50 protein-coding genes and 4 pseudogenes (2 of these 54 cut by a window edge) are annotated in these 57,671 nt (G+C 70.9%); 25 read left to right on the forward strand and 29 right to left on the reverse strand.

Annotated features, from left to right (window positions below; genetic code table 11):
- The 3 genes from G9272_RS42275 to G9272_RS42285 form a co-directional block, all read right to left on the reverse strand.
- On the reverse strand, positions 1–2,115 hold the 5' portion of the coding sequence (locus G9272_RS42275; RefSeq protein ID WP_171401489.1) for a beta-L-arabinofuranosidase domain-containing protein. The gene continues 198 nt to the left of window position 1, outside the view; the window shows 2,115 of its 2,313 coding nt (coding positions 1–2,115); it begins with the start codon at positions 2,113–2,115; the stop codon falls past the left edge of the window.
- 612 nt (positions 2,116–2,727) lie between these two features.
- Complete coding sequence (locus G9272_RS42280; protein ID WP_171401490.1) at positions 2,728–3,378, reverse strand: tetratricopeptide repeat protein; 651 nt, start codon at positions 3,376–3,378, stop codon at positions 2,728–2,730.
- A complete protein-coding gene (locus tag G9272_RS42285; RefSeq protein WP_253268108.1) occupies positions 3,375–3,779 on the reverse strand; it encodes an antibiotic biosynthesis monooxygenase family protein in 405 nt (134 codons plus the stop codon). Before G9272_RS42285 ends, G9272_RS42280 begins: the two co-directional genes overlap by 4 nt.
- A 64-nt stretch (positions 3,780–3,843) precedes the next feature.
- Here G9272_RS42285 and G9272_RS42290 point away from each other — a divergent pair.
- Positions 3,844–3,993, forward strand: a pseudogene (locus tag G9272_RS42290) (transcriptional regulator); the annotation flags it as partial.
- A 292-nt stretch (positions 3,994–4,285) separates the two neighbouring features.
- A complete protein-coding gene (locus G9272_RS42295; protein ID WP_171401491.1) occupies positions 4,286–5,014 on the forward strand; it encodes a dienelactone hydrolase family protein in 729 nt (242 codons plus the stop codon).
- Between the two features lie 19 nt (positions 5,015–5,033).
- On the opposite strand, the gene G9272_RS42300 is transcribed toward G9272_RS42295, so the two are convergent.
- From G9272_RS42300 to G9272_RS42320, 5 genes are all read right to left on the reverse strand, one after another.
- On the reverse strand, positions 5,034–5,216 hold the full coding sequence (locus G9272_RS42300; RefSeq protein WP_171401492.1) for a hypothetical protein: 183 nt from the start codon (positions 5,214–5,216) through the stop codon (positions 5,034–5,036).
- Positions 5,217–5,529: 313 nt separating this feature from the next.
- Positions 5,530–6,363, reverse strand: a complete 834-nt coding sequence (locus G9272_RS42305) for a PIG-L family deacetylase (RefSeq protein WP_171401493.1) — start codon at positions 6,361–6,363, stop codon at positions 5,530–5,532.
- 419 nt (positions 6,364–6,782) lie between these two features.
- Positions 6,783–8,897: a SpoIIE family protein phosphatase gene (locus G9272_RS42310; protein WP_171401494.1), complete on the reverse strand. Its 2,115-nt coding sequence runs from the start codon at positions 8,895–8,897 to the stop codon at positions 6,783–6,785.
- Between the two features lie 161 nt (positions 8,898–9,058).
- Positions 9,059–9,856, reverse strand: coding sequence for an SDR family NAD(P)-dependent oxidoreductase (locus G9272_RS42315; RefSeq protein WP_171401495.1), 798 nt, complete (start codon positions 9,854–9,856; stop codon positions 9,059–9,061).
- A complete protein-coding gene (locus G9272_RS42320) occupies positions 9,853–10,749 on the reverse strand; it encodes a helix-turn-helix transcriptional regulator (RefSeq protein ID WP_171401496.1) in 897 nt (298 codons plus the stop codon). The genes G9272_RS42315 and G9272_RS42320 overlap by 4 nt, the downstream gene beginning before the upstream one ends.
- A gap of 827 nt (positions 10,750–11,576) precedes the next feature.
- Here G9272_RS42320 and G9272_RS42325 point away from each other — a divergent pair.
- The gene (locus tag G9272_RS42325) at positions 11,577–12,680 is read left to right on the forward strand and encodes a pentapeptide repeat-containing protein (RefSeq protein WP_171401497.1); all 1,104 of its coding nucleotides are present in this window, start codon (positions 11,577–11,579) and stop codon (positions 12,678–12,680) included.
- 47 nt (positions 12,681–12,727) lie between these two features.
- Here G9272_RS42325 and G9272_RS42330 read toward each other — a convergent pair whose 3' ends face one another.
- Positions 12,728–13,573: an AfsR/SARP family transcriptional regulator gene (locus tag G9272_RS42330; RefSeq protein WP_171401498.1), complete on the reverse strand. Its 846-nt coding sequence runs from the start codon at positions 13,571–13,573 to the stop codon at positions 12,728–12,730.
- 935 nt (positions 13,574–14,508) lie between these two features.
- Between G9272_RS42330 and G9272_RS42335 the strand changes: the two genes are divergently transcribed.
- From G9272_RS42335 to G9272_RS42370, 8 genes and pseudogenes are all read left to right on the forward strand, one after another.
- On the forward strand, positions 14,509–15,612 hold the full coding sequence (locus G9272_RS42335) for an inositol-3-phosphate synthase (protein ID WP_253268286.1): 1,104 nt from the start codon (positions 14,509–14,511) through the stop codon (positions 15,610–15,612).
- Complete coding sequence (locus G9272_RS42340) at positions 15,609–16,799, forward strand: UbiA family prenyltransferase (RefSeq protein ID WP_253268109.1); 1,191 nt, start codon at positions 15,609–15,611, stop codon at positions 16,797–16,799. Before G9272_RS42335 ends, G9272_RS42340 begins: the two co-directional genes overlap by 4 nt.
- Positions 16,796–17,627 (forward strand): annotated as a pseudogene (locus G9272_RS42345) (sugar phosphate isomerase/epimerase family protein); the annotation flags it as partial. The gene G9272_RS42340 and the pseudogene G9272_RS42345, both read left to right, overlap by 4 nt.
- A gap of 321 nt (positions 17,628–17,948) precedes the next feature.
- Complete coding sequence (locus tag G9272_RS42350; RefSeq protein ID WP_171401500.1) at positions 17,949–18,641, forward strand: EboA domain-containing protein; 693 nt, start codon at positions 17,949–17,951, stop codon at positions 18,639–18,641.
- Positions 18,641–19,489 (forward strand): TatD family hydrolase, encoded by an 849-nt coding sequence (locus tag G9272_RS42355; RefSeq protein ID WP_171401501.1) that lies wholly within the window; start codon positions 18,641–18,643, stop codon positions 19,487–19,489. The genes G9272_RS42350 and G9272_RS42355 overlap by 1 nt, the downstream gene beginning before the upstream one ends.
- Before the next feature lie 3 nt (positions 19,490–19,492).
- Positions 19,493–20,662: a metabolite traffic protein EboE gene (gene eboE, locus G9272_RS42360; protein ID WP_171401502.1), complete on the forward strand. Its 1,170-nt coding sequence runs from the start codon at positions 19,493–19,495 to the stop codon at positions 20,660–20,662.
- On the forward strand, positions 20,659–22,041 hold the full coding sequence (locus G9272_RS42365) for a nucleotide pyrophosphatase/phosphodiesterase family protein (RefSeq protein ID WP_171401503.1): 1,383 nt from the start codon (positions 20,659–20,661) through the stop codon (positions 22,039–22,041). Before eboE ends, G9272_RS42365 begins: the two co-directional genes overlap by 4 nt.
- A gap of 114 nt (positions 22,042–22,155) precedes the next feature.
- On the forward strand, positions 22,156–22,446 hold the full coding sequence (locus tag G9272_RS42370) for a hypothetical protein (RefSeq protein ID WP_171401504.1): 291 nt from the start codon (positions 22,156–22,158) through the stop codon (positions 22,444–22,446).
- Between the two features lie 106 nt (positions 22,447–22,552).
- On the opposite strand, the gene glpK is transcribed toward G9272_RS42370, so the two are convergent.
- From glpK to G9272_RS42385, 3 genes and pseudogenes are all read right to left on the reverse strand, one after another.
- The gene (glpK, locus tag G9272_RS42375) at positions 22,553–24,070 is read right to left on the reverse strand and encodes a glycerol kinase GlpK (RefSeq protein ID WP_171401505.1); all 1,518 of its coding nucleotides are present in this window, start codon (positions 24,068–24,070) and stop codon (positions 22,553–22,555) included.
- A 24-nt stretch (positions 24,071–24,094) separates the two neighbouring features.
- The gene (locus tag G9272_RS42380; protein ID WP_171401506.1) at positions 24,095–24,940 is read right to left on the reverse strand and encodes an MIP/aquaporin family protein; all 846 of its coding nucleotides are present in this window, start codon (positions 24,938–24,940) and stop codon (positions 24,095–24,097) included.
- A gap of 525 nt (positions 24,941–25,465) precedes the next feature.
- Positions 25,466–25,588 (reverse strand): annotated as a pseudogene (locus G9272_RS42385) (alpha/beta hydrolase); the annotation flags it as partial.
- 36 nt (positions 25,589–25,624) lie between these two features.
- On the opposite strand from G9272_RS42385, the pseudogene G9272_RS45665 reads away from it, so the two are divergent.
- Positions 25,625–26,179: pseudogene (locus tag G9272_RS45665) on the forward strand (AraC family transcriptional regulator); the annotation flags it as partial.
- Between the two features lie 239 nt (positions 26,180–26,418).
- Here the strand turns inward: G9272_RS45665 and G9272_RS42395 are convergent.
- The 4 genes from G9272_RS42395 to G9272_RS42410 form a co-directional block, all read right to left on the reverse strand.
- Positions 26,419–27,189, reverse strand: a complete 771-nt coding sequence (locus G9272_RS42395) for a phosphatase PAP2 family protein (RefSeq protein ID WP_171401508.1) — start codon at positions 27,187–27,189, stop codon at positions 26,419–26,421.
- Positions 27,190–28,143: a YihY/virulence factor BrkB family protein gene (locus G9272_RS42400; RefSeq protein WP_171401509.1), complete on the reverse strand. Its 954-nt coding sequence runs from the start codon at positions 28,141–28,143 to the stop codon at positions 27,190–27,192.
- A 1-nt stretch (position 28,144) separates the two neighbouring features.
- Positions 28,145–29,899 (reverse strand): diacylglycerol kinase family protein, encoded by a 1,755-nt coding sequence (locus G9272_RS42405; RefSeq protein ID WP_171401510.1) that lies wholly within the window; start codon positions 29,897–29,899, stop codon positions 28,145–28,147.
- Positions 29,900–30,076: 177 nt separating this feature from the next.
- A complete protein-coding gene (locus G9272_RS42410) occupies positions 30,077–30,715 on the reverse strand; it encodes an NAD(P)-dependent oxidoreductase (RefSeq protein ID WP_171401511.1) in 639 nt (212 codons plus the stop codon).
- Positions 30,716–30,810: 95 nt separating this feature from the next.
- Here G9272_RS42410 and G9272_RS42415 point away from each other — a divergent pair, with 95 nt between their 5' ends.
- Together G9272_RS42415 and G9272_RS42425 are read left to right on the forward strand one after the other, a co-directional pair.
- Positions 30,811–31,218 carry a winged helix-turn-helix transcriptional regulator gene (locus tag G9272_RS42415; protein WP_171401512.1) on the forward strand — a complete coding sequence of 136 codons (408 nt, stop codon included), beginning with the start codon at positions 30,811–30,813 and terminating at the stop codon, positions 31,216–31,218.
- A gap of 337 nt (positions 31,219–31,555) precedes the next feature.
- Complete coding sequence (locus G9272_RS42425; RefSeq protein ID WP_171401513.1) at positions 31,556–33,847, forward strand: FUSC family protein; 2,292 nt, start codon at positions 31,556–31,558, stop codon at positions 33,845–33,847.
- 75 nt (positions 33,848–33,922) lie between these two features.
- On the opposite strand, the gene G9272_RS42430 is transcribed toward G9272_RS42425, so the two are convergent.
- The 8 genes from G9272_RS42430 to G9272_RS42465 all read right to left on the reverse strand — a co-directional run bounded on the left by G9272_RS42430 (position 33,923) and on the right by G9272_RS42465 (position 40,919).
- Entirely contained in the window at positions 33,923–34,900 is a 978-nt protein-coding gene (locus tag G9272_RS42430) for an aldo/keto reductase (RefSeq protein WP_171401514.1), read from the reverse strand.
- Positions 34,901–35,128: 228 nt separating this feature from the next.
- Entirely contained in the window at positions 35,129–35,512 is a 384-nt protein-coding gene (locus G9272_RS42435) for a nuclear transport factor 2 family protein (protein ID WP_171401515.1), read from the reverse strand.
- A gap of 23 nt (positions 35,513–35,535) precedes the next feature.
- Positions 35,536–37,128 carry a Na+/H+ antiporter gene (locus G9272_RS42440; RefSeq protein ID WP_171401516.1) on the reverse strand — a complete coding sequence of 531 codons (1,593 nt, stop codon included), beginning with the start codon at positions 37,126–37,128 and terminating at the stop codon, positions 35,536–35,538.
- Positions 37,125–37,265 (reverse strand): hypothetical protein, encoded by a 141-nt coding sequence (locus tag G9272_RS42445; protein ID WP_171401517.1) that lies wholly within the window; start codon positions 37,263–37,265, stop codon positions 37,125–37,127. The genes G9272_RS42440 and G9272_RS42445 overlap by 4 nt, the downstream gene beginning before the upstream one ends.
- A 19-nt stretch (positions 37,266–37,284) precedes the next feature.
- On the reverse strand, positions 37,285–37,668 hold the full coding sequence (locus G9272_RS42450) for a DUF2255 family protein (protein ID WP_171401518.1): 384 nt from the start codon (positions 37,666–37,668) through the stop codon (positions 37,285–37,287).
- Positions 37,669–38,025: 357 nt separating this feature from the next.
- On the reverse strand, positions 38,026–39,069 hold the full coding sequence (locus G9272_RS42455) for an NAD(P)-dependent alcohol dehydrogenase (RefSeq protein ID WP_171401519.1): 1,044 nt from the start codon (positions 39,067–39,069) through the stop codon (positions 38,026–38,028).
- Between the two features lie 63 nt (positions 39,070–39,132).
- Positions 39,133–39,516, reverse strand: a complete 384-nt coding sequence (locus G9272_RS42460) for a DUF2255 family protein (RefSeq protein ID WP_171401520.1) — start codon at positions 39,514–39,516, stop codon at positions 39,133–39,135.
- Positions 39,513–40,919: an MFS transporter gene (locus G9272_RS42465; protein ID WP_171401521.1), complete on the reverse strand. Its 1,407-nt coding sequence runs from the start codon at positions 40,917–40,919 to the stop codon at positions 39,513–39,515. The genes G9272_RS42460 and G9272_RS42465 overlap by 4 nt, the downstream gene beginning before the upstream one ends.
- Positions 40,920–41,104: 185 nt before the next feature.
- Between G9272_RS42465 and G9272_RS42470 the strand changes: the two genes are divergently transcribed.
- Positions 41,105–42,004 carry a helix-turn-helix transcriptional regulator gene (locus G9272_RS42470; RefSeq protein ID WP_171401522.1) on the forward strand — a complete coding sequence of 300 codons (900 nt, stop codon included), beginning with the start codon at positions 41,105–41,107 and terminating at the stop codon, positions 42,002–42,004.
- Between the two features lie 79 nt (positions 42,005–42,083).
- On the opposite strand, the gene G9272_RS42475 is transcribed toward G9272_RS42470, so the two are convergent.
- Both G9272_RS42475 and G9272_RS42480 read right to left on the reverse strand, forming a co-directional pair.
- Entirely contained in the window at positions 42,084–43,118 is a 1,035-nt protein-coding gene (locus tag G9272_RS42475) for a zinc-binding dehydrogenase (RefSeq protein ID WP_171401523.1), read from the reverse strand.
- Positions 43,119–43,212: 94 nt separating this feature from the next.
- A complete protein-coding gene (locus G9272_RS42480; RefSeq protein WP_171401524.1) occupies positions 43,213–43,626 on the reverse strand; it encodes a (R)-mandelonitrile lyase in 414 nt (137 codons plus the stop codon).
- A gap of 315 nt (positions 43,627–43,941) precedes the next feature.
- Here G9272_RS42480 and G9272_RS42485 point away from each other — a divergent pair, with 315 nt between their 5' ends.
- Together G9272_RS42485 and G9272_RS42490 are read left to right on the forward strand one after the other, a co-directional pair.
- Positions 43,942–44,877 (forward strand): helix-turn-helix transcriptional regulator, encoded by a 936-nt coding sequence (locus G9272_RS42485; RefSeq protein ID WP_171401525.1) that lies wholly within the window; start codon positions 43,942–43,944, stop codon positions 44,875–44,877.
- Positions 44,878–44,960: 83 nt separating this feature from the next.
- Positions 44,961–46,169 (forward strand): low temperature requirement protein A, encoded by a 1,209-nt coding sequence (locus G9272_RS42490; RefSeq protein ID WP_171401526.1) that lies wholly within the window; start codon positions 44,961–44,963, stop codon positions 46,167–46,169.
- Positions 46,170–46,288: 119 nt separating this feature from the next.
- On the opposite strand, the gene G9272_RS42495 is transcribed toward G9272_RS42490, so the two are convergent.
- Positions 46,289–47,137 (reverse strand): SDR family oxidoreductase, encoded by an 849-nt coding sequence (locus G9272_RS42495; protein WP_171401527.1) that lies wholly within the window; start codon positions 47,135–47,137, stop codon positions 46,289–46,291.
- Between the two features lie 426 nt (positions 47,138–47,563).
- Here G9272_RS42495 and G9272_RS42500 point away from each other — a divergent pair, with 426 nt between their 5' ends.
- From G9272_RS42500 to G9272_RS42535, 8 genes are all read left to right on the forward strand, one after another.
- Positions 47,564–49,081: an FGGY-family carbohydrate kinase gene (locus G9272_RS42500; protein WP_171401528.1), complete on the forward strand. Its 1,518-nt coding sequence runs from the start codon at positions 47,564–47,566 to the stop codon at positions 49,079–49,081.
- 427 nt (positions 49,082–49,508) lie between these two features.
- Positions 49,509–50,861: an ABC transporter substrate-binding protein gene (locus G9272_RS42505; RefSeq protein ID WP_171401529.1), complete on the forward strand. Its 1,353-nt coding sequence runs from the start codon at positions 49,509–49,511 to the stop codon at positions 50,859–50,861.
- Positions 50,862–50,942: 81 nt separating this feature from the next.
- Positions 50,943–51,905, forward strand: coding sequence for a carbohydrate ABC transporter permease (locus tag G9272_RS42510; RefSeq protein ID WP_171401530.1), 963 nt, complete (start codon positions 50,943–50,945; stop codon positions 51,903–51,905).
- On the forward strand, positions 51,902–52,783 hold the full coding sequence (locus G9272_RS42515) for a carbohydrate ABC transporter permease (protein WP_171401531.1): 882 nt from the start codon (positions 51,902–51,904) through the stop codon (positions 52,781–52,783). Before G9272_RS42510 ends, G9272_RS42515 begins: the two co-directional genes overlap by 4 nt.
- A complete protein-coding gene (locus G9272_RS42520) occupies positions 52,780–53,787 on the forward strand; it encodes a zinc-dependent alcohol dehydrogenase family protein (RefSeq protein WP_171401532.1) in 1,008 nt (335 codons plus the stop codon). Before G9272_RS42515 ends, G9272_RS42520 begins: the two co-directional genes overlap by 4 nt.
- A gap of 26 nt (positions 53,788–53,813) precedes the next feature.
- The gene (locus G9272_RS42525; protein WP_171401533.1) at positions 53,814–54,848 is read left to right on the forward strand and encodes a zinc-dependent alcohol dehydrogenase; all 1,035 of its coding nucleotides are present in this window, start codon (positions 53,814–53,816) and stop codon (positions 54,846–54,848) included.
- 81 nt (positions 54,849–54,929) lie between these two features.
- Positions 54,930–55,736, forward strand: a complete 807-nt coding sequence (locus tag G9272_RS42530) for a DeoR/GlpR family DNA-binding transcription regulator (RefSeq protein WP_171401534.1) — start codon at positions 54,930–54,932, stop codon at positions 55,734–55,736.
- Positions 55,733–56,470: an HAD family hydrolase gene (locus G9272_RS42535; protein WP_171401535.1), complete on the forward strand. Its 738-nt coding sequence runs from the start codon at positions 55,733–55,735 to the stop codon at positions 56,468–56,470. The genes G9272_RS42530 and G9272_RS42535 overlap by 4 nt, the downstream gene beginning before the upstream one ends.
- 129 nt (positions 56,471–56,599) lie before the next feature.
- Here the strand turns inward: G9272_RS42535 and G9272_RS42540 are convergent, their stop codons facing one another.
- Both G9272_RS42540 and G9272_RS42545 read right to left on the reverse strand, forming a co-directional pair.
- Positions 56,600–57,499: an aminoglycoside phosphotransferase family protein gene (locus tag G9272_RS42540; protein WP_171401536.1), complete on the reverse strand. Its 900-nt coding sequence runs from the start codon at positions 57,497–57,499 to the stop codon at positions 56,600–56,602.
- A gap of 158 nt (positions 57,500–57,657) precedes the next feature.
- On the reverse strand, positions 57,658–57,671 hold the end of the coding sequence (locus G9272_RS42545) for a hypothetical protein (protein WP_253268298.1). Its footprint extends 322 nt past the window's final position; the window shows 14 of its 336 coding nt (coding positions 323–336); its start codon lies beyond the right edge, outside the window; it ends in the stop codon at positions 57,658–57,660.

The raw sequence follows: 57,671 nt of genomic DNA on the forward strand, positions 1-57,671 counted from the left end.
CACGCTCGCGTTGTCCGCGGTGGACATGTTCAGCACACCGAGGACCTTGCCACTGTGGACGTTCCGGAAGCGGACCGCCGTCCCGTCTGTGATCATCTCCCAGTCGTGGTCGGCGGTGCCGCTGTCGGTCCACTGAAGGGCGAGGCCGCCGTCGGCGGTGGACATGTCCTGGACGCCCAGCACCAGATTGCTGGCTACGTTGACGAGGTGTACGGAGGCGATGCCTGCGGTGTTCCAGTAGACGGTGTAGTTGAAGCCGTGCGCGTCGTGGAACGGGCCCAGATCGACGGCGGAGCCGCCCGCGGTCGCGGTGAAGGCGAGCGACGTGCTGCTGGTGCGCGCGATACTGGCGGTGTTGAGCAGCGGGAGCGTGCTGAGCGTGCTGTCTCCGTAGTCGCCGGCCAGCACGACCGGTCCGTAGGTGACCGCGGCGGTGTTCGCGTTGTCGGGGGCGGCCCGCAACACGACCCGCATGGGAAGGCGGACGGTGACGGTGTCGCCGGACGCCCAGGTGCGGCTCAGGGTGGCGTAGGTGCCGGGGGTGGTGGCGATGTTCTGCGCCACGCCGTTGACGCTGATCGTGGCGCCGGTGGTCCAGCCGGGAATGCGGATGCGCAGCGCCCACGCTCCGGCGGCGCTGCCGGTGACCGTCAACGTCGTCGTGTCGCCGGTGGGGTACGAGGTGGTCTGGGTGACGGTGATTCCGCGCTGGGACCAGGTGAGCACGGACGGCACGAACAGGTTCACGGTGAGCGTGGTGTCGTTGCGGAAGTAGATGGAGTCCATCAGCCGGGTGTGCATCTCAAGGCCGGTGCCCTGGCAGCACCAGAAGGTGCCGTAGTCGGTGCTCCAGGTGCCTCCGCCCCAGGCCGGGCCCACACCGCGTCGGCCGCCCGGGTTGAGCGGGGTGAAATAGGTGACGTGGCCGTGGGCGTCCGCCGGGTTCTGTTGACCGATCATGTGGTTCAGCCAGGCCCGCTCGTAGAAGTCGAACAGCGCGGCCCGGTCCGGGGTCACCGCGTACAGGTCGCGGGTGAGCTTGAGCATGTTGTACGTGTTGCAGCTCTCGCAGGTGTCCTGTTTCAGGTAGGCGGCGATCGCGTTCGGCGCGCGGAAGTGCTCCGCCTGGCTGTTGCCGCCGATGGCGTAGGTGTGGGTGCCGACGGCGATGTTCCACGCGTTGGTGGCGATGTCCCGGTAGCGGGTGGTGCCGGTCGCCTTGTACTCGCGCAGGGCGCCGATCCACTTGGGGACCTGGGTGTTGGCGTGCAGCCCGCCCAACTGGTCCAGGTTGGCGGCCAGCGGGTCGAACACGGCGGCGTGGTCGAAGCGTTGGGCGGCGGTGAGCCACCGCGTGTCGCCCGTCTGCTGGTAGAGATCGCACAGCACGTCGTTCATGCCGCCGAACTCCACGCCCAGCATCGCCTGCATCTGCTGACCGGTGAGCCGGCCGGTGCGGGTGTCGACCCAGCCCGCCAGAGCCAGCAGGACGTCCCGGGCCTGCGTGATGCCGATCAGGCGCCACACGTCCAGCAGCCCGGCGAGCGTCTTGTGGATCGTGTAGTACGGCACGTTGCCGTTGCTCAGGGTGCCCTGTTCGAGGGCGGTGAAGTCGGACTCGGGATAGCCGGAGAGATAGCCGGTGGTGAATCCGGCGGCGCTGTTGTTGGCCTGGCACTTGGCCAGTTCCGCCACCATGTAGACCGCCTTGCTGCGGGCGACCGAGTCCCCGGTGACGGCGTACAGCTGCGCCCAGGCGGTGAGGAAGTGTCCCTGCACGTGGCTGCGGAAGGGGAAGTCGGGCGCGTCCCAGCCGCCGTTGGCGGCGGCGCCGGCCGTGGAAAGCTTGTGGTTGGCGCGGAAGGTGTACAGCAGCCGGTCCACGTCCACGAACCGCAGGTAGGCGGCCGTACGGTTCTGGTTGTCCAGCCACCGGCTCGCGGTCAGCCGCACCTGGCCGAAGTCGAAGGAGTACGCGGAGACCCCGATGTCGGCACGGGCGGGAGGGACGGCCGCCCGGGCGGGAGAGACGCCGACGAGAGGACCGGCCGCGGAGGCGGCGAGCGTGGCTCCGGCCGCCTGCATGAGGCGTCGTCTGCTGAATGAGGAGGGCATCGTTCACCTGTTCCTTGATCGGGGGAGCGGGGATGGGGCAGGGCCGGCGCTTCGTGCCGCCGGGTGGTGACGTGGGGGTTGCCGACTGCTGCGCTCCGGTTCCCTGAGCGCGGTGGTGCGGCCAGGCCACTGACGTGCCGCTGCCTGCGCGGCCGGCGGGGAAGGCGGCTCGTGGACCGGCGGCCGCCGGCAGCGCCACCCGCGGCAGCCGAGGTCGCTGTGCGCGGGGGCCGCCCTGGTGCGCGACGCGGCGTGGGAACCTCTGGGTGTGCGCGGACCGGCGCCCGTCGGCAGCCTTCGAAGCGTTGCCTGGTGGACAGGGCCTTGATGGCGATGGCGATGGCGATGGCGGGGTGGAAGTTCTCGAATCCGCCAGGACATGCCGGATCAGCGCTCCCTGCTGGGCTTGACGTAGCGGCTCGGGAATGTTCGCGATATCGAACGTTGGTCGGCTCTTCGGCAAGCACGGATGATAGACGTTCGAATGAGTCGGCCAACACCCTTCGTGCTGCGATTTCAGCGGATCGCCGTCAACTCGGTTGCCGTGTCGACGGCGATCCGATGCGTAAGGCCTGGAGATCCCGCATCTGCGCATGCACCGTCAGATGCAGCTCACGGCAGGCTGAGCTCCTCGCGAGCTCCCGCGACCCAGCGCAGCACGCCGTGGGAGTCGGAAGTCTCGGCCAACTCCGTCGCTTCCTTGAGCAGCGCCGCCGCGTCATCCTGCCGCTCCTGCTGGGCGGCCAGATGAGCCAGCCCGATCAGGTTCGCCGCCACCCCCGCCAGGAACCCCAGCTCCCGGCGCAGGCGGGTGGACTCCTCGAAGTGCGCACGAGCCTCGTCCAGGCGGCCGGCCATGTGGTCGGCGAAGCCGAGGTGCCGCAACGCGTAGGACGTCGTCAGCCGGTCACCGGCCCGGGTGGCGAGGTCGAGGGCACGTTCGAAGGCGGGCACGGCGGTGTCGGTGTCGTCGCGGACCACTTGGTGGAAGGTGCCGACCCAGAACACCGCCTCGCCCTCGCCCCGTACGTCACCGAGCCGCCCGTACAGCTCCGCCGCACGCTCGAAGAGCTCAAGCTCGCGCGCATCCTCGACCCTCTCCTCCAGGAAGCGGGCGTGGATCACCCGGCCGCGAGCCAGTGCAAGGTCCGCCTCGACCTCGTCGAGGCTCCGGTCGGCGGACGCCAGCGCACTGCTGTCACCGCCGAACACGGCGCGTTCGTAAAGGAGTTCGGCTTGCTTGATGCGCCCGTCAGCAGTCATGGCGGGATCGTATCGACCGTGCGCCAGAGAATTCGATGGTCAGAACTCGGCGACAACCCGGAAGAGTGCGGGGTCGGGCAGGGCGAACTCGGGGGAGGTGGAAGGCGTTGTCGGAAGCGCGGGTCGTTGCGTGCTGTGCGCCATGCGTCGGGGCTGTCCCAGTGCGCGACGCCGACCAGCTGGAAGCGGGTGTCCGGGTCCACCGCGCGGTGCAGCCGGTTGTCCCGGAAGCCGGGCGCCCTGCTCATCAGCTCTGCGCGGCCGAGCCAGTGCGGCAGGAATGCATCGATCCGCTCGGAAGGCAGCTCGAAGGCATTGACGAAGGTGATTCCCGGACCTTCGCCCGAACCGTTTCCCCTCGTGCGGAATTCGGCCGCCACCTCGTACCAGCCGCCGTGCACGGTGGCACAGCCGGCCGCGGTGCCTGCCGACGCGCTGAAGCCGGGATTCGCCGGCGCCTCGGGCGAGGACGGCCGCCAGCGCCTCCTGTGGTTCACGGCCCCGCCCGGTACCGAGGGCGCCGCTCAGCTCGAGCTGCTCGGCGTCACCGGCACACAGGACATGGCGGCGCCCGAGGGAGCCTCCCGCACCGAAGGTGGCGTCCACGCGGGCTGAGAGCGGATGTCCAGGCCCAAAACCGCCCGCGCGGCAGGCCCCCGCCTCCCCGAAGCCCCCCACACGGCCTTGGCCTTTGGGCGAGCGGCTCCGTGGCATCCGGCCGCGGGAGCCTCCGCAAAAACCCGTTGGCGGACCACGGCGACCACTGCTAGCTTTCCGGAGGCCGTGCGAGAACGAGGAGGTGGTACCCGTGAACACAGTATCGACATGGGTGCTTCCCTCCGGGGTCACGGTCGGGCGATAGGTCGTCCGGGAGCGCCGTTCACGAGCACTCCCGAAAGGCACGACCATGCAATTCACTTCCGAACAGCACCTCGGCAGCGGCGTCCTCGAACGCGAATTCACCCTCGGCGAGATCCCCGGCACCCTGTGGACGCCTGAATCCGCTGCACCGGCCCCGCTGATCCTGCTCGGCCACCCCGGCGGACTGCACAGGATGTACCCCCGACTGGCGGCCCGGGCCCGGCAATCCGCGGCGGAGGGCTTCGCCGCGGCCACCATCGAGCTTCCCGGAAGCGGTGACCGGCCCCGTTCCGCCGCCGCCGAGCAGGCCCGCGCCGACCTGCGTCGGGCGCTGGAGGCCGGCGAGCCGGTCGACGACGAGATCGTGGACCGGCTCGTCCTCCCGCTGGTCGAAAAGGCGGTCCCGGAATGGCAGACCACCCTGGACGCCCTCCTTTCGCTGCCCGAGATCGGCGGCCCGGTCGGGTACTCGGGGGGAGTGATGGCCATCGGGATCCGGCTGGCTGTGGTCGAGCCGCGCATCTCGGCCGCCGTTCTGTTCGCCGGGAGTTTCGTGCCTCGCGCCATGTTCGAGGAGGCCCGGCAGGTCACCATTCCGCTGCACGTCCTGCTCCAGTGGGACGACGAAGGGAACGACCGGCAGCAGGCCCTGGACCTGTTCGACGCCTTCGGTTCCAAGGAGAAGACGCTGCACGCCAATCTGGGCGGGCACACCGGCGTCCCGCAGTTCGCGGGGGACGCCGCGGCCCAGTTCTTCACCCGGCATCTGAGCTAGCCGCCGACCACCCCCGCCGTCAGGCCGGCAGCAGACGGTAGGCGGTGTCGGCCGGGAGGCCGATCGTCGAGGACAGCTCCCGGCCCTTCTCAATGGCGGTGGCCGGCAGCTGCACGACCGCCCCGATCGCGGCGGTACCAGCCATCGGCGGTACCGGCCGGTCGGGGCGGGCGAGGGCGTGGACGCCCAGGTTCGGTGTCAAACGCCTCGATCGGATGACAGGGCGACTGGCTTCACTGCTGCACGGTCTCGCGGTCGGTGTCGGAGACCGCTCTCGTGACCCGCTGCTTCTTCCGTCAGCAGCTCGCAGGTCTCCCAAATGTGCGGTTGCCAGGTGGTTCGGGGACGAGCACGGTAGGCCCTCGGGTCGGAAGTGCGGGCACGCGTCGACGCCGTCGGCGAGGGCCTGGACGCGGGCTGCCGGAGCGGAACTCGCTTGGACAAGCCTCCGGGTGTGTTACCCGCTAGATCGCGGCGTGCGGTCGATGCGCGTTCCCGGCCGGTCGGACGGGCGGTCAGCGCAGTCCGGCGAAGAGATCGTTCTCGGGTACGGCCGCGCCCGTGGCGTCCTGGACACGTACGAAGGTCTCCATGCCCATCAACTCGCCGAACCTCTCCGTGCCCATCTTGAGGAAGAAGATGTTCTCGCCCTGACTGGCGTGCGCGGCCAGCGCGTCGAACTTCTGACCGCTGAACGCGGTGGTGTCCACCCACGTGGTGATCTCATCGTCGGGGAGGCCTATCTCGGCCATCGCGGCGGCCTCGGCAGGATCCGGCTCCGGCATGTCCTCATGGAACTCGCGCATGATCTCGCCGAACCGCTGCATCATCGAGCGGGGCATCGTGGTCCAGTACACCTTCGGTGTCAGCGCGGTCATCTCCAGCGCCGCCATCGTGATGCGGTGGGCCTGGATGTGGTCGGGGTGGCCGTAGAAGCCGTTCTCGTCGTAGGTGACGACCACATCAGGTCGGTAGTGCCGCATGAGTTCCGCGAGTCGGGCCGCGCCTTCCTGCACGGGGGTCTGCCAGAAGGATCCGGGGGCGTCGTTGCTCGGCCAGCCCATCATCCCGGAGTCGGCATAGTCCAGCATCTCCAGATCGCTGATTTTCAGGACGTCGCAGCTCGCCTCGAGTTCTTGACGGCGCATCAAGGCGACCGCCGCCGGATCGTGCCCGGGATCGCCGGGCTTGACACCCCCCGGTCCGTCACCGCAACCGCCGTCGGTACACGTCACGAGAACCGTGCGGATGCCTTCCGCCGCGTACCGCGCGAGGACCCCTCCGGTTCCGGTGGCCTCGTCGTCGGGGTGCGCGTGTACTGCCATGAGCGTCAAAGGCCGGTCAATCACGAAACAGTCCTCCTGCGGGAATACGTCTTGGTCCGAGTGCGCGGTGGGCGTACCGCGATCCTGGGGCCCGGATCCTGGCGGGCGGCCGACCTTGTGGTCTCCGTGTTCCCCGCCCGTGCGGCGCCGGTCCCTCGGTCGATGCAACCGTGCCGGCCGGGTCGGCTGTTCCCGGCGCGGCGGTTTGGCCTTGTGCGGTACCGGTTCTCCGTGGTCCGCGGCGACCAACACGATGACAACCGGCTGGTCATCGGTGGCTCGGTGGCCTTCGGTCTCGTCGATCGAAGCGCGGGTGGTGCGGTGATTCGTGCGCACCACGCAAGATTCACCCCAGCCAGTACAGTCACCCAGCACCCCCGGCCCCTCGCCCCCGTACGACTAGGTTGACTGGCAAGGAAGCAGAAACGACTGGGTTCGTTCGATCACAGCTCGGCGACGCAGTTCGGTTGAAGCAGGAGTACGGCGATGTCGTCGGTGTGTTGACTGGCTTGGCGGGTGTGGTGGACGAGGCTGTCCACGAGTTGGTGCAAGGGAAGGCCGCTCCACTCACCGAGGCGGTCTGCGAGGTCAGCGATGGTCTGGGCGATGTCGACGCCGGGGGTCTCCACGAGGCCGTCGGTGTAGAGGGCGAGGAGCGCCCCCGGACGCAGCGGCAGCGTGGTGACCGGGTAGGAGTGGGTGCCGAGACCGATGCCGAGGGGCGGGCCGGGACGGACGGCGACGGCATGGGCCCGGCTGTCGGGGTGTCGAAGCAGCGGTGGCGGATGTCCGGCGCTGGCGAGGGTGACCTGCTGGTGGGCGAGGTCGAGATGGGCGTAGAGGCAGGAGACGAAGCGGCTGGCGTTCAGGTCGGCGAGGTCGCGGTCGGTGCGTGTGAGGACCTGCTCGGGCGTGGCTCCCGCCGTGGCGTGGGAGTGGACGGCCATGCGGACCAGGCCCATGAGGGCGGCTGCCGACATGTCATGGCCTTGCACGTCCCCGATGACGGCCGCGGCGGTGGTGTCGGTGAGGCGGATGAGGTCGTAGAAGTCGCCGCCGAGGTTCACGCCATGGCTGGCAGGGAGGTATCGGGCGGCCACATCGAGTCCGGTCACCGTGGGCAGGGCGTGGGGCAGGAGGGTCTGCTGGAGGGCGTGGGCGAGGCCGTGTTTGGTGTCGTAGAGGCGTGCGCGGTCCAGGGCCTGGGCGATGAGACCGGCGAGCGGCGTGATGATGGAACGCTCGGCGGCGGTGAACCGGTGGGGATCGTTGTAGGCGAGCAGCAGACCGCCGATCGGGCGTCCGGAACTCAGCAGCGGCAGGAAGGCCCATGCTTGTTTGTCGGTGAGTTGCGGCGCCTTGGGGTAAAGGTGGGCAAGCTCTTCCCGGTTGGCGAAGAACAAGGACATGCCGGTGGCCATCGCGCGGCCGGCGGGGGTCAGATCGGCGTCCATGGGCAGGCCGTCCAACCGCTCGATGACGTCGGGGGCGTACCCGCGGTACCCGATGATCCGAATAGGGTCGGGATCGGCAGCGGACATGATCATGCCGTGGGCGCCGAAGGCAGGCAGGACCTGGTCGGCGACCAGGTCGACGACGTCCTGGACGCCGACGGTTTCGGTCAGGGCGGCTGCCAGAACCATCAGAAGATGGATTCGGCTCTCCGGCGAGGCCGCGGCTCCGTTGGAGGGCTGCGTGCCGAGAGCCGTCGACGAGCGGTGGGGCGTGACGAGGATGCTCGTGCCGCTGTCGTCCGCGTGCAGGCGGAGGTCAAGCCACTGGTCCGGAGGGTGCAGGACGGGCAGGGTGACACTCTCGTAGCTGCTCAGAGCAGTGCGATACGCGTCCATGTACGTGATGTTGTCGAGCCAGGGCAGTGATTGCGACGGCTGGGTGCCCAGCAGCTGTTCCGCGGGTTTGCCGAGCAGCTCGACCGCGGCGGTGTTCACGTAGGTGATCTGGCCGGCGAGGTCGAGGGCGAGGGTCCCTTGGGGAAGGCGTTCGACCAGGCCGACCGCCGCTGACGCGGGCTGCGGCGTTGGCTCTTCGGGACGGGGAGGGACGAAACGGGGCCGCTCCGGAATGACCGGAGGGCGGACAGCTGCGCTCAGCACGCGCGCGATGCGCTGGGCACTGAAGGCGATGCGTCCACGCTCACTGAGGCTGAGAAGAGGCGTACGACCGGGAGGCCACGCGAGCAGCAGCGCACCCCGGCAGTGTCGGACGTGTCTGAACGGGGCGACCGCGAACGCGAGTTGATAAGGGAGGTTCGCCGCGGCGCGCGGGTAGAGGCGCGCCAGCTCTTCCAGGGAACTCACCCAGACGAGCCGCTCGTTGCGTATCGAATCCTGCATCGGACCGGGCGCGGCGAAGGCGCTCCGCCACCACGGTGCGAAGGCGTCGACCGGCACACCGCACAGCGTGACCAGACCCATCACCGATTCATCCGGGTCCACCAGGTAGACACCACCGAACCTGGCACCCGTGCGGCGCACAGCCCCCGCCAGGGCCGCACCGAGCGGATCAACCGCATCTGGCTGCTCACCGAACCCGGTCATTCGACGCAGTACCTCATGCCCATACTCAGAACGCTAAGCTCGCACGGCGGTGACGGCATGTGGATCAGTCGCGCCGCGCCTTGCAGCTTCCTGAACATGCTGATCAGGTGCCGTCCTGCTTGCGTGGCGGATGGGACATGCGCCGCGCGGCGCCGATCGGGTCAGGGCTGTGGCTTGGCCTTGCGGGCGTGCTGGGCGGCCTTCCAGGGTTCGGGCAGGAAGCGGTGCTTGAGGGCGGTGCGTTTGGTGGCGGCGTCACCGCCGACGACTTCGGCCCGGCCGTCCATCAGGGCCAGGAAGCCCTGGCGGGCGACGGTCTTGCGGCTGTTCTTCTTCATGCCGGTGCCGAAGGCGGTGTCGTCCATGCCGGCGCGGGCGTGGAAATCGCTGTCCGTGGCGCCGGGCATGAGGGTGGTGACGCTGACGCCGTGTTCCTTGAGTTCTTCGCGCAGTCCGAGGGCGAACATGCGGGTGAAGGCGCGGGAGGGTCCGTAGACGGTCTCGTACGGGGTGGGCAGGGTCGCGGACAGCGATGAGGTGATCAGGATGCGGCCCCGGCCGTTGGCGGCCATGTGGCGGGCCACGTGTTTGGCGAGGTGGACGACGGAGGTGACGTTGAGGTCGATGAGGCTGAGTTCGTCGTCGAGGTCGGTGTCGAGGAAGGCTCCGCCGATGCTGCGCCCGGCGTTGAGGACCGCGGCCTCCAGCGGCCGGCCGGTCTTCTCCACCGCGCGCCACACGGTTTCCACGCCGTCGGCCCGGGACAGGTCGGCGCGCACGGAGATGACGTCGGTGCCGTGCCGGGCGAGGTCGGCGGCGGCCTGGTCGGTCTTGTCGCTGCGGCCGGTGGCGATCAGGTCGAAGCCGTTGATCGCGAACAGCAGGGCGAGTTCGTGGCCGATGCCGGCGGAGGCGCCGGTCACCAGGGCCAGGGGGCGGGGGGTGGCGGGGCTGTTCACGAGGTGCTCCGTTCCGTGGGTGAGGGGGTGGCGGAGTGGGGGCGCGGGCCGGCTTCGCGGGCGTTCCAGCTGGCGAGCAGGCGCCAGGCTTCCTGGGAGGTCTGGTCCTGGGCGGGCAGGTAGAGGAAGAGGGTCTGGTCGTCCTCGCCGGGCAGGGTGAACGCCTGGTAGTCGATGGTGAGGGGGCCGACCAGGGGGTGGCGGAAGCGTTTGTGGCCGAAGGTGCGGTTGAGGACCTTGTGGTCGTCCCACCAGCGGCGGAAATGCTCGCTTTTCATGGTCAGCTCGCCCACCAGTTCGGCGGTGCGGGTGTCGTCGGGGTGACGGCCCGCGTCCAGGCGCAGGATGGCGGTCATCTCCGCGGCGATCTTCGCCCAGTCCTCGTACAGCTCGCGTGCTTCGGGGGCCAGGACGATCCAGCGGGTGAGGTTGCGTTCCCGGTAGGGCATGGCGTCGAAGTCGGCGAGCAGCACTCGGCACAGGTGGTTGGTGGCCAGGACGTCGCCGCGCCGGCCGAGGATGAAGGCGGCGTGGTCGTCGAACGAGTCCAGGATCCGGCGCAGCCCGACCCGTGCCCTCTGCACGGTGGGGGCGCGGCGGCGCTCCTTGGCGGGTTTGGGCTTGACCAGGTCGAACAGGTGGGTGCGCTCGGCGTCGTTCAGGCGCAGCGCCCGGGCGATCGCGTCGAGGACGCTGTCCGAGGGCGTGATGTCGCGGCCCTGCTCGAGGCGGGTGTAGTAGTCCGTGCTCACCCCGGCCAGCTGGGCGACTTCCTCACGCCGCAGGCCCGGCACGCGCCGGTAGGCGCCCTGCTCCGGCAGCCCGACCGATTCGGGCGTGAGGCGGGCACGGCAGCGGCGGAGGAATGCGCTGAGATCGACGTGGGGGGCCATGTCCTCCATGTTCCCCACTCCGGGCCAGGTGTGCGGCGGGGAAGGGGGGTCGCTGTGTCCTAGGAAGCCGCGCCCCGGGAAGAAGCGTCCCCCGGCGCCCCCGGCATCGTCCCCTGGCATCGCCCCCCGGGGCGCGCCCGCGGCGGTTCGCCATCGCGTGGCCGAGCGCCGGCTTTCCGGGCCGATCCGGAGGTGGACGATCTGTCGTGAGCGCCCAGGGAGGGGGTGGCATGGAGCGAGATGTTCAGCTGGTGCGGGACTTGGTGGCGGCTGCGCCTGGCTTCGAGGGCGCGTTCGACGCGCACGTCTTCAACGAGGACGGTGTCCTGCCCCACGTGTTCTTCCGGGATGTCGTGCAGGGGACCGTCGCGTCGTTCCTCGGAAGAGACGAGACGGACTGGCGAGTGACGCTGCGGTTCCTGGAGGAGCGGCTTCGACTTGATGTCCCCGAAGTGACCCAGGTGGTCACCACCTCGTTCCTCTTCCAGCTGCCATGGCCGGATCAGCCCGGACACAGCCTTGTCGACCACCTTGGTCCCGCCATGAGCGCACGGTTCGCTGCGATCCGGCCGTCCGGCCAGGACTTGACCTGTGGGCGGCCGCCCGGCTTCGACGAAGGCGCCGGCGTGAGTGAGGTCGGCGAGGACGGCTTGACTGATGTGGCTCTGCGTCTCGGTGCCGTAGACCCTGACCGGTCGACAGTGCCGCTGTGCCCGCCTGTGCCTCTTGATCGTTTTCTGGGCTGCGCCTACGCTTCCATGCCCATGGACATGGGGGAGCTGGAAGGTGGGCGCAGGCCATGGCCCGCCAGGCCGGTCAGGCATCGTGTGACCGCGGCGCTGCTGGCCGGGGCAGCGGGGCTGGCCGTTCTGGGCGCGGTGCTCGTCCTCCTGCCGGGTGTCGTGGTCGACCACGATCTCGCCGGGGCGAGCGTCGCAGCGCAGGACCGGCTCAAAGCGGTGAACGACGTCCGGACGACCCTTCTCCAGGCCGTCGGCGGCGTGGTCGTGCTGTTCGGCGCGTACGCCACCTGGCGGCAACTGCGCGTCAGCCAGGACGGCTTGCGCGCCACCCAGGAGGGCTATGTCACCGACCGGTTCAGCACGGCCGTCGATCAACTCGGCAGTGACAAGCTGGAAACGCGCATCGGCGGACTCCACGCGCTGTGGCGGATCGCGGAGCACTCCGCCCGCGACCGCGAGGCCGTCATCTCCATCCAGGCCGCCTACTTGCGTACGCACCTGCCCTGGCCTCCCGCCGGACCGGAAGCGCCGGCGACGGACGCGCCCATCAATGACGTCGTGCCGCTGGAGGTCCGAGCCGCCGACGCCCAGGTGGCGCTGACCGGGCTCGGCGTGTTGTTGCTCCAGCCCCGGGAGCAGTCCTGGGTCAACCTCGGCGTCACGGACCTGCGCCGGGCCGACTGCGACGGGCTGTGGCTGCACGAGGTCAACCTCGACCGATCCTGTATGGAGGCGGCGGGTCTCTACCACGCCAACCTGACCCAGGCGTCCCTCGTCGCGGTCAACCTGCGGCACGCCGATCTCAAGACGGCGATCCTGCGCCGGGCCCGCTGCGTCCTGGCCGACCTGCGGGGCGCACGGCTCGTCGAAACGGACTTGCGTGACGCGGACTTCACCGAGGCCGACCTGCGCGAGGCGAACGTGCGCAAGGCCGATGCAGGGGGCGCCGTCTTCCACCGTGCCGACCTGCGCCTGGCCGACCTGCGCGGCTCCGACCTGAGCACGGCCGACCTGCACCAGGCACGTCTTACCGGCGCGCTGGCCAGCGAACACACGCGCTGGCCGGCTGGGTTCGACCACTCGGCCGCGGGTGTCGTCGTCACCGAGGATCCCGGCCCCGAACCCCCGCCGCTGCTCCAGCCTTCGGGGATAACGACACAGCACCCGCAACTGCGGTCCATGCCGTGACCGAGGCCCGGATGCGGGTGTGCCGGTGGGGTCTCGCCGGCCCGCTCTCAGGTGGTGTAGAGGTCGTAGGTGGGGGTGTGGTGGGGGTCGGCGATGATGTCGAGGCGGGGGTCGACGGTGAGGATGGCCTGGTGCATGCGCTGGAGTTGGGGTGAGGGTTCGACGCCGAGTTCGTCGATGAGGCGTTGGCGCAGGCGGCGGTAGGTGTCGAGGGCGGCGGCCTGTCTGCCGGAGCGGTAGAGGGCGAGCATGGCCTGGGAGTGGAGGCCTTCGTGCTGGGGGTGGCGGGCGGTGAGGTGGGTGAGTTCGGCGGTGAGTTCGCTGTGGTGGCCGAGGCGGAGTTCGGCGTCGATGCGGCGTTCCTGGGTGACGAGGCGGCTCTGGTGCAGGCGCATGGTCTCGATGTGCAGGACGGGGCCGTGGGGGACGTCGACGAGTGCTTGTTCCTGCCAGAGGCTGAGGGCCTGGTCGAGGAGGCGGGCGGCGTCGGTGTCGTGGCCGTTGTCGAAGGCTTTGTGGCCCTGGGCGGCGAGTTGTTCGTAGCGGTGGGCGTCGACGGTGTCGGGGGGTATCTGGAGGAGGTAGCCGCCGTAGCGGGTGGCGAGGATGTCCTTGGCGGTGGGGGTGCCGCTGCCGGCATCGGTGGTGGTGTGGGTGGTGGGGAGGGCGTGGGTGAGCATGCGGCGGAGTTGGAGGATGTAGGTCTGGAGGGTGGTGAGGGAGCTGTGGGGGAGGTCGGTGTCCCAGATTTCTTCCATGAGGGTGGGGACGGGGACGACCTGGCCGGGTCGCAGGGCGAGGAGGGCGAGGATCTGGCGGGGTTTGCCTGCGGTGGGGACGATGTTTTTTCCGTTGATTTCGGCGTTGAGTGCACCCAGAACTTTTATGTCCATTGTTCCTCCGTACCGTTTGCGTGAGGCGTGACGGTCGGTCCGAGGCGGTGGTGTGGCTTTCGATAGTGTCTTCGGTGGGGGTTGTCGCGGGGTTTTCGCGGGTTGGCCGCGAGGGGGTCTGAAGGTTTTATGGAGGGGCGTGCGAGGCGGTACCGAGCAGTTCTCCAGCGGTAATCCAGAACCCGCCGCGAAACGGAACCGGGCCGATGTCCGGCGAGGCGTGCGCGAGCTGGTGATGTGTGCGCGGACGGGGGTCGGTCGGCAGGCCGGTGCCGACGCCCGTTTCCGGCCATGGCGGCGGAACCGGGGAGTCCGGCCGTCCGTCGTGGTGCGGACCCTCCTCATCACGGGGCTGCCGCGGCCCGGCTGCGGGTGGGGACGGCCCCCCGTCTCATCTGTCCGAGGCGGAAAATCGCTCGCCCTGCGGGGCCACTGTCGTCACGTCAGGTCGCCACGGGTTCAGGCGTCGCCCGCCCGTCGGCAGACTGCCGTGCGGACTTGAAATCTCCTGGAGAAATCGTCCACGAAGGCCTGGGGTGAGCGGGCTGAACCCTGCATTCCGTAAGGCGCGCGGACTAGCATGCCGGGAAATCGCCACGTATTCCGGCGCGGAGGGCGGTGCGGAGTCCGTCTGTGATGTTGCCGCCGGAAATGATTCCGTTTCCGAATGGCTGTCAGGAGGTGCAGGTTGTCTCTGGTCGAGCAGGTGCGGGTTCCCTGATCACCTCGCGTCATAGTCCTGCCGACCGTCTCACCTGCTCGCGGCCTGATTCTCGAGCTCCCTGTCGTCCCCTTTGCGTGGCGGCGTGCCGAGCGTGCTGCGTGGCTGTGTTCCGGGTGGTTCTCGTTTGTCATCGCTGACGTAGTTTCGGGAGGTTGTCGTGTCTGAGTTCGCCGAGTCGCCCGCTGCTGGTGCCGCTGCTGCCGACGGTGGGGTGAGGGGTACGGGCGTCTGGTTGGTCGGGGCCCGTGGGTCGGTTGCGACGACCGTGGTCGCGGGGTGTGCTGGGCTGGTGGCGGGGTTGTATCCGGCGACAGGGTTGGTCACGGAGACCGAGGAGTTCGCCGCGGCGGGGCTGCCCGCGTTGTCGTCCTTGGTGTTCGGCGGGCATGACACGGTGGACTGGCCGTTGGTCAAGCGTGCCGAGATGCTGGGGGAACAGGGTGTTCTGCCGTACGGGCTGGTGCGGGCGGTGCGTGGTGAACTCGCCGTCGCTGACGGGGAGATCCGGCCGGGAGGGCCGGCGGCGGATGACGGCCGCAGCGACGAAGAGCTGATAGCGGCGTTCGCTGCGGACATCGAGGGTTTCACCCGGCGCAGAGGGCTGGCGCGGACGGTGGTCGTCAATGTCGCTTCCACCGAGCCGGTCGCGGTTGAGGGCGGGCGGCTGCCGGCGAGTTCGCTGTATGCCGCGGCGGCGTTGCGGGCGGGTTGTGCGTATGTGAACTTCACTCCCTCGGCGGGAGTGGGGCATCCGGCGCTGGAGGAACTGCGCGGGCGGGCGGACGTACCGTGGGCGGGCCGGGACGGCAAGACCGGGCAGACTCTGTTGCGGGCGGTGCTGGCGCCGATGTTCCGTCAGCGTGCTCTGGGTGTGCGGGCCTGGTCGGGGACGAATCTGCTGGGCGGGGGCGACGGGGCGGCGCTGGCCGATCCGGCGGCGGCCGCGGCGAAGAACGCGGGCAAGAACCGGGTCCTCGAGGACAACCTGGGTGCGCTGCCCGAGGGTGAGGTGCACATCGACGAGGTGCCCGCCCTGGGTGAGTGGAAGACGGCCTGGGACCATGTGGCTTTCGAAGGGTTCCTCGGCTCGCGGATGGTGCTCCAGACGATCTGGCAGGGCTGTGATTCGGCGCTGGCCGCGCCGCTCGTGCTCGACCTGGCCCGGCTGGCCGCCCGCGCGCAGGAGGCGGGGATCGCCGGGGGCCTTGCAGAGCTGGGTTTCTATTTCAAGGATCCCGACGGCGGCTCTGCGGCGCTGGCCGAGCAGTACGACGCCCTGGTCGCTTTCGCCGCGCGGCTGGCGGGCGGCCGGTGAGCGAGCTGCGTGACTGGGCCGAACTGCTGCGGGTCTCGGCGCTGTTCACCGTTCCGGGGGATGTGCTGGCGGGGGCTGCGGCGAGCGGTCGGCGTCCGGGTGCCGCCACCGCTCTGGCGGCCGGTGCTTCGCTGTGCCTGTACGAGGCGGGGATGGCGCTCAACGACTGGGCCGACCGGGACGAGGACGCCGCCGAGCGTCCTCACCGGCCTGTTCCCTCGGGCCGTATCGCTCCCGGGCAGGCGTTGGCGGCCGCCGCCGTGCTGACGGGCGCGGGCCTGGGGCTGGGTTTCGCCGCGGGCCGGCCCGCCGCATGGTGCGCGACGGCTCTCGCGGGCACGGTGTGGGCCTACGACCTGCGGCTGAAGCACACCGCGGCGGGTCCGGCGGCGATGGCCGCGGCCCGCGGCCTGGACCTGCTTCTGGGCGCGGTGGCCACCGCCGGCCCGCACACAGCCCGGCAGCGCCCGCTGGCCGGGCACCCTCCGGCAGGCACCTCGGCAGGCACCTCGGCAGGCACCTCGGCAGGCACCTCGGCAGGCACCTCGGCAGGCACCTCGGCAGGCACCTCGATGGGTGCCCCGGCGGGCAGCGGGGCGGGCGTCCTGGCGGGCAAGGGCGCGGGCGTCCTGGCTCGTCTCTCCGCGAGTGCTCCGACGGGTGCCGGTGCGGGCCCATCGGCAGGGGGTACCACCGGAGCGGTTCGCCGGGCGCTGCTGCCCGCTGCCGTGCTCGGCGCCCACACCTATGCGCTCACCACCGTCTCGCGGGCCGAGACACGGGGCGGTGCGCGGGGCGGCCCGCTTGCCGCTCTCGCTGTGACGGCCGTCCTCGGCGCGCTGGTCGGCACCGGTGGGCACCCCGGCCCGACCGCCCGATGGCGCCGGAGCGGGCGGGCCGGTGCAACCGGCGGGCCCGGTGTACCTGGTGCACCTGGCAGGCCGGGCGGGCTTGGCCGGGCTGTGCTGGCTGGTGGCTATGTGGTCACGGCTGGACGGCCGTTGGTGCATGCCGTGCTCAATCCGTCGCCGCCGCTGACCCAGCGGGCCGTGGGCGGCGGTATCCGTGCGCTGATCCCGCTCCAGGCGGCTCTCGCGGCGCGCTCCGGCGCGCCTGTCTCCGCCGCGCTGATTGCCGCGCTTGTGCCCGCGGCACGTCGGCTGGCGGGGAAGGTGAGCCCCACATGAGTGTCCGTCTGGGTTACGGCACGAACGGTCTGAGCGATCTGCGGCTCGATGACGCCCTGGGTGTACTGGCCGAACTCGGTTATGACGGCGTCGGGCTGACGTTGGACCACATGCACCTCGACCCGCTGGGCCCCGGCCTGGCCGGGCGCGTCGCGCGGGTCGCCGACCGGCTCGGTGCGCTCGGTCTCTCCGTCACGGTGGAGACCGGCGCCCGCTACGTCCTCGACCCGCGCCGCAAGCACGGTCCCACCCTGCTGGATGCGGAGCCCGAGGGGCGGGCGGCGCGGATCGCGCTGCTGGTCACCGCGGTGAAGGTGGCCGCGGACCTCGGGGCTCACGCGGTGCACTGTTTCAGCGGTGTCCGTCCCGCGGGCACGAGTGAGGAGGCCGCCTGGGATCTGCTCGGCGCTTCTCTGACCCCGGTCCTGGACGCCGCGGCGCAGGCGGGAGTTCCGCTGGCCATCGAGCCGGAGCCCGGTCACCTCGTGGAGACACTCGCCGGTTTCCATCGGCTGCGCGGGCAGCTCGGCGACCATCCACTGCTCGGTCTCACGCTCGACATCGGCCACTGCCAGTGCCTGGAGCCGCTGGCGCCGGCGGACTGTGTCACCGCGGCGGGGCCCTGGCTGCGGCACGTGCAGATCGAGGACATGCGACGCGGTGTCCACGAACACCTGCCCTTCGGCGACGGTGAGATCGACTTCCCGCCCGTCCTGGCCGCGCTGGACGCCACCGGATACCAGGGGCTGACCGTGGTCGAACTGCCCCGCCACTCCCACGCCGGCCCCGAACTCGCCCGCTCCTCCATGGCGTTCCTCCGCACCCAGCTCACCGCACTCGAGAACAAAACCCCTGCCGTCGGGCCGACCCCCGTCGGGCCGACCCCCGTCGGCCCGACGCCCGCTGCGCCCCCAGCCGACAGCGCCGCCCGTGTACTAGCTGACGTCGGCCCAACTCCTGCCGAGACCGGTGCCGTTGGCCGGACCTCCGCCGCACCGCCCGGCACCTCCGCCGCACCGCCCGGCACCTCCGCCGCGCCATCGACCGCCGCGCGTCTGACCGCGGGCGCGGGCGCCGGCGCTGCTCCCGGTCCGGCTTCCGCCGCGCCTCCCACCGTCTTCCCGCCGCCGTCCGCGTAAGGAACCCCGCATGTCGGTCACCCGAGAGGAACTGTCCACCCGCCTCGGCTCCGAGGCCGTCGCCTGGCTCGACGCCGCGCTCGCCGACGCACGCGCCGCAGCGACCCCCGCCCGGGCTGCCGAGCCCCCGGACGCCCAGGCCCCCCAGCCCCCCGCAGGGAACGCCGTGCCCCCCGCCCGGGACGCCACGTCGCGCCGGGGCGTACCCGCGTGGGAGCTGCGGTTCGCCGCGGCCGGCCGGGTGTGCGCCGGGCCGGAGGCGGCGGAGGCTGCCCGGGTGCTGCTGCTGCGCACCGCCCGCCCCGACGCGGCCACCGTGGCCCGCCTCTACGACCACGGCAGCGGCGCCGAACGCCGCGCCGTCCTGCTCGCCCTGCCCCACCTGCCCCTCACGCCCGACCAGGGCGTGGCGCTGGTCGAGGACGCGCTGCGCGCCAACGACACCCGGCTCGTGGCGGCGGCCCTCGGCCCCTACGCCGCCGCCCATCTGCCCGCCCACGCGTGGCGGCACGCCGTCCTGAAATGCCTGTTCACCCAGGTGCCGCTGGCCGCCGTCGCCGGGCTCGCCGACCGCGCCCGCGGTGACGGCGAACTCGCTCGCATGCTCACCGACTTCGCCGCGGAGCGCACCGCCGCCGCCCGGCCCGTCCCCGACGACCTGCACCACGCCCTCGCTCTCGCCCTCGCCGCCAAGGAAGTCTGATGCGCATCTTCGACCCGCACATCCACATGACCTCGCGTACCACCGACGACTACCGGGCGATGTACGCGGCCGGGGTGCGCGCCGTGGTCGAACCCTCCTTCTGGCTCGGCCAGCCGCGCACCTCACCGGAGAGCTTCCTGGACTACTTCGACGCGCTGCTGGGCTTCGAACCCTTCCGCGCCGCCCAGTACGGCATCGCCCATCACTGCACCATCGCTCTCAACCCCAAGGAGGCCAACGACCCGCGCTGCCTGCCCGTCCTGGAGGAGCTGCCGCGCTACCTCCTCAAGGACGGCGTCGTCGCGGTCGGTGAGATCGGCTACGACTCGATGACGCCGGCCGAGGACACCGCCCTTGCCGCCCAGCTCGAACTCGCCGCCGAACACGGCCTGCCCGCCCTGGTGCACACCCCGCACCGCGACAAGCTCGCCGGACTGCGCCGCACCCTGGACGTCGTGGCGGAGTCTCAGCTGCCCGCCGGGCGGGTCCTGCTCGACCACCTCAACGAGACGACCGTGAAGGAGGCCAAGGACTCCGGCGCCTGGCTGGGCTTCTCCGTCTACCCGGACACCAAGATGGACGAGCACCGCATGGTCGCCGTCCTGAAGGAGTACGGACTCGACCGGGTGCTGGTCAACTCCGCCGCGGACTGGGGCAACAGCGACCCGCTGAAGACCCGCCAGGTCGCCGACGCGATGCTCGCCGCGGGCTTCGGCGAGGACGACGTGGACCAGGTGCTGTGGCGCAACCCCGTCACCTTCTACGGGCTCAGCGGCCGCCTCGTCCTCGAGCCCGCCAAGCCCGCGGCCCTGCACGAGGGCAACTCCCTGCTCCGCGGCGGAGAGTGAACCGTGCGCTTCAGCCATCCCGACGGCTCGACCGTCCACCTCGCCTACTGCACCAACGTCCACCCCGCCGAAACCCTCGACGGGGTCGTCGCCCAGCTCGGCGCCCACTGCGAACCGGTCCGCCGCCGTCTGGGCGTCGAACGCCTGGGCATAGGACTGTGGTTGGCCCGCGACGCGGTCCAGGCCCTCACCGCGGACGTGGGCGCACCGGGCAGGCTGCGCACCGAACTCGACCGACGCGGCCTCGAAGTGGTCACCCTCAACGGTTTCCCCTACGAGGGCTTCGGCGCGGAAGAGGTCAAGTACCGGGTCTACCGGCCCGACTGGAGCGATCCGGAGCGGCTCGCATACACCACCGACCTGGCCCGGCTGCTGGCCGCCCTGCTGCCCGACGACGTCACCGAGGGCACCATCTCCACCCTCCCGCTGGCGTGGCGCACCGCCTACGACGAAAACGCCGCACACCGCGCTCACAGCGCGCTGAACGAACTCGCCGGCCGCCTGGACGACCTGTACGAGGCCACCGGACGCCAGATCCGCATCGCCCTGGAACCGGAACCGGGCTGCGTGGTGGAGTCCACCGCCGACGCGCTTGCCCCGCTCGCCGCCCTGCCCGCCCACCGCATCGGCCTGTGCCTGGACACCTGCCACCTCGCCACCGGCTTCGAGGAGCCCGTCGGCGCGCTGGCCGCCCTGGACAGGGCCGGCATCACGGTGTTCAAGACCCAGCTGTCCGCGGCCCTGCACGCAGGCGACCCCCGCGACCCGGACGTACGCGAGGCGCTGGCCGCCTTCGACGAACCGCGCTTCCTGCACCAGACCCGGGCCCGCGTCGACGGGACCCTGCACGGCACCGACGACCTGGGCCAGGCCCTGGCCGAGGGCGCGCTGCCGGACACCGTGCCGTGGCGCGCCCACTTCCACGTCCCGCTGCACGCACCCCCCGCCCCACCGCTGACGTCCACCCTGGACGTGCTGCGCGACGCCCTGAGCGTCCTGCTCGGCGGCCCGCACCCGCGCACCCGCCACCTCGAGGTCGAGACCTACACCTGGCAGGCCCTGCCCGTCGACGCCCGCCCCGCCACCGATGCCGCCCTCGCCGACGGCATCGCCGCCGAACTCCGCCTCGCGGCCGACCTGCTGGCCGACCTCGGACTCAAGGAGCAGCAGTGACCACCAGCCCCACCCCCCTGCTCGTCCTGGACGTGGTGGGCCTGACCCCCGCACTCCTGGACCACATGCCTCATCTCAAGGCGCTGGCCGGGCGTGGTTCACAGGCCGCGCTGGGCACGGTGCTGCCGGCCGTCACCTGCGCCGCGCAGTCCACCTTCCTCACCGGCACGCTCCCGGCGGAGCACGGCATCGTCGGCAACGGCTGGTACTTCCGCGAGCTCGGCGACGTACTGCTGTGGCGGCAGCACAACGGTCTCGTCGCGGGCGACAAGCTGTGGGACGCCGCCCGGCGGGCGTACCCCGGCTACACGGTCGCCAACATCTGCTGGTGGTACGCCATGGGCGCCGACACCGACTACACCGTCACCCCCCGTCCGATCTACTACTCCGACGGCCGCAAGGAACCCGACTGCTACACCCGGCCCCCGGCCCTGCACGACGAACTCACCGAGAAGCTCGGCACCTTCCCCCTCTTCCACTTCTGGGGACCGGGCGCCGACCTGGTCTCCAGCACCTGGATCATCGGTGCGGCCCGCCACCTCAACCGCACCCGCCATCCCGACCTGACCCTGTGCTACATACCCCACCTGGACTACGACCTCCAGCGCTTCGGCCCTCGCGACCCGCGCTCGCTGAAGGCCGCCGCCGACCTCGACACCGAACTGGCTCCGCTGCTGGAGGAGGCGGCGGCGGAGGGCCGTACGGTCGTCGTGCTGTCCGAGTACGGGATCAGCGAGGTGAGCAGGCCCATCGACATCAACCGCGCCCTGCGCCGCGCGGGCCTGCTCGAGGTGCACACCCAGGACGGCATGGAGTACCTCGACCCGATGGCGTCCCCTGCTTTCGCGGTGGCCGATCACCAGCTCGCCCACGTCTACGTGCGCCGACCCGAGGACGTGCCGCGCGTGCGGGAGGTGCTGGAAGAGCTGCCCGGCGTCGGTGAACTCCTCGGCGACGAGGGGAAGAAGAGGCACGGTCTCGACCACCCGCGCTCCGGTGAACTCGTGGCTGTGGCGGAGGCGGATGCCTGGTTCACGTACTACTACTGGCTCGATGACGCGCGGGCCCCCGACTTCGCGCAGCTCGTGGAGATCCACCGTAAGCCCGGATACGACCCGGCCGAGTTGTTCATGGATCCCCTGGACCCGTATGTGCAGGTCAAGGCGGCGGGTGCGCTGGCCCGCAAGAAGCTTGGCATGCGGTACCGGATGGCGGTGGTCCCGCTGGATCCCTCCCCGGTGCGCGGCAGTCACGGCAGGCTTCCGCAGCGTGCCGAGGAGGGGCCTGTCCTGCTGTGTTCACGCCCCGGTGAGGTCGCCGGCTCTCTCGCCGCCACGGAGGTCAAGCCGTTGCTGCTGCGGCTGGCCGGCATCGCCTGACGGCAGAAGCCCGGTGGGGCTGAGGGCATCCGCCGGACATGGAAATCGGCCGCGGCCTCCGCGTCGGCGCTCGTCCTGGGTACCGCACCCGCAGAGGCCGACGGCAACGTCTTCGTGGCCTACAACGCTCTCACCTCGCCGAGCGCGAAGACCGAATTCGCCCAGGACGGCGAGATCCTCACCACCCTGGACATGAAGAGTGACTCCCATGGGGTCGCGGCCCAGTGGCGCTACAACTCGGGTTCTGCCACCCACTCGTACTACAACGGTGGCGGCTACGCGGTCGCGAAGGACTGGAACCTGTCCTTCGCGGAGGGCACCACCTTGCAGATCCGCGCCTGCCTTCAGGACACGTCCAGCGGCGCCCCTTACAGCTGCGGCGGCTGGGAGTACGCCGAGGCCTGACCACCAGCAGACGGCGAAGGGGGCGGGGCACCAGTCACGTGACGCGCGACGCGGACGCGGGAAGGCGCCGCCCTACGCTCATGGGCGGCGCCTTGCTGTCGCCGGGCTACTCGACCTTGGCCCAGTCGAGCGTGCGCTCCACCGCCTTCTTCCAGCCCGCGTATCCTTCCGCGCGCTGGTCGTCGGACCACTGGGGCTCCCAGCGCTTGGACTCCTGCCAGTGGGTGCGCAGCTCGTCGGTGTCGCGCCAGAAGCCGGTGGCCAGACCCGCCGCATAGGCGGCGCCGAGCGCGGTGGTCTCGGCGACGACCGGACGGCTGACCGGTACGCCGAGGACATCGGCTTGGATCTGCATGCACAGATCGTTGGCCGTGACGCCGCCGTCGACCTTGAGCACGTCGAGGTGGACTCCGGAGTCCTGCTCCATGGCCACGACCACGTCGCGGCTCTGGTAGCAGATGGACTCCAGGGTCGCCCGGGCCAGGTGGCCGTTGTCGTTGTAGCGGGCCAGGCCGACGATCGCGCCGCGGGCGTCGGAGCGCCAGTACGGAGCGAACAGACCCGAGAAGGCGGGAACGAAGTACATCCCGCCGTTGTCCTCGACGGTGCGCGCCAGTGTCTCGCTCTCCGCCGCATCGTTGATGATCTTCATCTGGTCGCGCAGCCACTGCACCGCCGAACCGGTGACGGCGATGGAGCCCTCCAGGGCGTAGATCGCCGGGCTGTCGCCGAACTGGTACGCCACGGTGGTGAGCAGACCGTGCTGCGAACGGACCAACTCCGTACCGGTGTTGAGGACCAGGAAGTTGCCCGTGCCGTAGGTGTTCTTGGCCTCGCCCGGCGCGTAGCAGACCTGTCCCACCGTGGCCGCCTGCTGGTCGCCGAGCACCCCGGTGATGGGGATGGCGGCGCGCAGCGGACGGGAGGTGCGGGTCACGCCGAACGCCTCGCGGTGGGAGGACGGTCTGATGCTGGGCAGCATCTGCCGGGGGATGTCGAAGAAGCCCAGCAGCTCGTCGTCCCAGTCGAGGGTCTCCAGGTCCATCAGCATGGTGCGGCTGGCGTTGGTCACGTCGGTGGCGTGGACACCGCCGTCGGGGCCTCCGGTCAGGTTCCACAGAACCCAGGCGTCCGTGTTGCCGAAGAGGGCGTGGCCCTGTTCCGCCGCCGCGCGGACGCCGTCGACGTTCTCCAGAATCCACTGGATCTTGCCGCCGGAGAAGTAGGTCGCCGGGGGCAGGCCCGCCTTGCGGCGGATGACGTCGCCCTGGCCCGAGCGTTCCAGGGCCGCCGCGATGGAGTCGGTGCGGGTGTCCTGCCAGACGATGGCGTTGTAGTAGGGACGTCCGTTGCGCGGGTCCCACACCACGGTGGTCTCCCGCTGGTTGGTGATGCCGATCGCGGCCAGATCCTCGGGGGAGAGATTGCCGTGGCGCAGCGCGTTCTGCATCACCGAGTTGGTGCGCTCCCAGATCTCCACCGGGTCGTGCTCGACCCACCCCGAGCGCGGAAGGATCTGGGCGTGCTCCAGCTGGTGCTTCGCCACCTCGTTGCCGGAGTGGTCGAAGATCATGAATCGGGTGCTGGTGGTGCCTTGGTCCACCGCGCCGACGAAGTCAGCCATGGGTTGCCGCCTCTGCTGTGGGTGTCATTCCTCGGGGGACGGAACTCGGCCGGGAGGCTCCGGCTCCGCCGTCGGCAGGAACCGACCGATGAAGGCCTTGTAGAGACCCGCGCCGAGCAGGCCGCCGACCAGGGGACCGATGATCGGCACCCAGAAGTAGAGATTCCCGTACTGATCTCGCCATGCTGTGCCGTAGCCCGTGAAGAAGCTGGCCAATCGGGGCCCGAAGTCACGCGCCGGATTGATCGCGTAACCCGCGTTGGTGCCCCACGCCATGCCGATGGCCACGACGATCAGACCGACGATGAACGGGGCCAGATTCGCACCCGGCGGCGTGTTCAGCAGGTCCGTGACGGCCAGGATCAGCAGGAGCAGGATGGCGGTGCCGATGACCTGGTCACGGAACGCGCCCCACTCGTGGACCGGCAGGTTCGGATTGCCGTTGGCGGGGAGCGTGGAGAACACGCCCTGCGTCTTGATGGTGTGCCCGGGGTCGGCCTTTGCCAGTGCTTCGGTGTAGTTCCACCGCACGATGAGGGCCGCCACGAAGGCGCCGGCGGTCTGGGCCAGCGCGTAGGGCGCCACCTTGCTCCACGGGAAGCCCTTGAACGCGGCCAGGGAGACCGTCACCGCCGGATTGAGATGGGCGCCGCTCAGTCGCGCCGCGACGTAGACACCCAGAGTGACGCCAAGGCCCCAGGCCCAGGCAATGCTGTCGTGGTTTCCGAGTCCTCCCGCCGGCGTCGTGAGCGCTCCACCGGCGACCACCTGGGCCACCACGCCACAGCCGAAGAGGATGAGAATCATGGTGCCGGCGAACTCGGCCGACAGTTCGCCGACCAACCCCGACCTTTTGAATCGCTCAGCCATGGAAGCCCGCTTCCCGCCGGCACGGAGCCGGCACGTCGACTGCTCGAGCTCTCCCGTACAACAGCATAAGGCGATCATGGACCATGCGCACAGACAGAAAGCCTCCTGAGCTGTCGAGGTGCAGAGGTGAATTCGAAGGAAACCGAAGGATCACCCTTCACCTCGTGTGTCCGGCGTCGCCGAACCTGTCGACGCCGTGCATTCGACATTTCAGCATGCGACTGTCCGCAATTCACGTCCGGATCGAAGTGCGGATCGATCGCATACACCCAGGAGTCCGTCGTGGGCGTGCCTCTCCCCTGGGAATCCAGACGAGCCCTTTCCGCGCGCCGAATTCGATATCGGAAACCCGAGTCATTCCCTCGGCGTCACCTGGGGGCGGCCTTCGGCGGCGCGTCCTGCGGCCTGTCATCAGCACGGGGGACAGCATCATGCCCGCGGCTGTCACCAGGAGGCTTGTGCGCAACATGCACACACACTGCCCGGCGTCCAGGAGTACCGGGTGATCTGGCGCGGCCCCCTGCATCAAGTGCCCTTGGGCGCTCGAGCGGTGTGGCTCGCGGCGAAGGACAGGAGAAGTGCGGCGGTCCGCGGCGGATCCTCCAGGATGGGTGTGTGGCCGACGCCGGGCAGCAACTCGACTTTCGACGTCCGCAGCGGTCCAGTCGGGTGGTCGGTGTCGACATGGCCGGGTTCCGGGTACCCGGCCCGCTCGTCGGCGGCCTGCGCGTGGTTCCGCACCCGGCCGTGGTGCTGATTCTGGAGTTCGGGGCGAGTCCGTCCACCGTGGAGGACGACGCTGGGCGGCGACATCGGGGGAGTCTCGTCGCCGGGCCGGGGTTCGGCTCCGGAGGCGGCGTTCGGGCGTGGGGCGAGAACGTCGAGTGCGTGCAGGTGCGCCTGTCCCCAGCGGTCGCAGGCGCGGTGCTGGGCGCCTGTCCGGCCGATCTGGCCGGTTCCCTGGTGTCCCTGGACGACCTGTGGGGCAGGGAGGCGTCACGGATCCGCGAGCAACTGGGCGAAATCCCCTCGTGGGAGGACCGCTTCGCCTTCACGGACACGTTGCTCACGCGCCGACTCGAGGCGCGGTCGCCGGTGGACCCGGCGGTGGCCTGGGCGTGGAACCGGATCGCCGTCGGCAGGGGTCTCGTCCGGATCGACCACCTGGCGGCCGAACTCGGATGGAGCCGCAAGCGTCTGTGGTCCCGGTTCCACTCTCACATCGGCATTCCACCGAAGGACATCGCTCAGAACAACCGGCGCAAGCGGCACCCGCTCACCATGCCGGTCCTCAGCGTCGCCGGAGCCCACGGACAGGACGAACGGCTCGGCGCCCTCCTCGACCCGGTGGCCGAGCGGCTCGACAGCATCGTCCTGCCCGACTGCGGGCACTACGTTCCCGAGGAGCAGCCCGACGCACTCCTCGATCGGCTCCTCCCTTTCCTCCTCCACTGGTCCGCCCCGGGTCCTCCCTCGGGTCACGGCTCGGGGTGGGCGTCGACGAGTTCGGGCTCCAGCCCGTCGAGCACCTCGGCGTGGCCTCGGCCGACCTCGGCGCGCCAGGCCTCGAAGGCCCAGGCGGTGAGGGCGACGACGGCCAGGCCGAGCAGCCAGCCGCCCACCACGTCGCTGAACCAGTGCACGCCGAGCGCGACCCGGGTGAAGCCCACCCCGAGCACCGACACCACCGCGGCGCACCAGCACAGGGGCCGCCAGGCGCGCGGTACCAAGGGCAGCAGGACCAGCAGCAGGACGGCGAACGACGTGGTGGCCGTCATCGCGTGACCCGAGGGGAAGGAGAATCCCGGAGCGTGCGCCACCGGATCCTCCAGGGACGGCCTGGCCCGCTCGACCACCGTCTTGACCAGGAGCCCGATCAGCCCGCCGGCCACGGCCGTCACGGCGGACCAGGCCGCAAGCCGCCAGGCCCTGCGGTACACCAGCCAGACGGTCAGCAGCGCGACGGCGGTCCGCAGGACGGCCGGGTCCCAGACCCAGTCGGACAGGAAGCGCAGGATGTTGGTCCACGCCGGATGTGTCACGGCCGTGTGGTGCAGTCGCTGAGCGGCGCCCGCGTCCAGACGGCGCAGCGGCCGCCACTGGCCCTCGACGAGGACGAGCAGCAGCGCGAAGGGCACGGCGGCGACGGCGGCGACGACAGCCGCTCCCACCAGCCGGGCGCCGAATCTGCGGTCGGCCGCCCGACGACGCCGGTCTCGAAGGTGCTGGACCGCGGCTCGCACAACCATTCAGACTCCAGGATCGGGTTCGATCGGACCGGACCGCAGGGCCCGCGCGGCCTCCAGCTGCGCGGCGAACGCCATCCCGAGGAAAAGGGCGATGGAGGTCAGATAGGCCCAGAGCAGCAGGGACATGAAGGCGCTGAGCGGTCCGTAGACCGTGTCGAAGGAGCCGCTGATCCCGAGGTACAGGCTCAGCAGCCAGGTCAGCGCCGTCCACAGCACCAGGTACACGGCGGCGCCGAAGGCCAGCCAGGTGTATCCGGGTTGTCTGCGGCGGGGCGCTCGACGGAAGATCACGCTGGCCGAGATGAGCGCGAGCAGCAGCCCGAAGGGCCAGCGCAGTATTTCCCAGGCGGTCTCGGCGCCGCCGTCGAGCCGGTAGACGGTCACCGCCGCGGAGGCCAGGTCGCCGCCGGCCACCATGACGATGAACCCGAGTCCGAGCGGCAGCCCGGCACTGACGGACATCACCAGACCGCGCAGGTACTTCTGCCGGAAGGGGCGGTCGCGCTCGTTCCCGTAGATCCGGTTGGCGCCGCGCTCCACCTGACACATCGCGGTGGTGGTGTTGACCAGGGAGAAGAGCAGACCGAACCAGAGCGCGACCTGCGCGCCGTCGCCCGCCGTGCGGCGGCTGCGGTTCAGCGCGTCGTCGACCACGTCGGCGCTGGGTCCCTCGGCGATCCGGTGGATCGTGAGTTCGGCGATCCGGCCGATGTTCTCGGTGTGCAGCGTGGTGGAGAGCCCGACGAACGCGATGGCCAGCGGGATCACCGACAGGACCGTCTGTAGGGCGAGCGCGCGGGAATGGGTGAAGCCGTCGGCGTACCGGAACCGGACGAAGGAGTCGCGCAGCAGGGCCCAGCGGCCGTAGCGGCGCAGCGACGCCAGCGCCTCGTCGGCGGACAGTTCGTCGCCGGTCATGTCACGGGTCTCGGGGACCTTGGTCGCGGTACCCATGTCACGCACCTCCAGCGGGCAGCAGCACGGTCAGCGCACCCGGCCTGACCTCGGTGGCGAGCCGGCGGCCCGGTGTCACCGGATCGCCGTCGAGCTCTCGGGACTGCGTGGAGTCGAAGGTCAGTTCGGCCCGGCGGAACGTGAAGAACTCCACCGGTACACCGCTTCTGTCGCCGTCCTCCGCCGTGAGGGTGTCCACGGCTGACGGCCGGGGCGCCTTCGCACCGCCGCGCAGCAGCGTCGTCAGCGCACGCGTCCAGCCGCCGACGCCGCGCGGGTCGAGGATCAGCAGATCGAGCAGACCGTCGTCGGGGCGGGCGGCCGGCAGGAGCGTCGTCCCGCCCTGCACGGTCCCGACATTGCCGATGAGCACCATACGGGCGGTGCGGCGCAGGGCGGGCGCGTCGTCGAGCCGGACGGTCAGGCGCATCCGCGGTGTGCGCAGGGTGCCGACGCCGGCCAGCACATAGGCGGGCCAGCCCAGGACGGACTTGGCGCGGTCGTCGGTGTGCTCCATGATCGCGGCGTCGAGACCGGCCCCGGACATGGCGGCGAAGTGGGTGGCGGTGAGGCCGTCACCCTCGACGCGGCCGAGGTCGAGGCGGCGTGGGGCGCCCCGCAGGGCGGCGTCGAGCGCGTCGGTGGGGGACAGCGGCAGGCCGAGGTTGCGGGCCAGCAGATTGCCTGTGCCGCAGGGCACGACGGCCAGCGGCACGCCGCTGCCGGCCAGGGCGTTCGCGGCCGCCCGCACGGTGCCGTCACCGCCGCAGACCACGACCAGCCGCGCGCCGTCCCGGACGGCGCCGGCCGTCTGACCGGTGCCCGGGTCCTCCGCCGTGGTCTCGATGAACACCGGTGCGCGGTGACCGTGCCGTTCCAGGACCCCCCGCAGCGCCGCGCGGTCGGCTTCGCCGGTCACCGTGGGGTTGAAGATCACCGCAGTCCGGCCCGGGCCGGGCGCGCCCGGGCTCGTTCCCTCGCTCGCGAAGGACGGCGCGGAGCTCGCCCCGGCCGGAGCGGTCACGGTCCCGTCGGTGAACAGGGCACGGCCGACGATCAGCAGGGACAGGCTGCCGTTGACCAGCCCGCCCACGACGTCCGTGGGGTGGTGCATGCCCCGGTAGAGGCGGGCGACGGCCACCACCACCGGCACGAGAAGCAGGAGACCGCCCACGATCCGCTGCCACGGCCCACGGAGCCGGGACAGCGCGAGCACGGCCAGTCCGCCGTAGAGCGCGGTGGCCGCCCCGGTGTGGCCGGACGTGTAGCTGGAGGTGGGCGGGGAGGCGTCGAGGCGGTGCACCTCGGGGCGGTGGCGGTCCACCGACTCGGTGATGACCAGGAACACCAGAGACTGGAGCGACACGGCGACGGCGAGGAAAGCCGCCTGACGCCACATCGGCAGACGGGGGATCAGGATCAGGCCCGCGCACGCCAGGACGGTGACGGCGATCACCGTGAGGGTGTTGCCGGCCTCCGACCCGAGGAGCGACAGGGTGGTGAGGGTGCCGGTCCGGGCGTGTTCGAGGCCCTCGTTGACGTCGTCCTCGACCGTCATCGGCCACAGCCCACGGGCGGGCCCGGTGATCAGCAGACCGAGTCCCACCATCAGCGCGCCCTGGCAGACCGTCAGCGCCGCGACACGCGCGGCGGTTCGGCCGGTGCCTCGGGGCAGCGCGAACGAGCGGCTGGTCCGGGCGGCTCCCGGTCGCTCGCCGGGCAGCTCGGCCGGTCTTTCCGGTGCGGCGGTCGGCATCAGGTCTCCCACGGGTCGGCGCGATACGGCGGTGTCGGCCAAAGGCGTTGGGGCCGATGAACCGCCGTCTGCCCCCGATGTCACCGCGCAGACCTGCCACTGGTGGGTGGCTCGACTTCTGTGGAATGTCCACTCGCTGGAACTGTTGATGCCGGTTCGCCCGCCCTTGTGGGAGGGTCAGCGGCCGGTGGTGAGTACCGCGGTGCGCCGGGACCACGAGCCTTCGACGGCGGCGGCCAGCAGGAAGGCGGCGACATCGGCTCGGGAGATCCTGGGCAGGCCGGGCAGGCGGTCGAGCGCGGTGAGGTCGACGGCGCGGACGTCGCCCGTGGCGGGCTTGTCGGTCAGCAGCACCGGGTAGGCCAGCGTCCAGTCCAGACCGGAGGCGGTGAGGATCCGCTCGCCTGCGATCTTGTCGGCGAAGGTCGCCTTGCCACCCGAGTTGTAGAGGAACCGGGCGAACGCGGAGGCTTTGGCCAGGGACTCGCCGACGCCGAACGCCGACATGATCAGCACGCGCTTGGTGCCGGTCTCCTCGGCGGCCCGGACCAGCGCGCGCGTGGAGTCGGCAATCAGGTTCCCGGGGTCTTTGACCTTGCCGAGACCGAGCGTGCTGACCACCGTGTCGGTGCCGCGCATCGCCTGGGCGAGCGCGTGGGCGTCGCGGACGTCTCCCTCCACCACGGTCAGCCGGTCGCCGGGAGCGAGCTTGGAGGCGTCGCGGACGAAGGCGACCACCTCGTGCCCGGCCGCAGTGGCCCGCTCCACGAACAGGGTGCCGGTGGTGCCGGTTGCGCCAAGGACAAGGAATTTCATCGGACAACGTCTCCCATCAGGAGCCCCAGTGGCTCACGCTTACGAAAGTACAGTACTTACTCAAAATAAGCACACGGCCCGTTTAGCATGGGCGCATGAGCCGAGGGACCGAGCGCGTGGCCGGGATGAACGTGTTCGATCCGCAGTGCACGTCGCGGGAGGTGCTGGAGCACGCGACGGGCCGGTGGGGCGGTCTGACCCTCGCCGCCCTGGTCGAAGGTCCCTTGCGGTTCGCCGAGGTGCGTCGCAACGTGTCCGGGGTCTCCGACCGGATGCTGTGGCAGACCCTCCAGCGACTGGAGGACGACGGCCTCGTCACGCGGACGCCGCACCCGACGGTCGCCAGACGGGTCGACTACGAACTCACCGCTCTCGGCCGCCCGATCGCCGAACGCGTCTGCGACCTGATCGATGCGATCTACGAGCAGCTGCCCGGCATCGTCGCCCACCAACGCGCGAGCGGCGCCGGTGCCGCGCCCCCCGCGGAAGACCCATCCGACTGAAGAGGCGCTCACCCAGCTCAAGGCCATCGTCGACGACGAGACGACGTAGCGGGGGAGGTGTTCGTCGTCGACGGCGCCACGCACATCGACCTGTACGACAAGCCGGAGTTCGTGCCGCAGGTGGTCGCGAAGCTGACGGACTTCTCCGCCAAGCACCTCTGACCCCGACGGTTTCGCGAGAGCCGCGGTCCGCCATGCTCGGCGACGCGGCACCGACGTTTGCGGCTGACCCGTCCGGGTCGGTCACGAACGGAGGTCGCGTTCGGGTGACGCGGCGCTGGAAGAGACGTCACGCTGGACTGGCCGGACACGATGTCGACAGGAGGTACAGGGTCCCGTGCAGACATTCAGCCGACTCCGGCTCGGGTCGGCCCCATCGTGGCTGCGTGATCACGATCCCGAGCTGGCGGCCACCCGGCGGGCCGGGCGGACAGCCATCGTGATGCCCGCCCTGTTCGCCCTGTGCAACCAGGTCATCGGCTCGCCGACGATGGCGACCTTCGCCGCGTTCGGTTCGTTCTCGATGCTGCTGCTCGTGGAATTCACCGGGCCGATGGTGCAGCGACTACGGGCACACCTCGGTCTGGCGGTGGCCTGGGCCGCCCTCATCTGCCTGGGGACGCTCGTGGCCGACGAGACCTGGCTCGCGGTCGCCGTCATGGTCGTCATCGGTTTCCTGGTGCTGTTCTCCGGCGTGGTCAGCTCCGTCCTCGCGGGCGCGTCCACCGCGCTGCTGCTGGCCTTCATCCTCCCGGTGACCTCACCCGTCCCGTTCTCCGAGCTTCCCGAGCGGCTCGCGGGAGCGGGCCTCGCGGCAGCCGCCTCCATGCTCGCGATCGCCCTGCTGTGGCCCCGCCCCGCCGCGGACCCGCTCAGCGCACCCGCCGCCCAGGTCTGCCGTGCCGCTGCCGAGCAACTGCGCACCGACGCGTCCCTCCTGGCAGGCGGTCCGGGCGCGCCGAGCACCGGACAGTGCCGGGCCACGGCCGACGAGGCCTCCGCCGCGGCAGCCGACCTGCGCACCGTGTTCGACGCCACCCCCTATCGCCCCACCGGCCTGTCCACCAGCTCGCGCGCCACCGTCCGACTCGTCGACGAACTGACGTGGCTCAGCGGCATCCTGGCCGACAGCGCACCGTCTCCCGACGGCCACCCGGAATGCGACGCCGACGCCCGGTCCGTACGGCGCGCCGCCGCGGCTGTGCTCGATGAGGTGGCCACCCTGCTCGACGCCCCGGGCGGCTCCCCGGACGGGCTGCACTCCGCTTCGGAGAAGCTGCGGACGGCCATGGCCGACATGGAGCGCAACGCCACCACCCGGCTGCCGGTGAACCGGGGCGGAGCCGGCACGCCGTCGCAGGTGCACCCGGTCATCGGCGCCCTGGACCTGTCGTTCCGGGCGCAGGAGCTGGGGTTCGCGACGCTTCAGATCGCCGACAACGTGGACCTGGCCGCGGCGGCCGAACGCCGGAGCTGGTTCGAACGTCTGCTCGGCGGCGAGCCCGGTGCGGGGGCCGCGCCGCTTGCCGCGGCGCGCGAGCGGGCCGCCGCACACCTTCAGCCGCAGTCCGTCTGGCTGCACAACAGCCTGCGCGGAGCGGTCGGTCTCGGTATCGCGGTCGCCCTCGCGAACGTGACGGGCGTCCAGCACTCGTTCTGGGTGCTCCTGGGAACCCTGTCGGTGCTGCGCTCCAACGCTCTCAACACCGGGCAGAACGCGGTGCGCGCCCTGGGCGGCACGGTCGCGGGTTCCATCATCGGCACCGTGCTGTTGCAGCTCATCGGCGACCACGGCACCGTTCTCTGGTTCCTGCTGCCCCTCGCGGTGCTCCTCGCCGGCATCGCCCCCGCCGCCATCTCCTTCGCCGCCGGTCAGGCGTCCTTCACCATCACCCTGGTCATCATGTTCAACATCGGCCAGGATCCCGACTGGCACATCGTGCTCCTGCGGATCCAGGACATCGCGATCGGCTGTGCGGTGAGTCTGCTGGTGGGGCTCTTCTTCTGGCCGCGTGGCGCGACGGCGGCGGTCGACCGTGCGCTGGCCGAGGCGTACCGGGAGAGCGCCCGATATCTGGCGCGCGCGGTGGAGTACGCCGTCGGCCGCTGCGGCACGGAGCCCGTCTCCGCCGATGCCGCGCTGCAAGAACGCCTCGAAGCCGCGGCAGCCGCGCGAAGGCTCGACGACGCCTTCCGCAGCTACCTGGCCGAACGCGGCCCGAAACCGGTACCTCTGGCCGAGATGACCACTCTGGTCACCGGCATCGTGGGGTTGCGCCTGGCGGCGGACGCGGTGCTGGGACTGTGGCAGCGCGCCGGCACGCCGCAGCCCGACCCGAACCGGTCCGGTGCCCGCCTCGTTCTCGTGGGCGCCGTGGGCCGCGTCTCCGGCTGGTACCGGGACCTGGCCGCCGGCCTGGGTCAGGACACCCCCGTCCGGGATCCGCTGCCGCGCAATCCCGTGGCTGAAGGGGAGTTGGTCGAATCCCTCCGCCGCGATCTGAGCGACGAGCACGGACAGGCCACGGACACCGCCGTCCGCATGATCTGGACCGCCGACCACCTTGACGCCGCCCGCCGCCTCCAGCCGAGCCTGGCCGCTGCCGCGGGAGCGGGCAAGCCGTCCTGATCCAGCCCGAACAGCGCCCCCGCCGTCGGACTCGACGCGGCCGGGCCCGCTCCTGCGAGAAGTCCGGCGGCTGTCTCAGCGGCCGAGCAGGCGTGTGCCCGCCTCGTCGTGGTGGTCGCCGGCGGCCGGGGTGAGGTTGTCGAGCTTGGTGAGCTGCTCGGCGCTCAGTTCGATGCCGTCGGCGGCCGTGTTCTCCTCGACGCGTTCGACCCGCTTGGTGCCGGGGATCGGGGCGATGTCGTCGCCCTGGGCCAGCAGCCAGGCCAGGGCCACCTGCGCCGGAGTGGCACCGGCCTCGTCGGCGACGGCCTTGACCTCGTCGGCCAGGCGCAGGTTGCGCTGGAAGTTCTCACCGGTGAAGCGCGGGTTGTTCTTGCGCCAGTCGTCGTCGGCGAAGTCGTCCGTCGAGCGGATCCGACCGGTGAGGAAGCCGTGACCGAGCGGGGAGTAGGGCACGAAGCCGATGCCCAGCTCGCGCAGCACCGGCAGCACCTCCGGCTCCGGGTCACGGGTCCACAGGGAGTACTCGGACTGGAGGGCGGTGATCGGGTGGACGGCGTGGGCACGGCGGATGGTCTCGATCCCCGCCTCGGACAGCCCGATGTGGCGGACCTTGCCCTCCGCGACCAGCTCGGCCAGCGTCCCGACCGTCTCCTCGATGGGCGTGTCCGGGTCGACGCGGTGCTGGTAGTACAGGTCGATGTAGTCGGTGTCGAGGCGCTTCAGGGACCCCTCGACGGCGATACGGATGTTCTGCGGGCTGCTGTCCAGGGCGCCGGCGCCCTGGTCCGTGTGCGACATGACCCCGAACTTCGTCGCCACCACGGCCTGGTCGCGACGCCCCTTGAGGGCCCGGCCCACGAGCTCCTCGTTGGTGTACGGCCCGTAGACCTCGGCGGTGTCGATGAGGGTGACGCCCAGGTCGAGCGCCCGATGGATGGTACGGATCGACTCGGCGTCGTCCGAGCCCGCGCCCGTGTAGGCGTGGGACATCGACATGGCGCCCAGACCGATGCGGGAGACGTCCAGGTCTCCGAGCTTGATGTGCTTCATGTGCCGCTCCCTGTTACTCGGGTGCCGGTCAGGCGAATCGGATCGTCAAGCTGATTGCAGTCTGCTGCGTTCGCTCACCACGAGGGAGACCGCGCTGTGCCGGGGAGTGGTGTTCCAGGGTGTGACAGGGCCCCTGAGAGCCACCGAGCCGGGTCGCGGGAGCGTCGGCGGGTGAAGCCCGCTCGCCGAGCCCGCCCTCGGAGGGAAAGGGGGCCGGCCGCGTACGCTTCACCAGGTCGTCGCCACCGAACGCAGCGCGGTCCACGCTTCGCCGTCGCGGGCGTAGTCCATGGTGAATCGCAGCGGCCAGTCGGCGTGTGTGCCGTAGACCGTGGCCTCGGTGACGATGCGGCCGACGAGGCGGGCCGTGTCGCCCTCCACGTCGACGGTGGCGTTCTTCTCGATCACGCCGTGGTAGACGAACTGGCCTGCTCGCATCTGGGCCAGCCACTCGGCCTTGGGCTGTTGGTACCCGGTGATGTGCGTGAGCGTGAAGCCGTCGTCGAGCAGGTCGTCCAGGGCGTCGGTGTCGCCGTCGGTCATCGCCCGCAGGTGGGCGCGGTAGGCGGCGAGGACCTCGTCGCGGGCGTTCGCGTCCGGGGATGCGGGCATGGTGGCTCCTGTCCTGGTCGGGGTCATTCGGCGGCTTGGCGTCGGGACAGCCGTACTTCTTCGATGTCGAGCTGGCGCTGGACGTGGCGCAGCACGGTGTCGTCGATCTCGTGGTCGTCGCGCAGGCGGACCAACGTGGCGCGTTTGTGGGCGAGGAGGGCCAGCCGCAGGGCGGTGTAGTGCCGGTGATGGCGCAGGACGTCCTCGTCTTCGGTGGCGGTCTCGCCGCCGCCGGCGCGGACGACGAGCAGGTGGGTCTCGTACTCCTGGCGCATGCGTTCGGCGACGGCCGGGTCCGTGGCCAGGTCGTCGACGAGCGTGGGGAGGGCCTTGAGGGCCTCCTCGGTCGCGGTCGTCTCGGCGAGGAAGCGCTCCTCGTCCACCGACGTGTCGTGGGGCAGCCGGGCCCAGCGCACCACGGTCGGCAGCAGCAGCCCCTGTACGACCAGGGTGGTGACGATGACGCCCGAGGTGACGAAGACGATCGTGTCGCGGTCGGGGAAGGGCGCGCCGGAGTCGAGCGTCGTCGGCACCGACAGGGCCACGGCCAGCGAGACCGCGCCCCGGAAGCCGGCGATCGACGTGACCACCCGGGCGCGGTAGTTCATCCGGCGCAGGCGCTGCTGCGGACGGCGGTCCAGCAGACGGATCACATACGGGACGGTGAAGTTGAAGGCGAAGCGCGCGGCGACGACCACGGCGGAGACGGCCGCGACGGCGATGAGGGCGTTGGTGAGGTCGCTGCCGTGCAGTTCGCGTACGGCGGCCTGGGCCTGCAAACCGACGAGGACGAACAGGGAACCGTTGAGCACGAAGGTGGCCAGCGACCAGGCCTCCTCCGCCTGCCGGCGCATCGCGGCCGCGGCGATGCGCGGTCCGGCCTGGCTCATGATCAGCCCGGCGACGACGGCCGCGAGGACGCCGGAGGCGTGGATCAGCTCGGCGAGGAGATAGGCGGTGAAGGGGGTGAGGATCATGGCCACGTTGCCCAGCAGCGGGTCGTCGAAGACCCGCCGCGCCCTGATCACCAGCCATGCGGTCACCGCTCCGGCAGCGGCCCCGCCGACATAGGAGACGGCGAACAGTGCGGTGACGTGGGGGACGGTGAAGTGCTCTTCGCCGACCGTGATGCCGACGGCCAGCCCGAAGAGCACCAGCGCGGTGCCGTCGTTGATGAGGCTCTCGGCGCGCAGCAGGGTGACGTTGCGGCGGGGGAGTGCCTTGGCGAGGACGCCGACGGCGGTCGCGTCGGTGGGGGCCACGGCCGCGCCCAGCACCCAGGCCGGTCCCCAGGCCAGGCCCAGCTCGTGTGCCACGGCCGCCACGGCTCCGGCGGTGCCGATGACCAGCACGGTGCTCATCAGGATGATGCCGCGCAGATCCCGGCGGATCTCCCGCAGGGAGGTGGTCAGGCTCTCCCAGTACAGCAGCACCGGCAGGAAGATGAGCAGGACCGCCTCCGGCGGCAGTTCCACCTCGCGCAGCGCGGGCACGAAGCCGAGCAGTGCGCCGAAGACCAGCAGCACGACGGGCGGGGCGATTCGGTAGCGGTCACCGGCGGCGTTGCCCAGGAGCACCGCCACGCCGAGGACCACGACGAGTTCGAGGCCGATCACAGCATGGCTCCCCGCCGGGTCAGGAGACGGATGACCGACTGCGCGACCTCGTGGGGACCGGGATCGCGGCACTCGACCGTGGCCGTGGCGAGGGGCTCGCCGGGCGATGTGTCGGCGTGGGCGTTGACAGGGAACATCGGCCTTCTCCCGCGGCGGTCAGCGCGGCAGGAGCCGCATGGTCGTCGAGCCCGCGGTGGAGCTCGTGATGCGCTGGATGGTGTTGGCGGAGTAGCGGCCGTACTTGGTGCGGTAGGCGGCGTCGACCGCTTGGTTGATCTCGCCGTCGACGTCCTCGAACGCCACGTCCTTCTCGACCCCGCCGGCCTCGACACGGCCCTCGTGGCGGGCTCGGGTGCCGCGGAACCAGGCTGAGGTGGGGCCGTTCACGGAGCGGACGTAGATGTCGTCGTCCACGCGCACGACCCAGATGGTGCGCCGACCGCCCAGCTCGCCGTCGGGGCGCCGGGAGGCGACCTCCAGTTCCTCGGCCGATCCGACCCGGTCGAGTTCGTCGTCGGTCCAGGGGGCAGTGGTGGTCATCCGCTCATCTCCTCGCTTCCAGGGTGGCTGTCTCTGCGGAACGGGCTCGAACAGGTCGGGGCACGCCTCGACTCGACCGCCGAGGTCGGAGAGCGTGGGGGCCGGGAGTCCGGGAGACGGAGAAGCGGACTCCCGTGGGTGAAGAGGATCTTCAACGAGCATCGAGCCTGGTCACTGTTCTCGCATCACGGCCGACCGTGCCATGCCGGGCGTCGGCGTTCCAGGGTGTGACACGGCCCCCCACGCCGCTGTCGGCGTACCCTCGCCGCCCCGGCCTTCCCTCGGCGGCACCCCGTACGAGGGCCCTCGGGGGCGCGGCTCCTCGTACGGGGTGGTCTCGGGGGACACGGCCGTGGGTCAGGCCAGCGTCGAGGTGTCGATCACGAAGCGATAGCGTACGTCGGAGGCGAGGACGCGCTCGTAGGCCTCGTTGATCTTCTCGGCGGGGATGACCTCGACCTCGGAGCCGATGCCGTGCTCGGCGCAGAAGTCGAGCATCTCCTGGGTCTCACGGATGCCGCCGATCAGCGAACCGGCGTACGAGCGGCCGCGCAGGATCAGCGAGAACACGTTGAGCGACAGCGGCTCGGCGGGAGCGCCCACGTTGACCAGGGTGCCGTTCACGGCCAGCAGGCCGAGGTAGGCGTCCAGGTCGAGCTTGGCGCTGACCGTGTTGACGATGAGGTCGAAGGTGCCGGCCAGCTGCTCGAAGGTGGCCGGGTCGCCGGTGGCGTGGTAGTGGTCGGCGCCCAGGCGCAGGCCGTCGTCCATCTTCTTCAGCGACTGCGACAGGACGGTGACCTCGGCGCCCATGGCGTGCGCGAGCCTGACGGCCATGTGCCCCAGGCCGCCCAGGCCGATGACGGCGACCTTCTTGCCGGGGCCCGCGCCCCAGCGGCGCAGCGGCGAGTAGGTGGTGATGCCCGCGCACAGCAGCGGGGCCGCCTCGTCGAGGTCGATCCCCTCGGGGATGCGGACGACGAAGTCCTCGGTGACCACGACATGGGTGGAGTAGCCGCCCTGGGTGATCGTGCCGTCCTTGTCGACGCCGCCGTAGGTGAGGGTGTTGCCCTTCAGGCAGTACTGCTCCTCGCCCTTCAGACACGACTCGCACTCGCGGCAGGACTCGACCATGCAGCCGACACCGACCCGGTCGCCGACGGCGAACCTGGCGACCTCGGAACCGACCTCGGTGACGATGCCGGCGATCTCGTGGCCGGGCACGATCGGATAGACCTGCTCGCCCCACTCGCTGCGGGCATGGCTGATGTCGGAATGGCAGATGCCGCAGTACTTGATCTCGATGAGCACGTCGTGCGGGCCGACGTCACGGCGCTCGACGGTGGTCGGGGTGAGGGGTTCGGTGGCGGCCGTGGCGGCGTACGCGTGGACGGTGAGCATGGGTTTCTCCGGTCTGGTGGTTCTGGTGGAGCTGCTGTTGGTCTCGTGTGTGTGGGGGTGTGCTCAGCGGGGTTCGAGCCGCATCGTGGTGGAGCTCGCCTCGGGGCTGGTGATGGCCTTGATGATGTACGCGGCGTAATGCCCGTACTTGGTCCGGTAGGCGGTGTCCACGGCGTCGTTGACCTCGTCGTCGGCGTCGATGATCGTGACGTCCTTGCCGACTCCGCCGGCCCGGATACGGCCTTCCTGGCGGGCCCGGGTGCCGCGGTACCAGTCCGAGCCGGGGCCGTTGACGGAGCGGACGTAGATGCCGTCGCCGACCCGGACCACCCAGATCGTTCGCCGGCTGCCCAGCTCGCCGTCGCGTCGCAGGGACGCGATCTCCAGTTCCTCCGCGTGTTCGATGCTGTCGAGCTCCTGGCTCGTCCAGGCCGATGTCGAGGTCATGAGGTCTTCTCCTTGACGAGTACGGATGCCACCGCGGTCAGGACCACGAGCAGCGCGGCGATCAGCAGGCTGGTGCGCAGCCCGTGCAGGAAGTGCTGGTGGTTGGAGACCAGGGCGCCGAAGACGGCCACGGACAGGGCGCCACCGAGCTGGCGGGAGGCGTTCAGTACGCCGCTCGCGGTGCCGGCGCGCTGGGCCGGGACCCGGTCGAGAAGCAGAGAGGTCACCGCCGGTACGGCCAGGCCGCCGCCGGTTCCTACCGGGATCATCAGCAGGACCAGCAGCCAGGCGGGCGCCGACGCCGGCGGAACGCAGAGCGCCACCAGGCCCGCGGCCATCAGGAGCTGCCCGGTGACGATCGGCATCCGCGGCCCGAACTTCGCGGCGAGCCGGGCGGCGGTCGGGCTGACGACCGCGGTCAGCAGCGTCATCGGCAGGAACGCCAACCCGGTGGCCATCGGCGACAGGTCCTGCTCCTGCTGGAGGTACAGGCCGAGCAGGAAGATCATGCCGTAGAAGCCGACGTTGAGCGCGAAGCCCACGGTCGCCGAGAGAGCCATGGTCCGGGCGCGCAGGAGCTCCAGCGGCACCATCGGGTTCCGGCCACGCGCCTGGGACGTCAGGAAGACCACCGCCGCCACCACGGCCACCGCCAGGGCGAGCAGCACACGCGGCGCACCCACGCCGACGGCGCCGGCCTCGATGGCCGCGTACGTCAGGCCGCCCATCGCCGCCACCGCCGCGATCTGCCCGGTCCAGTCGAACGGGGCGTCGCCCTGGCGGGGCGAGCGGGCGGTCCGGGCGAGCAGGAACAGCGCCAGCACACCCACCGGAAGGTTGACGAAGAAGATCATCCGCCAGCTGAGCTCACTCAGCACGCCACCCAGCACCGGCCCGGCCGCGGCGCCCACCGAGCCGCCCATCGCCCACACCGAGATGGCCCGGGCACGCCCGGCCGGGTCGGGGAACGCCTCGCGGATCAGCGCCAGCGAGGCCGGCACGATCACCGCGGCGCCCGCACCCTGCACCAGCCGCGCCACGACCAGCACACCCAGGTTCGGTGCGAAACCGCAGGCCGCCGAGGCGACGGTGAACACCACGAGCCCCGCCCCGAACGCCTGCCGGGCACCGATCCGGTCGGTCACCGACCCCGCGGACAGCAGCAGCGCGGCGAACATCAGCGTGTAGCCGTCCACCACCCACTGCAAGCCCGTCATACCGCCGCCGAAGCCGCGCCCGATCTCGGGCAGCGCGACGTTGACGATCAGGGCGTCGAGCGTCATCACGAAGAAGCCGAGCAGCGCGGCGGCCAGCGCCCAACGGGCACCGTTCCCGGTGCCGGGCCGCCCGGCGGCGGTATCGGTCGGCGACGACGACCTGTCCGATGCGACAGAACTGGACACAGGTGAATCTCCTGATGAGGGAACGGGTTCTCGTACGGAATGAGTGCTTCAACCGCCGTCCAGCCTGCGCGCCGGACGCGTCGCGTGGCAGGCCGAGCTGTGCCGGGGAGCGCTGTTCGGGGGTGCGACAGGGCCCCCCAGCCCAGCGCATGGATCCGTCCCGCCCGGCCTGCCACACTGGCCCCATGGCACGTGAGCAGCGCAACGGCAGCGACGGCACCGAACTGGGGCGCTTCCTGCGCGCCCACCGCACCCGGGTGACACCCGAGCAGGTCGGTCTCAAGGCAGGCCCCGGCCTGCGGCGCACGCCCGGGCTGCGCCGTGAGGAGCTGGCCACGCTCGCCGGCGTGAGCATCGACTACTACACGCGCCTGGAACGCGGCAAGGAGGCCCACCCCAGCCCGTCCGTCGTCGACGCGCTCGCCCGTGTCCTGCTGCTGGACGAGCACGCGCACGAGCACTTGCGGGACCTCGCCGTGTGCGCCGCCCGCCCCGCCGCCTCCGGGCCCCCGACGGCGCCCACCTCGTCGGTGGGACCCGGGATCAAGTTGCTGCTGGAGAGCCTGCGGCCCAACCCCGCGGTCGTGGTGAGCCGCACCATGGACCTGCTCGCCTGGAACCCGGGCGGGCTGCGGCTGTTCGTGGGCATGGAGCAGTGGCCGGTCGAGAAGCGCAACGTCGCACGCTGGGTGTTCCTCAACCCCGGCGCCCGCACGGTCTTCGAGCACTGGGACGAGCAGATCCGCGCGTGCGTGGGGCGTCTGCGCGCCCTGGCCGGCACCGACCCGGATGCCCCGGACCTCGTCGGGCTCGTCGAGGAACTACTCGCCGAGAGCCCGGAGTTCGTACAGCTGTGGGACCGCTACGACGTACGGTCGCACACCCACGGCAGCAAGACCTTCCACCTTCCGGACGTCGGCGAACTCACCCTCGCCTACCAGTCCATGCAGCTGGAAGGTGCCCCGGGCCACCGGCTGGTCGCCCACTACGCGACCCCCGGCACCCCCGACCACGACAAGATGGTCCTCCTCGACATGGCCGCCACCGAACCGGACCTGAAGCCCGCGGAAGAGAAGGGGAACTGACGGCGGCGGCCGTCGCCGCTTCGGCCGGCCGGCTCAGCGGCGGCTGAACGAGTCCAGGCGGATGCTCTCCGACGGTCGGTCAGGGCTGGATCAGGACCTTCAGGGCCGTCCGGTCGGCCATGGCCCGGTAGCCGTCGGGCACCCTGTCGAAGCCGACGGTGTGATCGAAGACGCGGCCCGGCTCGACCGTGCCGTCGAGGACGTCGGGCAGCAGTTGCTCGATGTAGGCACGGGCCGGGGCCGCGCCGCCGGTGACCGTGATGTTGCCCATCATCGACTCGAAGCCGAGCGGGATCTCGGTGTACTGCGCGACACCGAGCCGGCTGATCACACCACCGTGGCGGACGATGCTCAGCGCCGTGTCCATCGCCTGCGTGGCGCCGACCGCCTCCACCACCGCGTGCGTACCGTCGCCCCCGGTCAACTCCCGGACGCGCTCGATGCCTTCCTCGCCGCGCTCGGGCACGACGTCGGTGGCGCCGAAGTCGCGGCCCAGGTCGGTACGGTCCGTGTGCCGGCCCATGAGGATGATCCGCTCGGCGCCGAGCCGCTTGGCGGCCAGTACCGCGCACAGCCCGACCGCGCCGTCGCCGATCACCGTCACCGACTTGCCGGGCGCGACCCGGGAGGTCACGACGCCGTGGTGGCCGGTGCAGTACACGTCGGACAGGGTCAGCAGGGACGGCAGCAGAGCCGAGTCCTCGGCGACCGGCAGCTTCACCAGCGTGCCCTGCGCCTGTGGCACGCGGACGGCCTCGCCCTGGCCGCCGTCCACACCGTTCGGGCCCCACTGGCCGCCGTGACGGCAGGAGGTGTGCAGCCCCTCGGTACAGAAGTCGCAGGTGTTGTCCGCCCAGACGAAGGGCGCGACCACCAGGTCACCCGACTTCAGCCCGGCCACCTCCGAGCCGACGTCCTCGACCACACCGAGGAACTCGTGGCCCATGCGCCGGCCCTCCTCGGAGGCGGGCATCGACCCGTACGGCCACAGGTCGCTGCCGCAGACGCAGGAGCGCACGACGCGTACGACGGCGTCGGTGGGGTTCTGGATCTTCGGGTCGGGGACGTTTTCCACGCGCACGTCTCCGGCGCCGTACATCAGCGTTGCTCGCATGAGACTTCTCCCAGCTGTGTTGATCGGAATGCGTAGTGATCAGTGGTCGCGGTGATCAGGAACCGGCCGGAACCAGCGACCGCGGGCCCCTCGCTCAGCGGGTGCTGCTCCGCGGGGCGCTGTACTCCTCGTCCGAGACCTTCTCGAGCCACTCGGTCTCGGGGGTGCCGTCGCCGGTGCCCTCCCACATCGCGAGGTGCTCCATGAAGTGGTCCCGGGCGGCGCCGTGCCAGTGCTCCTCGCCCGGCGGGGTGTGGACGGTGTCGCCGGGGTGGGCCTCGATGACCGTGCCGTCGCGCGTACCGATCAGCGCGATGCCCGAGACGATGTGGAGGGTCTGGCCCCTCGCGTGCGAGTGCCAGTCGGTGCGCGCGCACGGCGAGAAGCGGACCACGTTCGCGCGCATCCGCGACGGCTCCTGGCCCGCGTAGATGACGTCGAACCACACGTCCCCGGTGAACCAGTCGGCGGGTGCCTTGACGGTGGGCTGCTGCTTGAGGATTTCCAACGTGCCGCTCCTTGCTGCCTTCAGTCATCCGGGGTCGGTGGTCCGCGGGCCGGTGGTCCGCGCCAGTACCTGGCTCTCGACGATGTACTCGCGTCGCGTGATCACGCTCATGGGGCTGGGCCATGCAGCGCAGGATCCGCGAGGTCCCGAAGCCGGGAGCTTCGGGAGAGCGTCTGGATCTCCGATGACACCGACTCTCCCCGCTTCGCGCGCCATGTGGCAGGCCGGGCTGTGCCGGGGAGCGGTATTCCGGGGTGTGACAGGGCCCCCCACGCATATGCCGCGGAGGTGGCGAGGCACCGCAGACTGGAAGACATGAACAGCGAGCAGCAGAACGGCGGGGGCACCGAGCTGGGGCGCTTCCTGCGCGCCCGCCGGGCCCGGGTGACCCCGGAGGAGGTCGGCCTGACGGCCGGATCCGGCCTGCGCCGTACGCCCGGGCTGCGCCGTGAGGAACTGGCCACCCTGGCCGGGATCAGCATCGACTACTACGTCCGCCTGGAGCGTGGCAAGGAGACCCGGCCCAGCGCGTCCGTGGTCGATTCCCTCGCCCGCGCCCTCCTGCTGGAGGACGACGAGCACGAGCACCTGCGCAGCCTCGCCGCCCGCGCCGCGCGAAGTGCGCCCGAGCCTCCCGCCGCGCCCAGCCGTACGGTCCGGCCCGGCGTGAAACTGCTGCTGGAGAGTCTGCGCCCCCACCCCGCGCACGTCGTCAGCCGCACCAACGACCTGCTCGCCGCCAACCCCGGCGGCCTTCGGCTTCTCCCCGGCATCCAGGACTGGCCGGCCAGGGAGCGCAACATCGCCCGTTACGTCTTCCTCCATCCCGCCTCGCGCGAGCTGTTCCACGACTGGAACACCCAGGTCCGCGGCTGCGTGGCCCGGCTGCGCGCCCTGGCCGGCACGGATCCCGACGCCCCCGACCTCACCCGGCTCGCCGGTGAGCTCCTGCTGAAGAGCCCGGAGTTCGCGCGCCTCTGGGAGCGCTACGACGTCAAGGGGCACTCCCACGGCCGCAAGACCTTCCATCACCCCGAGGTCGGCGACCTGACCCTCGGCTACCAGTCCATGGAACTGGAAGGCACCCCCGGCCACCGCATGGTGACGTACTACGCCGAGCCCGGCACCGCGGATCACGACGCGATGGTCCTGCTCGACCTGCTCGGGCAGGAGCAGCCCGCGAAGAGGACGACGGCACGCGACGACCGGTCGGCGGCCGTGGAGGACGATCCCGCCTCGCCGTTGTCCTGACCGTCCCTCCCATTGCCCAGGCCCTCTCCAGCCCCGAGGCGAGCTTCATGACCGCGCTGGACCCACGCTCCGAGGACACGTAGGTGGAAAGCGAGCAGTACGGACCGCCGCAGGGCGTCCCACCGACCGGCGCGCGTACGGCGCCGGCGAGCAGCCGGGTGACCACCTTCGAGCTGTTCTTCGATCTGGTGTACGTCTTCACGCTCACCCAGATCACCCAGTACATGGCCCACCACCACACCGGCACGGGCGTGCTGCACGGGATGCTGCTGCTGGCGCTGGTGTGGTTCTCCTGGTCCGCGTACGCCTGGCTGGGCAACCAGGCCCGGGCCGACCGCGGCGTCGTACGCGCGGGCATGGCGTTCGCGATGGCCGGGGTGTTCGTGGTCGCGCTGACCGTCCCCGAGGCGTGGGACGACCTGCCGGGCGGTCTGAACGGGCCGCTGGTCCTGGCCTGCGCCTACCTGTTCGTACGTGTCGTGCACCTGGTCCTCTACAGCGTGCTGGCGCGTGGCGACAGCGGGCTGCTGCGGCAGATCGCCGTCTCCTGGCCGCCCGTCCTGGCCGGCTCCGGGCTCCTGATCGCCGGCGCGGCGGTCGGCGGCCGATGGCAGACGGCGCTGTTCGCGGTGGCGATCGCGGTGGACTGGGGCGGTGTGTACGCCACCTCCCGCCGGGGCAGCTGGCGCATCCACAGCGCCCGCTACTTCGCCGAGCGGCACGAGCTGTTCATCATCATCGCGATCGGCGAATCCCTGCTGGCCATGGGCGCCGGGGCCACGGACCACCCGGTCGGCGCAGGGCTGCTCGCCGCAGGCGTCCTGGGCGTGGCCGCCGCGACGGGCCTGTGGTGGCTGTACTTCGACCTGGCGACGCTGATCGGCGAACGCCAGCTGGACAAGGCCCAGGGGCAGACCCGCCTCAGCCTGGCGGTCAACGCCTACGGCTACGCCCACTTCCCCGTCACGGCCGGTGTCGTCCTCACCGCCCTCGGCATCGAGGGCGTGGTCGCCCACGCCGACGACGACAAGGTGCTGGGCGGCTTCTACGCCTGGGCCCTGTGCGGCGGAGCCGCCCTCTACCTGGCCGGCCTGCTGCTGTTCGGCCGGATCATGCTGAACGTATGGGGCGGCTTCCGCCTGACAGCCCTGGGCCTGCTGCTCGCGGGCATCCCCGCGGCGGCCGCGCTCCCGCCGGTCCCCGCCCTGGCGGGAGTCGTCGTCATCCTGGCGGCGGTGGCCGCGGCGGAGACCCGCTGGTACGCGGAGCTGCGCCGCCATGTGGGCCGGTGAGCTTCTTGGCGGGATTCCGGGTCGGGCCGGGTGCAGGTACGCGAACTTGACGGCATCCGGCCGACGCGGGGACCGAGGGCCCGAGCCCGGGCGGACTCACGGCCGCGGCTCTCGTCCCGTCACGGCGTTGTCAGCTCGCCGGCGCGCAGTGCCGCGGTCACGCCGCCGTCCATCAGGAGGTCGGCTCCGGTGATGAAGCCGGCCTCGCGGCCGAGCAGGAAAGCGGCGGCCGCGGCGACCTCCTCGGAGGTGCCGAAACGCTTGGCGGCCGAAACCTCGCGCACCGTCTCGAACCACTCGCGACGCGGGCCGGAGAGCTCGTCGAGGGCCAGCGGGGTGATGATCACGCCGGGACTGACGGCGTTCACGCGGGCTCCGCGCTTGCCCCACGCGGCGGCGGCGGTCTGCACGCGCAGCGAGTTGGCCCGCTTGGACATGGCGTAGGCGTGGACGGAGGAGCCGATCTGGTCGGGCTGGAGGAACGGCAGCGCGAGCAGCCGCGAGGTCTCGGTGGTCGCGAGCGCGTGCTCGATCTCGCCCGTGTAGGGGCTCTCCCGGTGCCCGGCCATGCTGGCGACCACGATGCCGGCCCCGCCGGGCGCGATCACACGGGCGAAGGCGTCGAGGACATACGCCGTGCCGAGCAGATCGACGTGCAGCAGCCGCTCGATGGTCGCCTGGGTGGGGGAGACGCCGGCGGCCTGGATCACCTGGGTGACCGCGCCCATCTCGGCGGCCGTGGCGGCCAGCGCCTCGACCTGGGCCGGATCGGAGATGTCGGTGGTCCGGACGGCCACTTCGTAGCCCTCGCCGCGCAGCTGCTCGGCAGCGGCCTGCGAGGCCTTCTCGTCATGGCCGGCCAGCAGCAGCGTGCGGCCGGTGCCGACCCGGCGGGCGATGGCCAGGCCGATGCTGCCGGGGCCGATGACGACGACGATTTCCTTGGCGGCCCTGTCTTCGCTGCTCATGTTCCAGACTCCTTCGTTCCAGGTTCACCCAGCCTGGCGCCTCCGACCGCCGCGAGGCAGACCGCGGTGATCAGGGGAACAGCAGGGCCCCCCCACCCGACCGATCGGGTCGGAGGGCCGGCCGGTCGACGCGCACCGACTGCTCCGCCCGGAGGGCAGAGGCCACAACATCCCCGACGACTTGTCCGCCGGGACGGACACCGGCCGGCAACGGGTCCGCCAGGCGGCCGTCGATCGTGCGGATCGCCTGGCTGCGCGACCTGGAAGCGGCGGTGGCAGTCCGGGCGCGCCGACCTGCCACGTGGGACGATCGGCCCCATGGGGTCGTGGCGGTTTCGGTGCCGGCGAGAGCGTAGAGGCTGTAAGTCGCGCCGATGTCGCCGCATCGAGGGCGGTCAACGCCTGCGATCTGGGTGGGTGTGAGCGTTGGCACGTGAACTGGTGCTCGGTGTCGACGCGGGACACACCATGACCAAGGCCGTGCTGTACGACGCCGCAGGCCGAGCGGTGGCTCGGGGCAGCGGCACGCTGCCGCTGAACACCCCACACCCGCACTGGGTCGAGCGGGACATGGACGACGTGTGGCGGACGACGCACCAGGCCATCGCCGTCTGTCTCGCCGAGGCGGGACCGGACGCGGGGCGGTCCGTCGCCGCGGTGGGGCTGGCCGGGCACGGCGACGGACTGTACGCCGTCGACGAGCGGAGCCGGCCGGTACGGGCCGCGATCGTGGCGATGGACACGCGCGCCGAACCGGTGCTGGGGGAGTGGCGGGACAGTCAGGTCTGGTCCCGCGCCCTGGAGTTGTCGGGCACGGTCCCCTTCTCGGGTTCCCCGGCCGCCCTGCTGGCCTGGCTCGCCCGCCACGAGCCGGACGTGCTTGAGCAGGCCCGTTGGCTGTTGTCCTGCAAGGACTGGCTGCGCCTGAGGCTGACGGGCGTCGTGGCCACCGATCCCACGGACGCCAGTGCGTCCTTCACCGACATGCGGCGGGGCGGCTACTCGCAGGAACTGCTCGACCTGTACGGCCTGGAGGCGCTCGCCGAGAAGCTGCCGCGCGTCCTTGCCTGCGACGCGGTGAGCGGGACTCTCACCCCCGAGGCCGCGGCGCTCACCGGGCTCACGGCCGGCACTCCCGTCGTCACGGGGGCCCATGACGTCGACGCCGCTGCGCTCGGGATCGGCGGCACGACGCCGGGCGAACTGTGCGTGATCGCCGGGTCGTTCAGCATCAACCAGGTGGTCAGCGAGCATCCCGTCGTCGATCCGCGCTGGCAGGTGCGTCACTTCGTCCGCCCGGGCCAGTGGATGACGATGTCCACCTCGCCTGCCTCGGTGGCGAACCTGGAGTGGTTCCTGCGGGTCACGGGTGCGCCGGTCGAGCAGCGGGACGGCGTCCACGAGGCGGTCGGCCGCGAGGTCGAGGCGCACCTGGACGGTCCGTCGGAGGTGTTGTTCCACCCGTTCGTCTATGGCTCCCCGTACCCGCGGCCGACGTCCGGGACGTTTCTCGGTCTGCGCGGTTGGCACGGTCGCGGCCACCTGCTGCGGGCCTTGATGGAAGGTGTCGTCCTCAATCACCGCTGGCACGTCGACGCGCTCTGCTCGAAGCTGCCCGTCAGCGGGGCGGTGGCCCGGCTGACCGGCGGCGCGGCGCACAGCGAGGTGTGGAGCCAGATGTTCGCCGACGCTCTGCGGCGGCCGGTCGTGGTGATCGACGTGCAGGAGAGTGCCGCCCGGGGAGCGGCCCTGCTCGCCGTCACCGCCGTCGGACTGCTCGATGACGTGACGGATCCGCGCGCCGGCGCCGACGTGCTCAGACGTCATGAACCTCGCCCCGACCGGGTCGCCGTCCTTGAGGAGGCATACGAGGCGTACCGGGAGGCGCTGGATGCTCTAGGTCCGGTCTGGTCCCGCCTGGACGGGTCCCGCACAGCCGAGTGAGGAACGGAGCGAATCCCGAAAGACGCCGGAGACAGGCGGCACGGTCGGTGATCAGGCTCGGCCGCACGTTCGGATCGAGGGACATCAACTCATGTGGGGCTCCTCGGGGACTGCGGCCGGAGGTGGAGGGGCGGGAGGCGTCCCGCAGCTCCTTGCGAGATGGCTTGACGATAGATCCAGATAAGTTTTCTCGCAAGATGTGTTAACAACGGCGCAGTCTCCTGATAATAATTCCGCCATCGATATCGCGCCCCACACCCCAGGGCCGCATCCACACCCGTTCCCTCCCTCCCTCCCCTCCCCTCCCAGCCGAGCCTCAGCCCAGGCCCCGGCGAACCGCGCTGAGCGGCTGCTCCCGACGAGCGGCGCTGCCGTGGGAGAGCCCCCTACGCCGTTTCCCCGAGCCATCCCGCACGAGAGGTCCCTCATGCGATCCACCAGATATGTCCTCATTGCCGGCGCCGCCGCCACCGCCCTGCTCGCCACCGCCTGTTCCGGAGCGGGAGCCGGGGGGTCTTCGGGCGGCGGTAAGAGCATCAACGTGCTGATGGTCGGCAACCCGCAGATGGAGGACATCGCGAAGCTGACCAAGAGCACGTTCACCAAGGACACCGGCATCAAGGTCAACTTCACGGTGCTGCCCGAGAACGAGCTGCGCGACAAGGTCACCCAGGACATCGCCACCCAGGCCGGCCAGTACGACGTCGCCACCATCGGCGCGTACGAGGTGCCCATCTGGGAGAAGAACGGCTGGCTGCACGAGCTCGGCACGTACGCCGACAAGGACACGAGCTTCGACAAGGCCGACCTGCTCAAGCCGATGGTCCAGTCGCTCACCGGCTCGGACGGCAAGCTCTACGCCCTGCCGTTCTACGGCGAGTCCTCGATGCTCATGTACAACAAGAGCGTCATGAAGGCCAAGGGCATCACCGTGCCCGAGCACCCGACCTGGCAGCAGATCGCCGACATCGCGGCCAAGGTCGACGGCGCCGAGCCCGGCATGAAGGGCATCTGCCTGCGCGGTCTGGCCGGCTGGGGCGAACTCGGCGCACCGCTGACGTCCATGGTCAACACCTTCGGCGGCACCTGGTTCACCAAGGACTGGAAGGCGCAGGTCAACACCGGCGGCTTCAAGAAGGCCACCGAGTTCTACGTCAAGCTGGTCAAGGAGCACGGCGAGTCCGGCGCCCCGCAGGCCGGGTTCACCGAGTGCCTGAACGCGCTGAGCCAGAAGAAGGTCGCGATGTGGTACGACGCGACCAGCGCCGCCGGTTCCCTGGAGGACCCCGCCTCCAGCAAGATCGCCGGCGACGTCGGCTACGCGTACGCGCCGACCGTCGAGACGGACAGCAGCGGCTGGCTGTGGGCCTGGTCGTGGGCCATGCCGAAGACCACGAAGAACGCCGACGCCGCCTCGCAGTTCATGCTGTGGGCGTCCAGCAAGAAGTACGAGAACCTGGTCGGCGAGAAGCTCGGCTGGGCGCGTGTCCCGGCAGGCAAGCGGGCCAGCACGTACGAGATCCCGGAGTACAAGAAGGCCGCCGCGTCGTTCGGTGACATCACGCTGAAGTCCATCGAGGGCGCCGACCCGGCCAACCCGGGCGTCCAGCCCCGGCCGACCGTCGGCATCCAGTACGTGGCCATCCCCGAGTTCCAGGACCTGGGCACCAAGGTCACCCAGGAGATCTCCGCCGCCATCGCCGGCAAGACGAGCGTGGAGAAGGCACTGAACGACGGCCAGAAGCTCGCCGAGGACGTCGCCAAGACCTACCAGAAGTGACCTTCAGCGCCCGGCCGGCCCTGACGCCGGCCGGGCGCCGCTTCCCCGAACCCCGGCCGTCACCGGCGGAGGAAAGTTCTCATGACCACGCTCACCGCACCCCCCAAGCAGGCTCCCCCACCCGTCCGTCCCCGGAAGTCCTCGGGCTCGGCGGCCAAGTGGAAGCGGCGCGTCCCGCTGCTGCCCGCGCTGATCTTCACCATCGTCGTCACGCAGCTGCCCTTCGTGGCCACGCTGATCATCTCCACCTTCCAGTGGAACATCCTCAAGCCGGGCGAGCGCCACTTCGTCGGGCTGTCCAACTTCTCGTTCGTCTTCACCGACGAGCGGCTGCGCACGGCGGTCCTCAACACCGTCGTGCTCACCGCGTCGGTGGTGGTCATCAGCGTGATCCTCGGCCTCGGCCTGGCGATGCTGCTCGACCGCCGGTTCGTGGGCCGCGGGCTGGCGCGCACCCTGCTCATAGCCCCGTTCCTGGTCATGCCGGTCGCGGCGGCGCTGCTGTGGAAGCACGCCATCTACAACCCCGACTACGGCCTGCTCAACGGCACCCTGAACGCCGTGTACCGGTTCTTCGGCGCGGACAACGGCCCCACGGTCGACTGGATCTCCTCCTATCCCATGCCCGCCGTCGTGGTGTCGCTGGTGTGGCAGTGGACCCCGTTCATGATGCTGATCCTGCTGGCCGGCCTCCAGGCACAGCCCGGCGACGTCCTGGAGGCGGCGCGCATGGACGGGGCCTCGGCTCTCCAGACCTTCCGTCACATCACGCTGCCGCATCTGCGCCAGTACATCGAGCTGGGTGTGCTGCTCGGCACGATCTACGTCGTGCAGACCTTCGACGCGGTCTTCACCATCACCCAGGGCGGCCCCGGCTCGCAGACGACCAACCTGCCGTACGAGATCTACCTGACCATGTTCCGCAAGTACGAGTACGGCGAGGCGGCCGCCGCCGGTGTCGTCGTCGTCCTCGGCGCGTTCGTCATCGCGACCTTCGCGCTGCGCACCATCGCGTCGCTGTTCCGCGAGGAGACATCCCGATGACCCACGCAGCCCTCGCCCCCCGAGGGGGCAGGTTCAAGAAGCTCCTCCGCGGCAAGGACGACCCCAACTCCCCGCGCCTGTCGCCGCTGTGGACGTTCGTCGCCTGGCTGGCCACCCTGGCGTTCTTCGCGCCGGTGGCGTGGATGGTGCTGACCTCCTTCCATCAGGAGGCCGACGCGGCGACCAACCCGCCGACCCCCTTCGCCCCGGTCACCTTCGACCAGTACAAGCTGCTGTTCAGCCGGGACATCACGCCTTTCCTCCTCAACTCGGCCATGGCCAGCATCCTTTCGACGGTGCTGGTGCTCGCCCTGGCGGTGCCGGCGGCGTACGCGCTGTCCATCAAGCCGGTCGAGAAGTGGACCGACGTGATGTTCTTCTTCCTGTCCACGAAGTTCCTCCCGGCCATCGCGGCCCTGCTGCCGGTGTACCTGATCGTCAAGGACGCCGGGATGCTGGACAACGTGTGGACGCTGGTCGTCCTCTACACCGCGATGAACCTCCCGATCGCGGTCTGGATGATGCGCTCGTTCCTCGCCGAGGTGCCCAAGGAGATCCTGGAGGCGGCCGAGGTCGACGGCGCGGGACTGCTCACCGTGCTGTGGCGGGTCGTCGCACCGGTCGCCATGCCGGGACTCGCCGCCACCTCGCTGATCTGCTTCATCTTCAGCTGGAACGAGTTCATGTTCGCCGTGAACCTCACCGCGACCCAGGCGTCCACCGCACCCGTCTTCCTGGTCGGCTTCATCACCAACGAGGGTCTGTTCCTGGCCCGGCTGTGCGCGGCTGCCACGCTGGTGTCGCTGCCGGTCCTCATCGCCGGATTCGCCGCCCAGGACAAGCTCGTACGAGGTCTCTCCCTGGGAGCCGTCAAGTGAAGGCAGCCGTCATCACCCAGCCGGGCAGCGTCGAACTCGCCACCGTCGACGACCCCGCTCCCGGCCCGCGCGAAGTCGTCGTCGAGGTCGCGGCCACCGGAATCTGCGGCACCGATCTGCACATCCTCCAGGGGGAGTTCGCGCCGAAGCTGCCCATCGTCCCGGGCCATGAGTTCGCCGGGGAAGTCGTCGCCGTGGGCACCGGTGTCACCGAACTCGCCGTCGGGGCGCGGGTCGCGGTCGACCCGTCGCTGTACTGCTTCGAGTGGCACTACTGCCGTATCGGCCACAACAACCTCTGCGAACGCTGGGCCGCGATCGGGGTCACCCACCCGGGCGCCGCCGCCGAGTTCGTGGCCGCTCCCGTCGCCAACTGCACGGTCCTGCCCGACGGCGTGCGCACCGAGGACGCGGCCCTCATCGAGCCGCTGTCCTGCGCCGTACGCGGCTACGACGTCCTGCGCAGCCGCCTCGCCTCCCGCGTGCTCGTCTACGGCGCCGGGACCATGGGCCTGATGATGCTCCAGCTCGCCAAGGCCACCGGCGCCGCGAGCGTCGACGTCGTCGACATCAACGCCGAACGCCTCGATACAGCACGGCAGTTGGGCTGCTCCGCCGGTGCCACGTCCGCCGACGAACTGGACCGGCCGAAGTACGGGTGGGACCTGGTCGTCGACGCCACCGGCAACGCCCAGGCCATCCAGGACGCCCTCGGCCGGGTCGGCAAGGGCGGTACCTACCTACAGTTCGGCGTCGCGGACTACGCCACCCGGGCCACCATCGAGCCGTACAAGATCTACAACCAGGAGATCACCATCACCGGCTCGATGGCCGTCCTGCACAGCTTCGAACGCGCCGCCGATCTCTTCGCCACCGGCGTCATCGACCCGGACGTCTTCATCAGCGACCGCCTCCCCCTGGCCGCCTTCCCGGACGCGATCGCCCGCTTCCAGGCCGGAATCGGCCGCAAGATCCAGATCCAGCCCGGTCTCGCCTCCGCGTGAACACCCGAACCGAACGGACCCCCACCATGACCGAGCAGATCCGCCGCGTTCTCGTCCGCTCCCTCGACGACATCAGCATCGAGCATGTGCCCGCCCCCGTCCCCGGGGACGACGAACTCCTGGTGCGCACCACGGTCGTCGGCGTGTGCGGCTCCGACACGCATGCGGCGGCCGGCCACCATCCCTTCATCGACCTGCCCTACCGCCCCGGTCACGAGGCGGTAGGTGTCGTCGCCGCGGCGGGGAAGGCGGCCGGGGACTTCGCGCCCGGCGAGCGGGTGATCATCGAGCCCAACCTGTACTGCGGCCGGTGTCCCCAGTGCCGTTCCGGCCGCTACAACATCTGCCAGAAACTGAAGGTGTTCGGCTGCCAGACGCCCGGCGCGATGACCGACCTGTTCACCATCCCGGCCGATCGTGTCCACCGTGTCCCCGACGGCATGACCGACATCGAGGCCGCCCTCGTCGAGCCCCTGGCCACCCCGGTGCACGCCGTGGCGAAGGCAGGGGACCTCACCGGTCGCACGGTCGCCGTGCTCGGCGCCGGGCCCATCGGGCTGCTCGTCCTCGCCGCCGCCCGGCACGCCGGCGCCGCGAAGATCGCCGTCACCGACCTGCTGCCGGGCAAGCGGGACCGCGCCCTGCGCCTCGGAGCCGACGCGGCCCTGCCCGCCGACGCCACCGACCTCGCCGACCGGGCACGCGAAGCGCTCGGCGGACCGGCCGACGTGGTCTTCGACTGTGTGGCACGCGAGCAGTCCATCGCCCAGGCCACCGACCTGGTCGCCAAGGGCGGCACGATCATCGTGGTCGGTGTCGGCGCCGCGGGGAGCACCCCCGTCCGGCTCGACCTGGTCCAGGACCGGGAGATCCGCATCGAGGGCACCCTGATGTACACCGGCGACGACTACCGCACCGCGATGGCCCTGATCGCCTCGGGCGCCGTGGACACCGCCGAGATCGTCACCGCCACCTACCCGCTGGAGGACGCCGCCAAGGCTTTCGCCGCGTCCGTCGACCCCGAGCAGGTCAAGGTGCTGGTCACGGTGGACGGTCCATAGGCCCGGAAGCCGGACGGGCCCCGGCCCGCACCGGCCCGTGTGGGAAACTGCGAGACCGGAACGACCGGGAAGGAGGGCGCCGTGACCGCCCGTACGCGATTGTCACAGGCGGCCGTCGAGGAGCGGCGCCAGGCCGTGCTGGGGTACGTCGCCGAACACGGCGAGACCCGCATCGACGACCTGGCCCGGCAGTTCGACGTCAGCCTGATGACGATGCACCGGGACCTGGACGACCTCGCCGCTCGCCATCTGCTGCGCAAGCAGCGCGGACGGGCCGTCGCCTTCCCCGCCCTCACCATGGAGACGGCTACCCGCTTCCGGGAGAACAGCGCCCTCGCGGCCAAGAACGCGCTGTGCGCGGCCGTCGCCGACCGGATCAGGCCGGGCAGCACGCTGCTCATGGACGACTCGACCACCCTGTTCCCCCTGGTCCCCGCGCTGGCCGCGCTGGACCAGCTCCACGTCGTCACCAACTCCGTCGGCCTCGCGCAACGCCTCGGCTCCGCGCCCGGCGTGAACGTCACCCTGCTGGGCGGCCACTACCGCGGCGACTTCAACTCCTGCACCGGCCCCACCGTCGCCCGCGCCCTGTCCCGGATCCGGGCCGACCTCGCGCTCATGTCCGCCACCGCCGTCCTGGAAGGCCAGCTCTTCCACCCCCTGAACGACTACGTCGAGGTGAAGCTCGCCATGCTCGCCTCCGCCGAACAGGCGCTGCTCCTGGCGGACCACTCCAAGTTCGGCAAGACCGCCACGTATGCGTACGGCACCGTGGCCGACTACCACACCGTCATCACCGACACCGGCACCCCCGAGGCGGAAGTCGCGGCGATGCGCGACCTCGGGGTCCCCGTCGAGACGGTCGAACCAGAAGAGCCCTCCTCGTGATCCACAGTCTGTTCGAAACACCGAGTGCCTACCGCCCCAGCGATGTCGAGATGGCCGCGCCCGTGCCGTCGGTCCAGGCCGTGCTGTTCGACTTCAGCAACACCATCTTCCAGATGATCGACCTGGAGACATGGCTGCGCCGGGTCGGCGCGGCCTGCGGGCGGCTCGCCGTGCTGGACGAGCCCGGTGCGGTGGCCGAGATCTCCGACCAGTTGCGCGCCGCCTTCCGGCTGCCCCGCGTCGTCGCCCTTCAGGAGGGCCGCGACCTCTCCGCCGAACAACACCGCCGCGCCATGTGGGGGTGGTGGGAACAGGTGGACTTCCTGCGCGGCGCGCAGGAGACGGCCTACCGGGAACTCACCGCCCCGGCCGCCTGGGTCCCCTACCCCGACACCGAACCGGTCCTGCACGCCCTGCGCGAACGCGGACTGCGCATCGCCATCGTCAGCGACTTCGCCTGGGACCTGCGTACCCACCTCGCCCACCACGGGCTGGACGCCTTGATCGACACCTGCGTCATCTCCTACGAACAGGGCCGCGAAAAGCCCGACCCGCAGCTCTTCCTCAAAGCCTGCGCCGACCTCGGCGCCGACCCCCGCACCACCCTCATGGTCGGCGACAACCCGGTCCGCGACGGCGGCGCGGCCGCCTGCGGTCTGCGCACCTACATCCTGCCGGCGGAACACCGCACCGGTGAGCGCGGCCTTGCGGACGTGCTGCGGCTCGTGACCTGACAGCGGCAGCGGTCTGCACAAGAAACCGGGCGGCTCCTCGGTGGCCCGCCCCCGGCTTCCGCCCTTGCGCGACACTTCGGTGGGGCCAGGTCGAGTTCCTGCTGTGCGGACAGCAGCTGAATCGGTTGATCAACCGATCAGAGCCTCGGTGATCTGGCGGGTGGTCTGCGCGGCGACCCGGGGATTGACGGTGGCGTAGGAGGTGTAGGCGTTCAGGCCGGTGGTCAGGGCCCAGCCGCGGCCCCGGGCCCAGGTGGCGTCGTCGACGCCGAGCATGGCGCGGAAGGCGGCCCGGCTCCCGGCAGACATCAGAGTGAAGGCGATGGTCAGGTCACAGGCCGGATCGCCGATGCCGAGCCCGCCGAAGTCGATGACCGCGCTGAGGCGGCCGGCGACGGTCAGCAGGTTGCCGGTGTGGAAGTCGCCGTGGAACCAGACCGGCGGGCGATCCCATTCGGGGGCGCTCAGCGCTGCGTCCCACAGCTCGGTCATGGCCGCGGCGTCGAACGGACCGTCGACCTCCGCGATAGCGGCCCGCGTCGCGCGGTCCCGGTCGGCCAGCGGGCGACCGGTGAGGTCCTCGTGAGCGTCCTCGACCGGGAAGTCCTCGGGAACGAATGCCTGAAGGGCGGTGAGGAACTCCGCCAGTTGCACGGCAGCCCGGGACGAGTCGGCCAGCGACTCGGCGGTCGCCACCTCGCCGTCCAGCCAGCGTGACACCGCCCACGGCCACGGATAGGCGAAGTCGGGCTCACCCACCCCCACCGGTACCGGGATGGCCAGGGGCAGGTGCGGGGCGAGCCGGGGGAGCCACTCAGACTCCTTCCTGGCCTGTCCGATGGCCCCCGCATGGCGGGGCAGCCGGAGGGACAGGTCCTCGCCCAGTCGGTAGATCACATGGTCCGAACCGGCCGGGTCGAGCAGCTCGAGAGGCAGTTCGGCCCACTGCGGGAACTGCGTATCGACCAGGCGCCTGGCCAGCGCTGCATCGATCGCGGGGAGGGGGTCCGCGGTTCTCCCGGTCGCCAAGAGCAACTCCTGCGGTGGGGCCGCTCCATGCGGCGGGGCAGTCGGAGCCATCACAGTGCCTCGTGGACTCGTCTGTCGATCGGTTTTCTCGTCCGGCCGTCCTCCGCTACGCGGACGGGTCCTCGTCGGAGGTACTCCGCGCAAGGCAGGTCGGCGGGTCAGCGGATGTCGA

This window comes from Streptomyces asoensis, assembly GCF_013085465.1.
Classification (GTDB): domain Bacteria; phylum Actinomycetota; class Actinomycetes; order Streptomycetales; family Streptomycetaceae; genus Streptomyces; species Streptomyces cacaoi_A.

Coding starts and splice junctions, on each gene's coding strand:
- G9272_RS42280 (WP_171401490.1), bottom strand. CDS start 3,378: ATGACTGCTGACGGGCGCATCAAGCAAGCCGAACTCCTTTACGAACGC.
- G9272_RS42295 (WP_171401491.1), top strand. CDS start 4,286: ATGCAATTCACTTCCGAACAGCACCTCGGCAGCGGCGTCCTCGAACGC.
- G9272_RS42310 (WP_171401494.1), bottom strand. CDS start 8,897: ATGACCGGGTTCGGTGAGCAGCCAGATGCGGTTGATCCGCTCGGTGCG.
- G9272_RS42320 (WP_171401496.1), bottom strand. CDS start 10,749: ATGGCCCCCCACGTCGATCTCAGCGCATTCCTCCGCCGCTGCCGTGCC.
- G9272_RS42330 (WP_171401498.1), bottom strand. CDS start 13,573: ATGGACATAAAAGTTCTGGGTGCACTCAACGCCGAAATCAACGGAAAA.
- G9272_RS42350 (WP_171401500.1), top strand. CDS start 17,949: ATGTCGGTCACCCGAGAGGAACTGTCCACCCGCCTCGGCTCCGAGGCC.
- G9272_RS42355 (WP_171401501.1), top strand. CDS start 18,641: ATGCGCATCTTCGACCCGCACATCCACATGACCTCGCGTACCACCGAC.
- glpK (WP_171401505.1), bottom strand. CDS start 24,070: ATGGCTGACTTCGTCGGCGCGGTGGACCAAGGCACCACCAGCACCCGA.
- G9272_RS42380 (WP_171401506.1), bottom strand. CDS start 24,940: ATGGCTGAGCGATTCAAAAGGTCGGGGTTGGTCGGCGAACTGTCGGCC.
- G9272_RS42395 (WP_171401508.1), bottom strand. CDS start 27,189: ATGGTTGTGCGAGCCGCGGTCCAGCACCTTCGAGACCGGCGTCGTCGG.
- G9272_RS42400 (WP_171401509.1), bottom strand. CDS start 28,143: ATGGGTACCGCGACCAAGGTCCCCGAGACCCGTGACATGACCGGCGAC.
- G9272_RS42405 (WP_171401510.1), bottom strand. CDS start 29,899: ATGCCGACCGCCGCACCGGAAAGACCGGCCGAGCTGCCCGGCGAGCGA.
- G9272_RS42410 (WP_171401511.1), bottom strand. CDS start 30,715: ATGAAATTCCTTGTCCTTGGCGCAACCGGCACCACCGGCACCCTGTTC.
- G9272_RS42415 (WP_171401512.1), top strand. CDS start 30,811: ATGAGCCGAGGGACCGAGCGCGTGGCCGGGATGAACGTGTTCGATCCG.
- G9272_RS42430 (WP_171401514.1), bottom strand. CDS start 34,900: ATGAAGCACATCAAGCTCGGAGACCTGGACGTCTCCCGCATCGGTCTG.
- G9272_RS42435 (WP_171401515.1), bottom strand. CDS start 35,512: ATGCCCGCATCCCCGGACGCGAACGCCCGCGACGAGGTCCTCGCCGCC.
- G9272_RS42445 (WP_171401517.1), bottom strand. CDS start 37,265: ATGTTCCCTGTCAACGCCCACGCCGACACATCGCCCGGCGAGCCCCTC.
- G9272_RS42450 (WP_171401518.1), bottom strand. CDS start 37,668: ATGACCACCACTGCCCCCTGGACCGACGACGAACTCGACCGGGTCGGA.
- G9272_RS42455 (WP_171401519.1), bottom strand. CDS start 39,069: ATGCTCACCGTCCACGCGTACGCCGCCACGGCCGCCACCGAACCCCTC.
- G9272_RS42460 (WP_171401520.1), bottom strand. CDS start 39,516: ATGACCTCGACATCGGCCTGGACGAGCCAGGAGCTCGACAGCATCGAA.
- G9272_RS42470 (WP_171401522.1), top strand. CDS start 41,105: ATGGCACGTGAGCAGCGCAACGGCAGCGACGGCACCGAACTGGGGCGC.
- G9272_RS42475 (WP_171401523.1), bottom strand. CDS start 43,118: ATGCGAGCAACGCTGATGTACGGCGCCGGAGACGTGCGCGTGGAAAAC.
- G9272_RS42485 (WP_171401525.1), top strand. CDS start 43,942: ATGAACAGCGAGCAGCAGAACGGCGGGGGCACCGAGCTGGGGCGCTTC.
- G9272_RS42495 (WP_171401527.1), bottom strand. CDS start 47,137: ATGAGCAGCGAAGACAGGGCCGCCAAGGAAATCGTCGTCGTCATCGGC.
- G9272_RS42505 (WP_171401529.1), top strand. CDS start 49,509: ATGCGATCCACCAGATATGTCCTCATTGCCGGCGCCGCCGCCACCGCC.
- G9272_RS42510 (WP_171401530.1), top strand. CDS start 50,943: ATGACCACGCTCACCGCACCCCCCAAGCAGGCTCCCCCACCCGTCCGT.
- G9272_RS42515 (WP_171401531.1), top strand. CDS start 51,902: ATGACCCACGCAGCCCTCGCCCCCCGAGGGGGCAGGTTCAAGAAGCTC.
- G9272_RS42525 (WP_171401533.1), top strand. CDS start 53,814: ATGACCGAGCAGATCCGCCGCGTTCTCGTCCGCTCCCTCGACGACATC.